Origin of the sequence: Parapedobacter brassicae, assembly GCF_051400755.1 — a bacterium.
Classification (GTDB): Bacteria; Bacteroidota; Bacteroidia; order Sphingobacteriales; family Sphingobacteriaceae; genus Parapedobacter.
Genome location: NZ_JBLFFL010000007.1, coordinates 1 through 57,671, shown reverse-complemented (window position 1 = coordinate 57,671; position 57,671 = coordinate 1). Strand labels below are relative to the sequence as shown.

Below are 57,671 nucleotides of genomic sequence, written 5' to 3'. Positions count from 1 at the left end.
CACCTTGCTCATGTACTCACGCGCGGTTTCCGTGGTGAATGCATTGGCCGTATTCAACTGTTTCGCAACATTATCGGTCAGCAAGGTGAAATTGTAATGGGTCCGGTCGCCCTGAAACTTGTTGTTCAGCGCAATGACGCCCCGGTTGTAAATATCGGTCAGTAATTGCACGCCGACTTGCTCGTAGGTACTCAGCCGTTGCTCCAGGGTATCCAGACCTCCCGTTTGCCATTTTTCGGGCAGATCAGCCTCAAATTGGCTAATTTGCTGCTCAGCTATTTGGGTGTTGTAATCATAAATGGGATGGATGGACTTCAGTACGTTTGCGCGGTCTTTTTCGAGTTCTGCCTGGGTTTTTAAAACGGCGAAATTGTAGGGTGATATCAGATCTTCATGCATCCATACTTTGCCCTTTTCGAATTCATACCGGAAACGCGGCTGCTTCGGTAGGAACAGGGTAATCAATACAATACTGGCCAGTATCATCCCGAACTTGAACAGGAAACCATAGCTGCCGCTCGTATTCGCTGATTTGTATTTTATTTTTAACCTCGCCACGTGATCGTATTTTATCCCAAACTTACTAAAAATCTTTTCTGTTTTGAAAGGAACAGCAAATTACTGGTGGCAAAGGTACGAAAACACCTGCAATACGGATTTTGGATGATCGGTGTTTTTAACAGTATGATAAATTGCTGTTAACACTGGCTTATTTTTTAGGTATTAGCTTTATCGAGGAAAAAATGGAATCCGTGATGTCAAAATCAAGTATTGAAATTACAGACAACGCTTATCTGATTACATTGAATAAAGCGGAATTTGAATACCCGATGGTACGCGCGTTGCTCACCAGGCTATTCAGCGGCGCCCTGCTTCAGGAAGAAGCCTATTCCAATGAAGAGGATTTTGCCAGCAAATACGCTTCCGAATTAGGTGAGCGCTTCGATTTTCTTGCAGACAAATGATCCTGATCTGGTGTTTTGCTTGGTAAAGAATTAAGAGCAATTCGTTACCTTTGTGAAAAAAAAGGCCCATGTCAAAACGCAGACACCTCGTTGCTCCTTCCGTATTATCTGCAGATTTTGCCCATTTGTATGATGACATTGTCATGGTTAATCAAAGTGTAGCCGACTGGTTTCATCTTGATATCATGGATGGTGTCTTTGTGCCTAATATTTCGTTCGGCTTTCCGGTATTATCATCAATAGCCCACTACGCAAAGAAACCCTTGGACGTACACCTGATGATCGTCGACCCTGATCGGTATCTGCAACAGCTCAAGGATATCGGCGCCGATAACATTACCGTACATCTAGAAGCTTGTACGCACCTTAATCGTACGGTGCATGCCATCAGGGAATTGGGTTGCACGGCCGGTGTAGCCATCAATCCGAGCACACCCATTTCGCATCTCCATGAGATCATTGAAGACGTGGATCTGGTATTGCTCATGTCGGTGAATCCGGGTTTCGGAGGGCAGCAGTTTATCGAGGCAACCTATCGCAAAATAAAGGAGTTGCGGGCGCTGGCGGCCGGAAGGAATGATAATGTGTTGATTGAGATTGACGGTGGTGTGAGCAGCCATAATGCGTTGGCCTTATTGAAAGCAGGCGCTGATGTATTGGTGGCCGGCAATTCCATCTTCGCGGCCAAGAACCCGATTCACACTATTGCAGAGCTGAAACACATTTCGCCCGATTTGATTTCTGTTTGACAATCGCATCAGCAGCGCTGTTTAGAATATTTCCAAATTGGATAGGCGGGACATCAACCCTCGTTCTAACTTGTTTTTTTCGTAAATTCGCAACAATTTTAAAATAACGGCATGCGATCGCCCGTTGTTTGCCTCTTTTCGTTTAATAAATATAAATATACTTGATAAATGGCATTTGATATTGACATGATTAAGCGGGTTTATGCCCGATACGAGGAGCGGATTGCCGCTGCCCGTACGGTGGTGAATAAACCGTTGACACTGACAGAAAAGATTCTATACACCCACTTGTGGGATGGCAACCCTGCCGAGGCGTACCAACGCGGGGATTCTTATGTGGATTTTGCGCCCGACCGCGTGGCCATGCAGGATGCCACGGCGCAGATGGCGCTGCTGCAGTTCATGCAAGCGGGACGGCCGCGGGTAGCCGTTCCATCCACCGTGCATTGTGATCACTTGATCCGCGCGAAGGAAGGTGCGGAGCAGGATTTGGCGGTGGCGACGACAGAGAGTAAGGAGGTGTTTGATTTCCTTGCGTCGGTATCGAATAAGTATGGCATCGGTTTTTGGAAGCCAGGTGCTGGGATCATCCATCAGGTGGTGTTGGAAAACTACGCCTTTCCAGGTGGCATGATGATCGGCACGGATTCGCATACGGTCAATGCAGGCGGCTTGGGTATGCTGGCCATTGGGGTAGGCGGTGCGGATGCCTGTGATGTGATGGCAGGATTGCCGTGGGAGCTCAAATTCCCGAAGCTGATCGGCGTCAAACTGACCGGCAAACTCAACGGCTGGACGGCGCCCAAGGATGTGATCCTGAAGGTTGCGGGTATCCTGACCGTAAAGGGCGGCACCGGCTGCATTGTCGAATACTTCGGCGAAGGTGCCCGGTCGATGTCGTGCACCGGTAAAGGCACGATCTGCAACATGGGGGCCGAGATAGGGGCCACCACCTCTACATTTGGCTATGACGAGTCGATGGAACGCTACCTCCGTGCGACCGATCGCGCCGAGGTAGCGGATGCCGCCAATGCGATTAAAGCACACTTGACAGCAGATCCCGAGGTGTATGCCGACCCCGAAAAGTATTTTGATCAAGTGATTGAAATAAATCTCTCTGAACTGGAACCGCACCTGAATGGTCCATTCACACCGGACTTGGCCACACCCGTATCTAAGATGAAAGAAGAAGCAGCCAAGAATGGTTGGCCCTTAAAAGTGGAATGGGGCTTGATCGGATCGTGTACCAACTCGTCATACGAGGATTTGTCCCGTGCCGCCTCTATCGCGAAGCAAGCCGTAGAAAAAGGGCTGGTGACGAAGGCCGAATTCGGTATCAATCCAGGTTCTGAGCAGGTGCGGTATACCGCCGAGCGGGATGGCTTGCTGGATACGTTCACAGACCTGGATGCGACCATCTTTACCAATGCTTGTGGTCCGTGTATCGGTATGTGGGCGCGCGTAGGCGCTGAAAAGGCGGAAAAAAACACCATCGTGCACTCCTTCAACCGCAATTTTGCCAAGCGGGCAGACGGCAACCCGAATACCTACGCCTTTGTGGCTTCACCGGAGTTGGTAGCCGCCATCGCTATCTCAGGAGATCTGTCATTCAATCCGATCACCGATACGTTGGTGAATGATAAGGGCGAGGCGGTGAAATTGGATCCGCCGGTAGGGGACGAACTCCCTCAAAAAGGGTTTGACGTGGAAGATCCTGGTTATCAGGCGCCAGCGGCAGATGGAAGCCATGTGTCTGTAGCAGTATCGCCGACGTCGGACCGCCTGCAGTTGCTCGACCCGTTCGCAGCATGGGAAGGTACCGATCTCAAGGGGTTGAGGCTGCTGATCAAAGCGAAAGGCAAATGTACGACCGACCATATTTCGATGGCTGGCCCCTGGCTTAAATACCGCGGGCACCTGGATAATATTTCGAATAACCTGCTTATCGGCGCCGTCAACTTCTTCAATGAAAAAACAGACAATGTAAAAAATCAGTTGACGGGTGCCTATGGTCCCGTACCGGCCACCCAGCGGGATTACAAAGCAGCTGGAATAGGCACGATCGTGGTCGGCGATGAGAATTATGGCGAAGGCTCATCACGCGAACATGCGGCAATGGAACCCCGCCACTTAGGCGTTCGCGCGGTATTGGTCAAATCATTTGCCCGCATACACGAAACCAACCTGAAAAAGCAGGGGATGCTGGCATTGACCTTCGCGGATAAGGAAGATTATACTAAGATCCAGGAAGATGACACGTTCGATATCGTGGGGCTTACTGAATTTTCGCCGAATAAACCGCTTACCTTGATCATTCGCCATGCCGATGGCGCGGTGGATGAAATCAGGGTAAATCATAGCTACAACGACCAGCAGATCGGCTGGTTTAAGGCGGGGGGCGCATTGAATATCATCCGCCAAAGCCTGGCTTCGGCATAATAGGCTACGCTGCTAACTAAACGATAAAAGCCGTTTCCGGTAATCCGGAGCGGCTTTTTTCATTTGAATAAAATTGCTTTTATAGCCATTCATTCAGTGAAAAGGTGTCTTTCAAACGGTAACCCTTATCAGTGAGCTGTACGGTGCAGCACTCGTTTATGGGGTCGTGCTCCAGAAACAGGGCATAATCATGGTCAACCGCCTCCTGCCAATAATTCTTGCGCTCCTCCATCGTAATCAGCGGCCTGACATCATAGCTCATCACGTAAGGCAACGGGATATGTCCGACTGACGGGAGCAGATCAGCCATGTAGAGCAAGGTCCTGCCGTTGTAATTAATCTGGGGCATCATCATCGCATCGGTATGGCCATAAGCAAAGCGGACGGTCATGTTTTCGGAGAATCGAATACCGTCTTCGATGTCAATGAAGCGGAGCTGCCCGCTTTCATAGATGGGCATGATGTTTTCCTGTAAGAACGAGGGTTTCTCCCGATGGTTTGGGAACAATGCCCAATCCCAGTGTTGTTCATTGCTCCAATAGGTCGCGTTTTTGAAGGCCGGAACCAATCGGCCGCCGTCCCGTACGATGGCACCTCCCACATGGTCAAAATGGAGGTGCGTAATGAACACGTCCGTCACATCGTCGCGATGGAAACCATGTGCTGCGAGGGAACTGTCTACTGTGGCCTCGCCGTGACGGTAGTAATGGCTGAAAAATTTTTCATTTTGCTTGTCACCCAATGCGGTATCGACCAGAATGAGCCGATCGCCGTCTTCGATGAGCAAGAGCCGGGTGGCCCAGGTGCACATGTTTCGCTCATCGGCGGGATTGGTGCGCTGCCAGATGGATTTGGGTACTACGCCGAACATGGATCCGCCGTCGAGTTTGAAAAATCCGGTATCAATCGTATATAAGTTCATCGTTTCGTCTTCTTTGGTCAACTGCTAAAGATAGGAAATGCAAGCAATAACCGGAAATACAACTGCGTATTCGGAATCCCTGCGTGGAGCCGTTTTTTTTCAAAAAAGGCTAAAACGATAAACGGTCTTGTGTTACAGTTGGTTGACTTAGTGTATATATGACAATACATTGATTTTCAGTGTATTTTGATTGATAATGTCCATTTTCAATCCCTACCTTTGCGGCGTTAATGGCGTAAAATATATCCTAATTGCTATGAATGATTCAAAAAAACTAGTTCCTGACCTGACGTATCTATTTATTCGGAACCATGAAAAGATACACTATCAAAAGAACGTGGCCGAATTGGTGGAGCACGCGATCGTCAATCGGGAGGGTAACCTCACCGATACGGGCGCACTGGCCGTCGATACTGGGCGGTTTACGGGGCGTACACCGCAGGATCGGTTCATTGTTCGAGATGCCCTGACCGAACATACGGTTTGGTGGGGAGCCATCAACCAACCGATCGATGCCGCCTCGTTTGACTACTTGTTTGAGGAAGTGGGGGCATATTTCAGCGGTAAGGATGTCTTTGTCCACGATGCCAGTATCGGCGCGGACCGTGATTATTGTGTCGGTGTCCGAACCATCACCGAGACTTCGTATCAGAATATCTTCGTCCATAATTTATTCATCCGGCCGGCTTCACCTGACCCAACGGCCCGTCCGGCTTGGTCGATATTGGCGGTACCGGGGTATACCTGCCAGCATCCGGAGCAATACGGGCTGCATGGTCCCAATTTCGTGATCATCAACTTCACCCGCCAGGTGGTTTTGATTGCCGGGACCGGCTATACCGGAGAGATCAAGAAAAGCATTTTTTCCGTCATGAACTACTTGCTCCCGCTTCAAAAGCGTGTGCTTTCCATGCACTGCTCGGCCAATACGGATGACCGCGGGCATACCGCACTCTTCTTCGGTCTATCGGGAACTGGAAAGACCACGCTGTCGGCCGACCACGATCGGCTGTTGATAGGAGATGATGAACACGGTTGGGACGATAAGGGGGTGTTCAACTTCGAAGGCGGCTGCTATGCCAAGTGCATCGGTCTTGACGCGCGCCATGAACCGGAGATTTTCCGCGCCATCCGGTTCGGGGCCCTGGTTGAAAATATCAATTTTTTTTCCGGGACGCGCATGCCGGATTACCGAGATGGATCGAAGACGGAAAACACCCGGGTGGCCTATCCGCTTCACCACGTGGCGCACAGCGTCGCTTCGGGCAGGGCAGGAGCGCCGAACGATATTTTCTTTCTGACGGCTGACGCATTTGGTGTACTTCCTCCGGTGTCGCGGCTGTCCCCCACACAGGCCATGTATCATTTTATTTCGGGATACACGGCCAAGGTTGCCGGTACGGAGGTGGGTGTCACGGAGCCTAAGGCGGTTTTTTCCGCTTGTTTCGGCGAGGCATTTTTGCCGCTGCACCCCGCATATTATGCCGAGTTGCTGCGAGAAAAATTAAGGGGTGGAAAGATCAATGTATGGTTGGTCAATACCGGGTGGATCGCTGGTCCGTTCGGCATCGGACGGCGGATCAAACTCCACTATACCCGATCGATCATCAAAGCGGCGCTGAACGGGGATCTGCAGGAATCGACCTTTCAAACGCATCCGGTATTTGGGCTACGGTATCCTATGAGTTGCCCAGACGTGCCCGATCAGGTACTGGATCCCGTACAGATGTGGTCTGACGAAAGTGCCTATTACGCCCAAGCAAACCAGTTGGCGAAGCTTTTCGTTGAAAATTTCAGGAGGTTTGAAAAGGAGGTGAGTAATGACGTATTGGATGCGTCGCCCGCAACCCTGGAAAGCGGAATGGAAACCGATTCGTCACGTTAGGGAATGCAATCGATTGATTGATTTTTTTAAAATAACGCAAACGATTGTTTGACGGAATCCTGTTATAATTAACGGACGAATTTGCATATTGCGTGTCATTTTGAAGGCGGAAGGCCATATGTCCTATTTTCTGTATGAATTATAACGTTAACCCAAAACAGCTCGCGACGTTTGCAAGTAAGTTTGTTATCGACGGCGATATCGCCAATGTTTCGCCATTCGGATCGGGACATATCAACGATACCTATCGTGTGCAGACCGGCCCAGCATCAAAAGATTATTTGCTCCAACGGGTAAACCATCACGTCTTTCGGGATGTGCCGGCGGTGATGCAAAATATAGAGCTGGTAACCCGGCATCTTAAAGAAAAATATAAGGGTGCCTTCGCCGGTGAGCAGCAGTTGGAAGAGCGGGTGTTGACGCTGATCCCGACAAAGACAGGGGCGTCTTTTTATCAAGATGAAGCGGGCAATTTTTGGCGGATGTTCATTCTGCTGGCGAACACACGGAGCTACGACATCGTAGAAACTCCCCAACAGGCGAAGGAGGGGGGGCGCGCGTTCGGACAGTTTCAGCGATTGCTTTCCGATTTGGATGTCGGGCTTGTCCACGAGGTATTGCCTGACTTTCTCCACATCGGGAAGCGGTTGCAGACGCTGCATCAGGCTGTTGCGGCAGACACGGTCAATCGCGTCAGCCGGGTGGCTGAGGAATTGGCCTTTGTGAGGCAGCGGGAAAAACGCATGTGCACCATATTGGATCTGGCGGCGAAGGGACAGTTGCCTGTGCGCATCACCCATAATGATACGAAATTCAATAATGTGTTGTTGGATGCACAGGATCGATCACAATGTGTGATTGATTTGGATACCGTGATGCCGGGATACGTGGCATATGATTTCGGCGATGCCATCCGCACGATCATCAATACTGCCGCGGAAGACGAAGCCGATTTGGATCGGATAACATTAAACATACCTTTGTTTGAAGCCTATGCGGAAGGGTATTTTGAAGAAGCACATTCTTTTTTAACACCTCAGGAGATTGATTCCTTGATCGAGGGCGTCCTATTATTGCCCTATATGCAAGCGGTACGGTTTCTGACCGATTTTCTGGAAGGTGACCATTATTATAAAATTCAGCATGCTGATCACAACCTGCAGCGTACCCGGGCACAGCGTCGGTTGGTGGAGCAGCTCGAAGAGCATGAATCGGAATTGCGCGCGATCATTAACCAATACAAATGAATACACTGGTCGTTCCGTTTTTGAAGCACGTCCACTACCGCACGTCGGCCAACGAAGCATTGATGGCGCTGGGTACCGTGCACGCTAATGAACTGGAAGAGGTGCCGTGGCCCGATTTTCCATATAAGCCATCGGTAACGTTCAGGATCGCCCATACCGTGGATAGCCTGCTGTTGGAATATCGGGTCAGGGAACAGCATATCAAAGCGGAGTACCGGAATACCAATGACCCCGTTTATAAGGATAGCTGCGTAGAGTTTTTCCTGTCGTTTGAGGGCCAGCGGTATTATAACCTGGAGTTTAACTGCTTAGGCACCGGACTCATTGGCTTTGGCGACGCGGACATCGATACGCGCAGGCAGCTGTCCAACGCTACCGTTGAAAAAGTGAAGACCTACAGCAGCATGGAAGCGGTGGCGCAAGCGGGTGCAGATGCCGAATGGCTGCTGCTGCTGAATATTCCGTTTTCGGTGTTTGACGCCCATCAGATCGCATCGCTGGCCGGAAGGCGGTGTACAGGCAATTTCTATAAATGCGGAGACGACCTGCCAGTGCCGCATTTTGTGTCGTGGAATGGGATCGACCATCCCACACCAAATTTTCATTTACCGCAATGCTTCGGTGAGTTGTTGTTTTCTTCATAAATAAGTTGGAAATTAAATTCGAATCACCTATCTTTGCACCCTCAAATAGGAATATAGTAACTCATAGATAACATGAAACCTGCCATGGCAGCGACTTTCGTAAAAGGCGATGTAAATGCAGGTTCCATGAGGCAATTAAAAGACAAAATCATTAACGAATGAAAACAGACTTGCATCCATCGAATTATAGGTTAGTGGTGTTCAAGGATATGTCAAACGACTACGCTTTCTTGACCAAATCATGCATTGACACCAAAGAGACCGTTACGTGGGAAGACGGGAATGAATATCCATTGGTGAAGCTTGAAATTTCGCACACGTCTCACCCGTTTTATACCGGCAAAATGAAATTGGTCGATACCGCAGGACGTATCGATAAATTCCGCAGTCGCTACAACAAGAAATAAGCTGATCAATAGATAATCGACATTGGTCCCGATATTTTATCGGGACTTTTTTATTTTAGCCGTTTTAATTGAATGCCTATGCAGCTCGTGCTATTTGACAAAATGGATTGGAGGACAGGCCTTTATCCGTTGGCGTTGACGCGCCCGGTAGCTGATTTGCGCGTAGGTATACTGACGATCGCCGAAAAATGGGGGAAATGGTTAGACGTTCCGTTTACATTCCTCACCGAAGATTACCTGGCAGAGAAGTATCCGCTGGGGTCATTGCCGGAGGAAGTATTGCTGATCCGCGGCAATTGCTGTCCGGATAGCCGGCTGTGCGATGCGGTAGCGGCCTTAGGTAATGGACAGGCGCTGATCGCGGGCGGGGAGGTGATTGCCCTGCGTACCGATGGCGCGGCGGTTGATCAGCTGGACATGGCGGAGCCGGGCGACTATTCGCCCGTGAGCTATAAATACGATATCGTGCGGATCAATCATCCCGAAGATATATTCATCAACAACGGCCAACAGATCAATTCCGATTTCGAATTGCTTACCAAGGGTAGATCGTCGGCAACAATATCGGATAGCAATCGTTTTATAGGCAATAGGTTCTTCGCAGAAGAGGGAGCCAGTGCCGAATGCGCGACATTCAACAGCACGCGCGGTCCGATTTACTTGGCCAAAAACAGCGAAGTATGGGAGGGGGCACTGATTCGGGGATCTTTTGCATTGTGTGAAGGTTCACAGGTAAAAATGGGAGCCAAGATATATAGTAATGTGACGGTAGGCCCGTATTCTCGCGTCGGCGGGGAGTTGAATACCTGTGTCATATGGGGTCGGTCTTCCAAAGGCCATGAAGGCTACCTCGGAAGTGCGGTGATCGGCGAATGGTGTAATTGGGGAGCCGACACGAACAACTCGAATCTAAAGAATAACTATAAACCCGTACGGCTATACGACTATGGTCGCATGGGGTATCGCGATACAGGGTTGCAGTTCTGTGGTATGGTTATGGCAGACCATGTCCGGTGCGCGATCAACACAGCATTCAATACAGGTACGGTGGTGGGCGTAGGGGCGAATATTTTCGGCGGGGGTACACCGCCTGCCTTCATCCCCGATTTTGCGTGGGCCGGTCCCGCAGGTTTCTCGGCCTATCAACTGGACAAACTGTTTGAGACCGCCGACTTGGTGTACCAGCGACGGAACATCGCCTTCGATGAGCAGGAAAGAAGGCTGTTGGCGGCGGTATTTGAAATCACGAAGAAACATCGCAACTTTTAAAACAAATTTTAACCTTAATAGAATATCAATCATCATGCGAAAGAAAATCGTTGCCGGAAACTGGAAAATGAACCTCGACTATCAGCAGGGGATAAGCCTTTTTTCTGAAATTGTAAACATGGCTAAGGATGAGGTCATCGGCGACCAACAGGTCGTGGTATGCAGCCCGTTTATCCACCTCCACAGCATCGCCCAATTGGCGAAGGGTGCGACCCACGTAGCCATAGGCGCTCAGAATATTTATTTCGAGGAGAAGGGGGCCTATACCGGCGAGGTATCGGCTGGCCAGGTGGCGTCTACAGGGGCAACCTTTGTGATTCTGGGTCATTCTGAACGCCGCGCATATTTTCAGGAAGATAATTATTTACTGGGCAAAAAGCTTGATGCGGCGTTGAAACATGACCTGACCCCTATTTTTTGTATCGGCGAAACGCAGGAAGAGCGTGAATCCGACCGGTATTTCGATGTGATCAAGGAACAGCTGGAAGCGGGTGTATTTCACTTGTCAAACGAAGCGTTCGGCAAGGTGGTGTTGGCTTATGAGCCGGTGTGGGCGATCGGCACAGGTCTTACAGCATCACCCGAGCAGGCGCAGGAAGTACATGCGTTCATCCGGAATGAGGTGGCATCGCATTATAATGAAACGATCGCCGACGACACCACGATCTTATATGGTGGAAGCTGTAATCCGCAAAATGCGCCCGCGCTTTTTTCGCAAGCCGATATCGATGGTGGACTCATCGGGGGAGCATCCTTGAAATCACGTGATTTCATCGATATCGTGAAGGTGTTGTCATGAAATATGCAGAAGTGGTTTTCACCTGTAAAGGTGGCGAAGACTGGCATCAGGACCTGTTGATCGACCAGCTGGCCGACAGGGGATTCGATACCTTTGAACCGCGGGACAGTGGTTTTGCCGCGTACATTGCTTCCGAACAGCTCGACGTGTCGTCGCTGGAGTCGCTGCTGATCCACCAACCGGTCGGGTTTGAGGTGCAGTATGAGGTGCGTGAAATCCAGCCGCAGAATTGGAACGAGGTGTGGGAACGCAATTTTGAACCGGTCGTCATTGGAGATGCGTGTTATGTGCGGGCTACCTTTCATGCGCCGCGACCCGAATATCCCCATGAGATCATCATTGATCCCAAAATGGCATTCGGCACGGGTCACCATCAAACCACGTCGCTGATGATCCATTACCTGCTGGAAACCTCGTTAGCGGGGCAAGCCGTATTGGATATGGGATGCGGCACCGGTATATTGGCTATATTAGCAGCCAAATTAGGCGCCTCAACGGTATTAGCCATTGATAATGACCCTGTGTGCGTAGCCAGTGTGGAGGAAAATAAGGTTTTAAATGGAGCAAACGATATCGAAACCCAATGTGGTTCGGTCGAATTGATCGGCAACCGGCGGTTCGACGTGATATTGGCCAATATCAACCGCAATATTTTATCGTCACAAATGGGCAGTTATGCCCGGGCATTGACAGCCGAAGGCATATTATATATCAGTGGGTTCTATGACGGAGCGGATTTGGCATTGCTGGTCAATGCCGCATCCCAGCATGGATTGGTCTACGAAAGCCATCGAGAGCAGGAGGGTTGGGTGGCTGCGCGATTGATAAAAAAGGGATAATTATGCGCGTACATTTTATTGCCATTGGCGGAAGCATCATGCACAACCTTGCTATTGCATTAGCCAAGAAAGGTTACATCGTCAGTGGCTCGGATGATCATATCTACGAACCCTCGCGCACCAATCTCGCGAAGGAGGGGTTGCTGCCGAAGCCGGGCTGGGATCCGGCACGGATCACTTCCGATATCGACGCGGTGGTACTGGGCATGCATGCCAAGGCGGATAACCCTGAGCTGCTGAAAGCCCAGGAAAACGGCACGCGTATTTATTCCTATCCCGAATTTATCTACGAGCAGACCAAAGAAAAAACGCGCGTGGTAATTGGTGGTAGCCACGGCAAAACGACCATTACCAGCATGATCATGCATGTATTGAAATCGATCGGACGGGATTTTGATTATTTGGTGGGGGCGAAGCTCGACGAGTTTGAATACATGGTAAGGCTCACCAAAGATGCTCCGCTGGTCGTCATCGAGGGAGATGAGTACCTGGCCTCACCGATTGACCAACGTCCCAAATTCCATTTGTATCGGCCCCACATCGCGCTTATCAGCGGAGTAGCCTGGGATCATGTGAATGTATTTCCGACGTTTGAAAACTATGTCACCCAATTCAGGCTATTCATCAAAACCATCGAGCCGAAGGGAACATTGGTATACAACAAAGAAGACAAGAAGTTGCAGGAGCTTGTTTTGGAGGATCAATCCAAGATCAATAAGCATGGCTATCGAACACCGGAGTATACCATCAATAAAGGGATCACCTACATGCATACCTACATGGGGGAGATTCCATTGCAGGTATTCGGCAAGCATAACCTATCCAATATTGCCGCTGCCTTTACGGTCTGTGAGTGGCTGGGGGTAGCGCGGGAAGCATTTTACACCGCCATCAAGGGTTTTAAGGGCGCTTCAAGGCACTTGGAATATGTGGCGAGTAATAACGACAGTGTCGTCTACCAGGATTTTGCGCATACGCCCACCAAGCTGAAAGCGAGTATTCATGCGCTGAAAGAACAATTTCCCGAAAAGGCACTGGTGGCCATCATCGAATTGCATACGTACAGCAGCCTCAATGAAGCCTACTTAAATGAATACAGGGATACCATGCGGGAAGCGGAATATCCGGCCGTATTTATCAATCAAGAGGCGTTAAAACAGCTCAATGCGGAAGCGATTTCAGAAGATACGCTGAAAAAGGCGTTCAACCAGCCTAACCTGATTTATTTTCACAACATCGAAAGCATGAAACAATACCTGAAAGAGATGACTCCTGATGGTAAAAATCTACTGTTTATGAGCTCGGGGAGCTATGGTGGTATAAATCTTGTTAATTTTGCTGATGAATTCTTGTATAAATAGAAGTTTAACTATTTTGTGTCACCACATTTACAGTTTATATAACACAGCTACTTAATATATTACAACTACTTACATTTTAGTCAAACGATCATCTCACCAATGAATGCATTAGGAAAAAAAATCAGGTTGCTACGGCATCAAAAGGGCTGGAGTCAGGAAGACGTTGCAAAGCGATTGGATATATCCATACCGGCTTTTTCAAAAATAGAAACCGGGATAACGGATGTCAACCTGTCCCGGTTAGATCAGATATCACGATTGTTTGGGATGACCGTGGTACAATTGCTGGCTACCAACGACTCGGAAGAGGAGAAAGCATATGTTTCAGCGCTTGAAATGGCCAATAAGAAACTGCAAGAGCGGGATGCGGAAGTGATTGAATTGCAGAAGAAGGTCATTGAACTCTACGAACTACTGCATAAAAAGCCAGAATAATTTATGCGATCCGGCACCATGAGCGCCAATAACACATCTACTATGGTAACTATTCATCATAGTAGATGTGCTGAAAATAAACGTTACGATCATCATGCTGGTAAGTAATGTTTATTTTCAAATATGAGGGATTAGTGATCAATAATCGTCGTCATCAAAATCATCCAATTCATCCAACGAGTCAAACTCATCTAACTCGAAATTATCCTCATCCTCGAAAAGGTCATCCGAATCCTCGTCGTCATCGGGCCCACCATCAAAAGTGACCAAAACGTCATCCTCCAAAGTCGCTAAATCATTGTCGTGCATCATTGGCGTTTTCATAATCATCATTAATAAAGTATTGTTTTTATAAGATAAAAATAACAAGATTTTGATTTCAAAACATTTTTTTTAGAAAAAATATATTTCTATATATCCCGCTGCTTATTCGCCTATTTCGCCTATGGTATTGCCCTCCTGCACGATTTCTTTCAGCTTAGGCAAATCAGCCGTGCTGTTGATGCCGAAGTGATCCATGAATAGGTCGCTGGTGCCATATAAGATGGGTTTCCCCAAGGTATCGGCTTTCCCGACAATTTTGATCAGCTCCTTTTCCAGCAATCGCTGCACCGTATAATCACAATTGACGCCACGGATCTGTTCGATCTCCAGTTTGGTGATCGGTTGGCGATAGGCAATGATTGCCAGCGTTTCGAGCGCCGCTTGGCTGAGCTTCTTTTTCGCGCGGTGCGCTTGCAGGTGGTTGATGGTCGCATAGTAGGATGCTTTGGTCAAAAACTGGTATCCGTTATTGATGGATTTCAGTTCGAGTACCCGGTCCTGCTGTTGGTACCGCCCGGCGATTTCTTCCAGCGCTGCGTGTATGGCGGTCTCGGCTATTTCGTCGCCTATGGACGCTTCGAGGACCTGCTTGAGTTCAGTGACCCCGATTCCGTATTCCGAAGCGTAGATAAGCGCTTCTACCTGTTGGCTCAAACTTTCCAAATCCCCCGTAGCCATTAATAGTTGATCACTTGTTCTTCCATCATTTCGGGCAGCTCTCTGAATTCATATTTCTGGGTGCGGAGCTGCGGTTCGAATCCCGCTTCGCGGATTGCATCCTGGATGGATCTGGAGGTAAACCGATGCGGTGCGCCAGCTGCCGAAACCACATTTTCTTCGATCATGATCGATCCAAAATCATTGGCGCCTGCATGCAGGCAGAGCTGTGCCACTTGCTTGCCAACCGTCAGCCAAGAAGCCTGGATGTTCTTGATGTTGGGCAACATGATGCGGCTCAGCGCGATCATCCGGATGTATTCTTCGCTGGTGACATCGTTGGTGATCCCACGGAGGCGCTTGAGCAGGGTGCCGTCATCCTGGAAAGGCCAGGGGATGAAAGCGGTAAAACCATAGGAAGCCGCAGGGCGCTCTTCCTGCACCTGCCGTATCCATACCAAATGTTCAAATCGTTCCGCCAATGTTTCAACGTGTCCAAACATCATGGTGGCAGACGTGGATAAATTGATTTGATGCGCTGCGCGCATGACATCCAGCCATTCCTGACCGCCGCATTTGCCTTTGGAGATGAGCCGCCTTACCCGGTCGTTCAAGATCTCCGCGCCGGCGCCCGGCAAGGAATCCAGCCCTGCATCTTTCAGCGCACGGAGCACATCGATGTGACTCATGCCTTCCAGTTTGGCGATGTGGGCAATTTCCGGTGGACCGAGCGAATGCAGCTTGAGGGTCGGGTACAACGATTTTAATTCCTTAAAAAGGTCGGTGTAAAACGCTAATCCCAAATCGGGATGGTGCCCGCCTTGAAGCAACAGCTGGTCGCCACCGAAGCGAAAGGTTTCTTCTATCTTTTGTTTATAGGTCTCGATATCGGTGATGTAGCTATCTTCATGCCCGGGCCTGCGAAAAAAATTGCAGAATTTGCAATTGGCGATGCAGACATTGGTCGTATTGACATTCCGATCGATCTGCCACGTCACCTTGCCATGGGGGACCTGTATCTTGCGCAATTCATTCGCTACATAAGACAGGTCTGCGATCGATGCATGGTTATACAACTGAATTCCTTCGTCAATCGAAAGAAACTCAAAATCCAACGCCCGGCTAAGCAATTTGGCAACATTCATGAACGCAAAGATACGCAGTTTTTAGAAACCAAATAGGTTTTCGAAGCGACTAAATGTTATGCACCCCGCTTGCATATGTGTAACCGAATTGTTAAGTTTGTGTCACCAATTGATAATGCCTTGCTGACGAAACCTGGTATGGATACTGACGCTGAATTACTCGACCGGATACGTCAAGACGACCAAGCTGCTTTTAAGGAATTGTACAAACGGTATTGGAAGCGCTGCTATGCACAGGTATTGCAGCGATCGGGCGATACGACCTTGGCGGAAGATTTGACGCAGAATGTGTTTGCTTCGCTATGGGAAAACCGGAAATCTGCGGTGATCAAGAATCTTGGCCCATACCTGTTCGCCGCGGTGCGCTTTCGGTTTATCACCTACCTGAAATCGCAGTTGCAGGAAAGCACCTATCGGTTTCATTTCTTAGCCGACCATCCTGATGCGCAAAACCCCGTGGACGCCGCCATGCGGATCAAAGAACTAAACGAAGCCATTGACAGAGGCGTGGGCATGATGCCCTCGAAAACCAGGACCGTCTACACGCTTAGCCGAACGGAACACTACTCCGTAAAGGAGATCGCGAATAAACTGAACCTGTCTGAAAAGGCCGTGGAATATCACATCACCCAATCGCTGAAGACCATGCGCCTTGTCCTCAAAGATTTCCTATCCGTCATGTTACTCCTGCAAGAAATTTTTTGAAATTTTTTTTAGGGGTTGCCATGATTGAATAGACTTACTAATATAATGACCAATTACCTTGCGAACTCATGAGTAGGGAAAACTTTCATCGGCTATTGCAGCGGTACCTGGATGGGAAATGTACACCGGAAGAAACGCAGTTAGTACACCACTGGTATGACATGCTGGACGAAACGCATCAGGGCGCGTTTGATGCCGGTGATCTGGATGTCATGGAAGACGTCATTTGGAATAAAATATACAGCCAAATCAATAAGGAAGAGGACCTGCCGGACATGCGGAAGCCGCTCGACTTGCCGAAAATGCCTGTCCGTTTTTGGTTGGTTGCAGCCGCCGTCGCTGCGCTATTGATTACCACCGGCACGCTCTTCTACTTCCGCATTGTGTGCTATCCGGTCAAACCTTCGTTTGCGTCATCAAGCGCGGTGTTGGACAATTCGATTGTGAGGGTAACGAATGGCACCAAGCATCACATGAAAGTCATTCTGCCGGATGAATCGTTGGTTGAGCTTTACCCGAATGCACAGCTCGAATACCCCAAACAGTTCAAGGCCGGGAGTCGGGAAGTACGTTTGACTGGAGATGCCTTCTTCGCCGTCGCAGCCAACCCGGAAAATCCCTTTTGGGTTTTTCATGAGGGCATGATCACCAAAGTGCTGGGCACTAAGTTTAAAATAAGCGCCCCCAAGGAAGGGGTGCAGGGTGAAGTGATCGTTTATTCGGGCAAAGTGGACGTATTCTACAATGTCGGTAATCGCAATTTCGTGAAAAGAATGTTGTCTGCACCGGAAAAAGCGTCTGTCACGACTAACCAAAAAGCGGTATTGTTGGCGCAGCGGATCGAAGAAACCGTCGTGGAAAACCCCCTGCCCATCAGCGAGCAAGTGGACGCCGTTGGCCATGAGACCTTTCGGGATATTTCGATGACCGCATTGGCGAAAACACTTAGCGACCTCTATGCGTTAGATGTAGTAGCAGATAGCAGCTTGGCCGGCATTACATTCACCGGTGACATCAGTGGGATCGGGTTATTTAAGCAATTGGATATCATCAGCACGGTCACCAGTACGCATTATGAAGTAAGCGGCACCACTATTTTTTTGAGGCACAAAGACTGACCACATAAACACACATTTTATATACCAAACACACTAATGCATATCAATATGAAAGATGAGAAAACTTAACCCACTAGCCAGCCGATCTTAATCGGACAGTAAGCAAGCACAGCTAACCGTTTTTACTGATCATGTATGATTGGTGTCCCGACGCGGCGGGAGTACCTGATGGTCGTTTTGTACCCAGTTGGACCGTATCGAGCCTTCATGCATGCGTGCAGTGTTAACCAAAAAATACCGTTATGAGAAAACCAAAGACATAATCAAAAGACCGGCAATATGGGGGTATTGCCGGTCACCCACCGGATGTATTCCGGAGTGATTTACAGTTCAAAAAATCCGTTTACGAACCATAAATTTTTCAAAAATATGAAAAAAGAACGAATTATTGCTTTAACCAAAATAGCGATGAGACTCACCTTTTTATATGCCCTTATCACGCTGGTCGCTGCACTGTCTACTCAGGCTAAGCACGCTGATGCACAGGGTATTATGGATAAAAGAATTGCGTTTTCTGCTAAGCGGATCACGATCAAAGACATGATCGCTGCGTTAGAAGACCAATCGGATGTCCACTTTATTTACAGCGCTTCTGCGATTAAAGCTGACAGGAAACTGAAGGTGTCCGCCATTTACGGAGATTTGGGCCATGTGCTGGATAAGGTTTTTAAACCAATCGGAATCACCTATAAAATCGAAAACGACAAGATTTTACTATACAGTCTATACCAGGATATGACCATTACCGGTACTGTCACGAATGCACAAGACAATTTGCCGATACTCGGCGCGGTGGTGAAGGTAAAAGGCACTACGCGCGGCACGAGCACCAATGAAAAGGGACAGTTTTCGTTGACCGTGCGGCCAAAGGAGGTGATAGAAGTCAGTTATGTCGGCTTTGCGGCACAGGAGTTTGTAGTGGATAGCGCAAAGGCAGTATACACCCTCGCCCTGCAAGAATCGCAGAGCACCCTGGATGAAGTGGTGGTCACCGGCTACTCCACGCAACGTGTGAAAGATCTGACCGGATCGGTTGCTGTAGTGGATGTAAAAGGATTGAAACAACAACCGGCAGCCAGCCCAATTGAAGCCCTTCAGGGTAAAGCTACCGGCGTGCAGATTATTAACAGTGGGGCGCCTGGTGCTACGCCGCAAATCCGTATCCGGGGCTTCAGTACCATCAATAATAATGATCCGCTCTATATCATCGATGGCATGCCCTATGAGGGTAAGCTAAGTTGGTTGAGTTCCAATGATATCGAAAGCATGCAGGTGCTGAAAGATGCCTCGGCAGCTTCCATCTATGGCGCCAGGGCCAACAATGGTGTCGTGATTGTTACCACCAGACAGGGGAGCAAAGGTTCGCCAAAGATTACACTGGATACCTATTATGGTACACAGGCGCCCATCCGGAGCCGCTTCCCCGAAATGCTAACCCCGCAGCAATACGGGGAGTATGTATACCGGCAGCAGAGAAATGCCGGTGCAACTCCGGGTACCACCGGAACGACCGGCCAGAACTATGGCTCGGATCCAGATCATCCAACATTGCCCGAATACCTGCTGGCCGGGGATAAAATGGGACATCAAATCACTGCAGAGGATGCCGATCCCTCGAAGTATCGTTATGTGATGGATCCTGCACAGTATTACACCATTGTCCCCGCAAATCAAGCCGGCACCAACTGGTTCGATGCTATTACGCAAAACGCTCCGATACAGAATTATCAGTTGAGTGTCCTGGGCGGCGGTGAAAATGCGGTATACGCACTGAGTGGAAGCGCATTCAAGCAGGGAGGGACGTATCAATATACCGGGTTCGACCGGTATACCATCCGCAGCAATGCCAATTTTACTTTTTTGGACAACCGGCTTACGATTGGCGAAAACATGCAATACTCCGCTACCAACGGACATGGCTTCGGCGTCAACGAAAATCGATCCGGCGCTTACCAGGGTGAGGACTCGGCGATTGGTTGGGCTTATCGTATCCAAACCATTGTGCCGGTATACGACATCATGGGCAATTTTGCGGGTACCAAGGGTAGCATGATGGGCAATGCCGATAACCCACTGGCGGTGCTATACCGGCAGAAGGATAACACAAACCAAAGCGGCCAGTTTTTCGGAAGTGCTTTTGCCGATTTGGAGCTGGTAAAAGGGCTCAATTTCCGGACTACCTTCGGATTACGCCACGAGAATTTCAACGGCAGGTCCATCGGGTATCCCAACCCGGAACGCTCGGAAGGTAGCTTTACGAACAATACGCTGAGTGAGTATCGGGGTACCAATACCGAGTGGACCTGGTCGAATACCGCCACCTATGAAAACACGTTTAATGGTGTGCATAGGTTGAAGGTACTTGCCGGAACGGAGGCCGTTGAGTCAAACTATCACCAGTTGACGGGAAATGGAAATGATTTCTTTGTAACGGGCGACCTCAATTATTATTACCTCAATACGGCTGCAACCACTGTTGGCGGCAGTGAGGGGAGCGAGGGATCCTTGTTTTCTGTTTTCGGACGAGTCGAATATGGGTTTGACGACCGGTACTTACTGTCAGCTACGGTGCGCCGCGATGGGTCGTCAAATTTCGGACCCGAAAACCGTTATGGCACGTTCCCCGCTGCCAGTGTTGCATGGCGGGTATCGAACGAAGGTTTCCTGAAATCGGTTTCCTGGGTGAATGATCTCAAAATCCGGGCTGGTTATGGTGTTACGGGAAATCAACGTATTCCCTCATTCCAATTTATGAGAAGATATGCTTCGGGGGTTAATCCGTCGTTTTATCCGATTGGCGGGGGCAACGACCTTTCGAGCGGACTGTGGACCAGCGACTACGATAACCAGGCTGTGAAGTGGGAAGAGCTGAAATCGGTAAACGTCGGACTCGACTTTACGTTGTTCAATAATACGATCGATGGTACGTTTGACTGGTTTGACCGGCGCACCAGCGATGTACTGTATCCGGTACCGCAACCCGCTGCCGCCGTGGGTACAGGGAACTCGCCGTATGTCAATTCCGGCGACATGCAGAATGCCGGTATTGAACTTGGCTTAAACTATCATTATGTGGGCGACATGAGTGAGGACGCCTTCCGGTTTGACGTCGGCATATTCTTTTCCAAATACACCAATAATATCGTTGCGCTCGCACCCGGTGTCAAAGAGCAGCCCTACCTCACGTTACGCGAGGTGACGACCTCCGTATTAAGGGCCGGCGCGCCGTTTGGTGCTTTTTATGGCTATGATATGATCGGGATATACCAAAGCGAAGATGACATTGCGAACAGCGCTTCGTATGGAGGAGCCCGTGTGGGCGGCCCTAAATTTGCGGATATCAACGGAGACAATGCGATCGATGGGGATGACCGGACAATCATCGGCAACCCGCATCCGGATTTCATCTATTCACTTAACCTGGGTGCGTCTTACAAGCGATTTGATATCAACATGTTCTTTAACGGGTCGCAGGGCAATGACCTGTTTGATCTCACCCGTCAGTATACCGACTTTTATGCATTTCCCGGTTCGGTAAGCACCCGTACACTGGATGCCTGGAGTCCAAGCAATCCGGAGAGCATGATTCCTTCGGCCTATGCCAATGCACCCACCATCGAGCGGCAATCTTCCAGTTACTACGTACAAGACGGTAGCTTTTTCCGGATGAAGAACCTGCAAATCGGGTATACCCTGCCTACGGATCGTATGTTTCAGGGCCGGGTATCCAATCTACGGGTATATGCCAGTGCGACCAACCTATTTACCCTAACCGGTTATAGTGGCATGGACCCGGAAGTGAGCCAATATGGATCCACAGGCTTTACCGGCCCCGGGGTGGATATGGGGGTTTATCCCGTGCCGCGCCAGTATCTATTGGGGCTGAGTGTTATGTTTTGAGCGATGAGCACATTTGGATTTCGGATTACAACCATTGAACAATAAAACTCTTCAATAATGAAAACACGATATAAAATAATTGTATGCTCGGTGATGATGATAGCTATCGGCGGATGTAGCTCGGATTTCCTGGACCGCACACCGCAGGGACAATTGATAGACGAACAGTTGAACAGCACCAAGGGCGTGGAATGGCTGCTTACCGGAGCGTACGGGTTGATGAATGGCAACCGGGATGGAACCTGGGGCAATTACGGGTCGGCCCCCAGTCAGTGGCTCTATGGAGATGTAGCCGGTGGTGATGCGCATAAGGGAAGTGAAGCCGGCGACCAGGGCACGATGCTCGAAATCGAACATCACACCGCTATTCCGGTCAATGAACACCTGGCTACCATGTACCGCAATTATTACGAAGGTATTATTCGGTGCAACACCACACTGCGACAGTTGAAGATTGTGCAGGAAACCGCTGACGAAAAATTCTCGGACGAGCGGGCTGCTGAAGTTGAAGCAGAAGCGAAGATGCTTCGGGGGCATTATTATTTTTTCCTTTGGCGGGTGTTCAAAAATATCCCGTATATCGATGAAACCGTCTCTACTGCCGATGCCGCCGCAATCTCGAACAATACAGATGTCTTGCCTATGATTGAGGCCGATTTCCAGTTTGCCGTGCAGAACCTGCCGGACACAAAGCCGCTGGGTGAAGTAGGCAGGGCAGACGGCATTGCTGCCAAAGCGTATCTCGGCAAATTGTACCTGTATCAGGGGAAATTTGCCGAGGCGCTAGCGCTGTTTAAAGACGTCATCGCTGCAAAGCCGGATCTGGAAAGCTTGCCTTTCCTGGACAATTTTGATATCAATAGGGAAAATGGACCGGAGACGATTTTTTCTGCACAGCACGCCATCAATCCAAACGGGAGTGGTGACAACGCCAACGTGGGCGATATGCTTGCGGGAGTGCAAAATTCGCCAACCCCAATGAACTGCTGCGGTTTTTTTAATCCCTCCTTTGATTTGGTCAATTCATTTCGGGTCACGTCATCGGGGCTGCCTATGCTCGACGGCTCTTATCGGAATAATCCCTATAAATCGGATTTTGGGTTGACCGGAAGCGCTAAACAAAATTACGAAGTAGACAAATCCCTTGCATTGGATCCGCGGCTTGATTATACCGTCGGGCGCAGGGGGGTACCCTACCACGATTGGGGAATCTTTCCAGGCGATGCGTGGCTCCGTGAACCTGCGTCCCACGGACCTTTTGTATCCTACAAACGACTGTTGGACCAGGCTGATTTTACGGGAAACCTGGCGACTGATGGTAACGTGACCGCACTGGATGTCCAGATCATCCGGCTGGCTGATGTGTACCTGATGGCAGCGGAATGCGCTGCAGAAACGGGAGACCTGGCCTACGCACTTGCCCGGGTCAACAATATTCGGAATCGGGCAGCCCAGCTTCCGGCCAAGAAAATCGGTAACGCCGATGCCGCCGCATATAACGTAAAACCTTATCCGGCGTTTGCTTCGAAGGAGTACGCCCTGGACGCCATCCGTTTCGAACGCAGGTTGGAATTGGCGCTGGAAGGACACCGGTACTTTGATCTGGTACGTTGGGGTATCGCCAAGGAAGAACTGGAAAGCTATTCGGCTTTTGAAGGGGGCTTCAGCGAAACCTTCAATAGGCTTTACGGCGACCTTAATTTTGGAGAAAAGAATACGATGTTCCCGATACCGCAGGAACAGATCGACAGGAGCGGGGGTGCATTGATACAGAACGAGGGTTATTGATTGGAGGTAACGATGAACACACGGAGAAGGTTCATTAAGCAAATGGGCATAGGGATCACTGCGGTCACTGCCTATCCGATGGTACATCCGTTGCTTTCCTGCCAAGGACCGAGTGCGGGAAAGGAGCAGGAAACCGTGGATAGCGATACGCTGTTTTTTAAGCTATCGCTGGCCGAGTGGTCGCTGAACAGGGCGATCTTCAGCGGCCAGCTGGATCACCTGGATTTCCCGCTGTACGCAAAAGACCATTTCGGAATAAACGCGGTGGAATATGTGAACCAATTTTTTATCGATAAGGCGAATGACCAGGCGTACCTAGGTGAATTGAAGCAGCGGTGTGACGATAACGGTATCACGAGTGTGCTCATCATGTGTGACTTAGAAGGGGATTTAGGCGATACCGATGCCGCCCGCCGGAAGCAAGCGGTGGAAAACCATTATAAATGGGTAACCGCCGCGCAGTTTCTGGGCTGCCACGCCATCCGCGTGAATGCAGCTGGGCAGGGCGCGGCCGAAGAAGTAGCACAGTATGCTACGGAAAGCCTACGGCAGCTGGCCACGTTTGCGCAGGACTATGATCTTTCGGTCATCGTTGAAAATCACGGCGGATATTCGTCTAACGGCGGATGGTTGAGCGGGGTGATGAAAGCGGTAGCGATGCCCAATTGTGGGACACTACCCGATATGGGTAATTTTTGTATCAGGCGGACGGAGCCCAAGGAGCAGACCGTAGAGGCCTACCTGGCTACGGAGTGTCTGGAAGAGTACGACCGCTACCAGGGAACGGCAGAACTGATGCCTTTTGCCAAAGGGGTAAGCGCAAAAACATTTGATTTCAATGCGCAGGGCGACGAGACGAGCATCGATTATGTACGTATCCTCAAGCTCGTCAAAGACGCCGGTTTTACCGGATACATCGGTATCGAGTATGAGGGGCATAGTCTCCCGGCGGATGAAGGCATTGCTAAGACGAAGGCATTGCTCGAAAGGCTCGGACGGGAGCTGTCGTAGAAATAGGGTATCCGGCAGCCTGCGCTTGCCGGATACTCCTTTTTATGCTATCTTAGGCCCGTTCAACTTTATGCATGTCGATACAAAAAAACCATAGACCCACTATACGGGCATGGGCCATGTTTGACTGGGCAAACTCAGCGTATAACTTGGTCATTACCTCCACGATTTTTCCTGCATATTATACGGCCATCACGTATACCGAAGCGTACGGCGACCGGGTTGATTTTCTGGGCTTCCGGGTGGTCAATACCGCGCTTTCGAATTTCGCATTGTCCTTTGCCTATCTTTTCATGGCACTGCTGCTGCCCATTTTATCGTCGTTGGCCGATTTCAAGGGCAGCAAGAAAGCCTTCATGAAGGTGTTTACCTATCTCGGCGGCGCAGCCTGCATGGGCTTGTTTTTTTTCAAGCTCGAAACATTGGAATGGGGGATCGCCTGTTTCACGCTGGCCGCCATGGGATATGTGGGGGGTGTGCTCTTCAATAATTCGTATTTGCCGCAGATCGCCACGGTCGATCAGCAGGATCGCGTGAGTGCCCAAGGGTTCGCCTATGGTTATATCGGCTGCGTGACGTTGCAGGTGATCTGCTTTGTTTTTGTGCTCAAGCCAGCGTGGTTTGGCATCACCGATCCGAGTTTCCCGGCAAGGCTTTCATTTTTCCTGGTGGGGATCTGGTGGATAGGCTTTGCCCAGATTCCGTTCAGGAAGCTGCCCAAGGATACACGCAACGACCAACGTGTCACCCGACACGTCTTGCGTAAAGGATTCGCAGAGTTGCAGGAGGTGTGGAAACGGTTAAAGGATATCCCGCAGATCAAGCGTTTTTTGCCGGCCTTTTTTTTCTACGCCATGGGCGTGCAGACGGTCATGATCGTAGCGGCGGCATTTGGCGAAAAAGTACTCCACCTCGGGGCACCCAAGCTCATCGCCACGATATTGATTATCCAGCTGGTGGCAATAGGCGGGGCCTACCTCATGTCGTTGCTGGCCCGCTATATCGGCAACGTACGGGTATTGATGTTGGTGGTATGCGTATGGATCGGGGTTTGTGTGGCGGCCTATTATATCCGTCACGAAGTACATTTTTACCTGCTGGCTGCGCTGGTCGGACTGGTGATGGGAGGTATCCAGTCGCTTTCCCGTTCCACTTACTCCAAACTATTACCTGTGGGTGAGGAAGATACGGCCTCGTTTTTCAGTTTTTATGATGTCACCGAGAAGATTGCCATCGTCATTGGGTTGTTTTCGTTTGCGCTTATTGAGCAAATGACCAACAACATCCGCTATTCGGCATTATGTTTGGGTGTGTTCTTTCTGATCGGATTAGTGTTATTGTGGCGGATGTTGACCGGGCAGCGTAGCTAGCCAGTGTTTAGATTAAGTATATGACGGTATCATTATTCATCCCTTGTTTCATGGACCAGCTTTTTCCCGAAACAGCATTCAATACGGTGCGCGTATTGGAGAAAGCCGGATGCGAGGTGGATTACAATCCCGAGCAGACCTGCTGCGGGCAGCCGGCTTACAATGCCGGCTTCTGGGATGAAGCAAAAAAAATAGGCCATAAGTTTCTGCATGATTTCCCAGACGACCGGGTCATCGTGTCGCCTTCGGCATCCTGCACCGGCATGGTCCGCAATGCCTATAACGACTTATTTACCAATACCATGGTCCATAACCGTTGCCGGGCGATTCAGGGAAACATCCACGAGCTTTCGGATTTTTTGGTGAATGTACTTAAAAAAGATTACTTTGGAGCCGAGCTGGAGGGCCGCGCCGTGTATCACGATTCGTGTTCGGCCCTGCGGGAATGCCACATCAAGGAAGAACCGAGGCAGCTCTTGGGCAAGGTAGATGGCCTGGAGCTGGTAGAAATGCCGCAGGGAGAAACGTGCTGCGGCTTCGGCGGAACGTTTGCCGTGAAGTTTGAGGCCATCTCCAGCGCCATGGCCGAACAAAAGGTCCACCATGCAATGGCGATGGAAGCGGATTTCATCATTTCTACGGATGCTTCTTGCCTGCTGCACCTGCAGGGATATATTGATAAACACCAATTGCCGATCAAGACCATGCACCTGGTGGATGTACTGGCCAACGGTTGGGCAAATATTTAATAAATTGTATTCGTTTAACTTGTTAATATCATGACAGACAGAAGATCATTTTTAAAACACCTCGGACTAGGCGCGCTGAGCCTTTCGGTATTACCGTCGGTGGCGCAGTCGGCATCATCGGCTGTGCGCAACCAAAAGCTCTTTTTTGATATTTCACTTGCCGAGTGGTCGTTGCACCGTACCCTTTTTGCGGGCAAGCTGGATAACCTGGATTTTCCGGAAACCGCCGCGAAAACCTTCGGTATCCATGCGGTGGAGTACGTCAACCAGTTTTTTAAAGATAAGGCCAAGGACCAAGCCTATTTGAGCGAACTCAACAAAAGAGCCAAGGACCACGGTGTCAAGAATGTGCTCATTATGATCGATGGGGAGGGGGCGTTGGGAGCGGCAGCTGATCAGGAACGGACAACGGCCGTTGAAAATCATTACAAATGGGTAGAAGCGGCCAAATTTCTGGGGTGCCATGCCATCCGCGTAAATGCCGCCGGAAAGGGAACGCCGGAAGAAGTCAAAAGTGCCGCCATTGACGGATTGGGACGGTTGAGTGAGTTTGCGGCCCAGCATGACATCAATGTCATCGTGGAAAACCACGGCGGGATATCGTCACACGGTGATTGGCTGAGTGCCGTGCTGCGAGGCGTGGGCAAACCCAATTGCGGCAGCCTGCCCGACTTCGGGAATTTTTACGAATATGACCGCTACCAGGGCGTAACGGATCTGATGCCGCTGGCCAAGGGCGTGAGCGCCAAGAGCCATGTTTTCGACCAAAACGGCGATGAGACCGGCATCGACTACCGCAGGATGCTGCAGATCGTCAAAGATGCGGGCTACACCGGATACGTGGGGATCGAATACGAAGGAGACTCGGTCAGCGAAGAAGCAGGCATCAAGGCCACCAAGCGGTTGTTGGAGCGGGTAGGAGCGGAGCTGAGTTAGTCCCCACGCATCTGCATTCGTATATTCAGTCTTTCCCAAATCGAGCAACTGATCATCAATAGTTGGCGCGACGATCATTTAGGGCCAGAAGTAGTCCGCTAATCCCGATAATAAGATAGCTTATCACTAACGGGAAAACACTACTGCTCATCAGGTTGCTGATTATTGAACCCAGCGTTGCACCAATCGAAAAGAAAATGGTACCATAAATTGAGGCGGCCATCCCTGCCACGGCTCCTAAAGGCTCAAGTGCAAGAGCACTGCTATTGGGTTCAACAGCCAGATTAATTGACATCATTAGTGTAACGGCAATGAAGAATAGAAGCATATTTGGTGGATCCCCAAAACGTACTGTAAGTATAGCCAAACCGGTTGCAACAAGGGTATAAATAAGAAGCAAGGATTTTACAGCTTGCCTTGCTCCATATTTTGTTGATAAGTATGAATTAGCAAAGGCTGATAAAGCCATGAGCAGACCCATGCCCCCAAAAATCCATGCAAACAGCGCAGGCTTACCGTAAAGCCCGCCTATAATATGTTCTGAGCTGGCCACATAGGAACTGAGTGTTGTAAAAAGAAGCGTGGTAATGGCCGTATATCTAAGAAAGGTCCGGTTGCGCAAAACATTCCCCATAGATTTGCCAATACTGGCGAAATCAAGGAATGTTCTTTTGCTGTTTGGTAATGATTCTTCCAAACGCGATGACCATAAAAATACGATCAATGCAAACAAAGGAGGTGTTAAGAATACCATTTGCCACGAGGAAAGATGCAAAATAGCCGACCCTAAAAAAGGGGCGATCACTGGTGTAAAAAGAAAAATGGTAAAAATAAAAGACATGATTCGTGCCATTTTATTGCCAACAAAACGGTCTCGTACACTTGCAATAGTGGTTGTAAAAACTGCTGATGCACCTACACCGGCTATAAAGCGTGCAACTAACATCAGTGAAAGGCTGGGAGCGAAAGCGGCGGCTATACCACCGATGATATAAAGAGGGAACCCGATACGAAAAATGGGTAATCGTCCAAAACGATCGGAAAGCGTTCCGAAAATAATCTGCGCTACCTGACCAAGAAAAAAGGATGAGATGATTTTGGCGGTTTCGGTTGAATGTGGATCGAGGTTAAAATCCTTTCGCAGTGCACCGAATGCAGGAAGCATAATGTCTATTCCCAACGCTGTCAGCGTCATTGTTGAAGCCGACAGTGCAATAAATTCACCCTGTTTCATTTTCATCAAGATCCTGCATTTCAATTTCTTTCAGCTTTACGCATTGAATAAATCATCCAATCATTTATCGTGCTCTTCGTAGCATGGGGCGTAAAACAGGCGAACCGCCCGATTGAATCTCGCCAATAACCTCGAAACCGTGACGCTCATATAACGAAATATTCTTAGGGTTCGAAGATTCGAGATACGCAATTAATCCATCACGATCAACGGCTTTTAGCGCTTCAGCCATCAATGCGGTGCCTACGCCTGCACCCTGATACGCCGGGTCGACACCTATCATCGGCAAATACCAGTGCCGTTCGGTGGGGTGAAATTTTTCCATCTGCTCAAAAATTGCTGGCAGATCTTCCTTTACATCGTCGCCAACGTTTTCATTGAACAGCCTCATCAGCGATTCCCCATCAGATTCGATGCCGGGTGGCAACCACAAGGCAACGCCTGCGAAACCATCGGCAATATAGGCTGTACCCCTCTGGAACGCACTTCCGCCGAAAGCCCTTGCTATCGAAGGAAACGTTGCTAAATATTTTGCAGGGTCCGGAAGAGACCATCGGACCATCGGATCAATGCTGAATGCCAATGTTAATGCATCGATGGCGCCGCCTTCATCCGATGCCTGAGCGATTTTTATTGTCATATCGTATTCATTTTCGTTGTGAACAAGCCATTGCCGGTAGATCTGCCGGGCTATTTTTATAAACTATTGCTGTAAATCGTCAGCGTATGTTTCAAGAACGAAACGTGAAAAATCAGATTTTCCATATTCGCCAATTTTATTTGGTGAAAATAGTGTCTATCCGGTATTTTAAAGGGGGGGCTAATGGACTTTCTTGCGGGGTATTTAGGACATGATAAATTTTCTGCTTTGAAGATGCTTTGCTGCGAATTTATATTATCGCCATTGAAAATGAAGAAGAGGATTAAAGGTAACCGCAGGAATGAAGGCATTACGGCGATTGGGTAATGGTGATAGAAAAGGCCGCTGGTTAAAGCGGCCTTTTAAAATTTGTACCTAGGGCGGGAATCGAACCCGCACTCGCTTTAGGGCGAACAGGATTTTAAGTCCTGCGTGTCTACCAGTTCCACCACCTAGGCAACCGAATGTCCGCAAAGATAGCGTGTTTTGCGTATAAGCAAAGGGATTTTTTTGATTTATTGAAATTCGCCCTTCCGTTGTACGCTTCGTTTCCTTGCCTGTATGTTGCGCGGCACTTCATTTTGTTTGTCCGCCTCCTGGTAGCACAGATTGATTATTGTTTTCAGTCCCTTGATGATGCGTTCCCTTCCCTCCGCCGTTTTGATGTCGATTTCACAGAAGGTGCCGCCCGTGCCGTTGGCGTGCAGATTAAGGTAATAAATCCCGCCGATCAGCAGCGCATAAACCGCCCTGATATCGATGTCTGTATTCGTAAACTCCGGGTCGGTAATTTTAAAAAGGTTTGATCCGAGTGCTTCCCGTATGAGGCTCACCTCTCGCATAAGCTTGCTCTTTTCGGAGATCTCCCAAAGGATGATCTTCTGTGTTTCCGGCAGTGTCTGCAGGTGATTGAATAGGTTTTCAAGGAATGAGCCTGCCAGCGCTTTACCGTGGTTATGCTTATTCTCCGTCATCAATTCGCCGACTTCCGAGTTCAACGTGACCCAATAATCTTTCTGTTTGATATAGGTCTCAATCAGGTTATCTACCGTGGTGAAATAGCGGTAAATGAGTTTTTTGCTTACGCCCGCTTTGTTAGCGATGTTATTAACGCCTAATTTGGAATAACCCTCGGTGCGTATTACTTCACCCACCGTTTCGATCAGCTTTTGTTTGGTGCGCTCTTTATTCCGAAATTCCCCCTCTGGTATTTTTCTTGCCATTACTAGTTGTTTTAATTCATACGAGCTGTAGTTTTTTGCTAATGTACTCAAAAGCATCGAGTACGATATCCAATTGTGCTTCGGTATGCGTAGCCGATAAACTCATCCGTATACGCGCATCTTTCTTGGCAACCGCCGGATACAATATGGGGTTTGCGTAGACGCCATGCTCCAGCAGCATGCGGCCGGCGTCCCCCGTTTTATGCGGGTCGCCTATTTTGACCGGAATGATGGCTGAGGCGGTCGTGCCGATGGATAAGCCGATTTCGAGCAACCCCTTTTTTAGGTATTCGGCATTCTCCTGGAGCCTGGCCCGCCACCAAGGTTCTTCATCAATCAGGTCAATGGCCTTGATAATGCCCAGCGTAGAAGGGGCGGAGGTCGCCGAAAATATCTGCTGCCTCGATTGAAATTTGAGGAACCGGATATGCTCAGGATCTGCGATCACGAACCCACCGATACTGGCAAACGCTTTGCTGAATGTGCCCGTTATGAAGTCAACATCGTTCAATAGGTCCAACATTTCCAGTGCCCCCCGGCCTGTCTTGCCCAATACGCCGATCCCATGCGCATCATCGACCATGAGGTAGGCACCATACTTTTTCGTCAGGTATACGATTTCCCGTAGCGGGGCCAGGTCGCCATCTTGCGAATAAATGCCGTCAACGATCACCATCTTGGTACGGTATTGATCTTTTGAATGTTTCAGGATACGTTCCAACGATTCCACGTCGTTGTGCAGAAAGGTCTTTTTGGTGGTCAGTATACATCCTTCATGTACCGATGCGTGGATTGCCATGTCTACGATAGCGATGTCTTCCTTTTGCAGTAAGCTCAACAGGGAAGCGCTGTTTGCAGTGTAGCCGGTCGTGAAAATGGCAGAACAGTCTGCCGATCGTCCAAAAAAAGCAGCGATTTTCTGTTCTAACAGTTCATGGTATTCAAAATGGCCACCGATCAATGGAGAAGCGCCAGCTCCGGTCCCAAAACGTTCAATACCTGCAATGGCCGCGGCTTTTACCTTTGGGTGCTGGGTGAACCCTAAGTAGTCATTAGATACCAGACTAATAAATGTGCTGCTTTTTTCTGCATTCGGCAGCTTAACAGACATTTCCGGCGCGCAGCCGGAGGAGTTGAGCAAACGGTAATTCATGTGACCGTTGTGTTCCATGAATTTTAGAAACTGACTGAATATCAGCGACCGTTCATTGATTTCCATTCCTGGAATGTTTTCGAAATCCTTAAAGGTTGCTTGGTTGAAATCAATTGCCATAACTTTTGTTAATTTTTTGCGGAAAAGATAGGGACAAAAAAGGTTTAAAGTGGTGACATAAGTATTTTAAAGGAAAATGCCCCTTACGGGGCACCCTCCTTCATAGGTAGATGTGGTAGGCTCTTGAATTACTCGCAGGTAAAGGTAACTACCGAATTGGTTCCAAGTGGTGACATAAATAAAATTATCAAATTTTTTAAATAGTGGCGCTTTACCGGTCCAAATTTGCCGCTCGATGGGGGAGATGAAGGGACTTTCATGATTTGATTAAAAAAAATTAATCTGTGCGTAACACGGCCAATCTAATTTCGCCGCACTGCGTATATTTGACGCTTGTTTAAACCTTTTACTTATATGAATTTGAAAATTTGCATGAAAACTTTCCTGTTGAACGTGATGGGGATGTTGCTATGGGTTTCGGTATCCCACGCGCAGACAAGAACCATCCAGGGCCGCGTGACCGACAGCGGTGACGGGACAGCGTTGTCCGGTGTCACCATTACGGTCAAGGGAACATCAGTATCCGTACAGACGGACGCGGAGGGGCATTATGCCATTCAGGTTTCCGGAGAACAGGCCGTGCTGGTATTCACATCTGTGGGGGCGACCACACGGGAAGAGGCCGTCGGAACCCGTTCGGTGGTAGACGTCACCTTATCGGCCGATAGTGAGCTGCTTGATGAACTGGTAGTCATTGGTTATGGAACGCAGAAAAAAGTCAACCTCACGGGCGCGGTGACGGTTGCTGACCAAAAGAAATTGGCCAACCGCCCGATCACGACCTCCTCCCAGGCCCTGCAGGGACTGAATGGGTTGCATGTCAATCAAAACACGGCACAGCCCGGCAATGACCAGGCCACGATCCGGATACGCGGAGTGGGTACCTTAAATAACAACGATCCCTTGGTACTGATCGACGGTATTTCATATCCTTTATTGGATATCAACCCGAATGAGATCGAAAGCATATCCGTGCTGAAGGATGCGGCGTCAACCGCCGTTTACGGTTCGCGGGCGGCCAACGGTGTTATTCTGATCACCACCAAGGCTGGTAAGCGGGGCGAGGGTTACCGCGTCAGCTATAATAACTATTTCGGAGCAGAAGACATTATTAAGCTCCCCGATGTCGAGTGGGATCCCATTAACTTCATGAAATATAAAAACATAGCACTCGGCAATGAGGGCAAGGCACCGGAGTATACCGAGGCGGAAATAGCGGAATACGAACAGGGCATGGCCGGTGATCCCAATGGTTATCTATATCCGCGCACCAATCCCTATGACATCGCCCTGAAAACCGGCTTCATGCATGAGCACAATGTCACCGTGTCCGGAGGGGGCGATAAGCATAACCTGGCGATTACCCTTGGGGCGTTGAACCAAGACGGCATCCTGAAATACGGCAAATCAAAAGCCAACAAATATTCCATGGGATTGAACGGCAGGGTGGATGTGACGGATTTCCTCTCTATCGGTGCTAAAATATCAGGGGTCTACCGGAAGTTCGATGAGCCGCAGATCACGACAAACAGTTACTGGGAGCAGGCCATCTTCCGCACGGTCCCCATTTTTCCGGTCCTGATCGAAGATGGCCGGTACGGCAACACGTGGCTGCGCTCCACCGGATTGAATGCCTGGGCCAATACCTTATCGAGGCTTAAAGAGGGCAGTCGCGACTACGTGCGGACCCGCATCCTCAGCAACGTCTTTGCCGATCTGAAACTGCCGCTCGGCATTACCTATCGCGCCAATGTGGCGGCCAATACGTATGATTATGTGCAACATGTATTCCAGCCTTATTTGGAAAACGTAAACCCCAAGACGCTCGTTCCGGTCATTATCTCCAATACCACCCAAGGGTATCGGCGGTATGAGAAGGAGATCAACCTGACCGGCTTCCATACCCTTGACTGGAATAAGCAGTTCGCGGATAAGCATACCGTGTCCGTATTACTGGGTAATAGCATCGAAACCTTCTCCTGGGAATATTTCAACGCACAGAAACAAGGTTCCATGGATAATGAACTGACGGACCTGGATGTATTCCTCACGAACCCCACCGTGGCCGGAAACAGTACTAAGTCGGCCATCCTGTCTTATTTCGGGCGGCTGAATTATAACTTCGATGAGAAATACCTGGTGGAGGTCAATTTCCGCAGCGATGGATCCTCCCGCTTTGCCAGGGGACATCGCTGGGGGTTGTTCCCGTCCTTTTCCCTCGGTTGGCGGATAGATCAGGAAAATTTCATGGAAGACGTCGACTGGATCACCGGCCTGAAACCCCGTTTTTCGTGGGGTAAGATCGGCAACCAAGAAATTGCGCTCTGGAGCTATATTAATGCTGTCGGGTTGAATCAAAACTATTCGTTCGGTACCGTAGAGGCCATCGGTGCGGCCACTACCGCTGCGGCCGACCCGAACCTCAGCTGGGAAACCACAACGATGACCAACCTCGGGCTCGACTTCATGACATTCAACGGAAGGTTGAATACGACGGTCGAGCTGTATAATAAAGTAACCGATGGGATCCTACGCCCGGTAAACTACGCTTCCCAAGTGGGCGACCTGACCGGCCCGACCACCAACGTCGGTGCTATGCGCAACAGGGGCATAGAGGTGTTGCTGAATTACCAGGACCAACAAGGCCAGGTGTCGTATGAAATCGAAGGCAGTTTGGCATACAATAAAAATGAAGTGACCAACCTGAATGGTCAGGAGATCATCTCGGGGCGCTACATCACGGCAGAGGGTTATCCCGTGCAGTCATATTACATTTATGAGGCGGAGGGGATCTTCCAATCGGATGAGGAAGTGGCCAGCCACGCCTTCCAAAACGCGGCCACCAAAGCGGGTTTCCTGAAATACAAGGATCAGAATGGCGATGATGTCATCGATGCAAAGGACCGGAAGATCTTTGCCGGTGTGGTTCCGGAATACACCTATTCCTTCCATCTCGGTGTCGGGTATAAGGGATTCCAGTTGAACGCGTTTTTCCAGGGTGTGGGTAAGGTGTTCACCTATCCCCAACACAATGTCAGCTATCCGTATTACAATGGAGCTGGCGTGACCAAAGAGTGGGAAACGGACGCCTGGACACCGGAAAACCCCGATGCGCGGTTGCCGATCCTGACCACCAGTACTGGGAATACGCTCAATTTCGAAAACTCTACGTTCTGGCTGCAAAACGCCTCCTACCTGCGATTGAAAAACCTGCAGTTGGGTTATACATTCCCGTCAGCCATTGTACAGAAGATCGCATTGAAAGATCTGAAACTATTCGTCAACGCACAGAACCTGCTCACGTTTACCAAAATGAAGAACTGGGATCCCGAAAAAAACCTGACGCAGGATAATATTTTTACATACCCTCAGGTAAGAACCTTTTCCGCAGGGATCAACGTCACCTTATAAAAATTAACGAACATGAAATACCATTATACGTTATTGATAGCAGCTGTTTGCATCGCCTCTTTGGCCGGATGCGAAAGCCTGCTGGATACCTATCCAGAAGATAAATACACCGAAGATACTTTTTGGCAGACCGAAACGCAGGCAGATGCCGGTCTCACGGCCTGCTATACCACCCTGCGCCGCGAGGGTATTTATGGCGGCGGAAACTGGGCTACCCCGCTTTGGGAGGAAACGGCTACCCCAAATGCAACGGATTATAACAGCGCATCCGGATTTTTCCGTATCGCGGAGGGCATCCATGATGGCTCAAACAGCGGGATTATTAACAACCGTTGGGCACACGCCTACGAGGGTATCGGCCGGTGCAACACCTATCTGGCAAAGGTACAGTCCATTCCGATGGACGAAGCGAAGAAAAACCGGGGTATTGCAGAAGCCAAATTCTTGCGGGCACTTTTCTACAGCATGCTCGTCAACTATTACGGCGATGCACCGTTGATCCTTGAACCTCCCGCAGCGACGCATAACACCCTTCCCCGGACACCGAAGGATCAGCTTTTTGCGCAGATCATCACCGACTTGGATGAAGCAGCAGCGGTGCTGGATGTGGACGCTACACAGACGGGCAGGGCTACCAAGGGAGCCTGTTATGCACTGAAAGCCCGGCAATACCTGTATCATGGCCAGTATGCCGAGGCGGCAGCCGCGGCACAGCAAGTGATTGATCTGAACAAATACAGCATATTCCCGGATTACCGGGGGTTATTCATGCCCGAAAATGAGAACAATAGCGAGGTGATCTTCGATGTGCAGTATCTCTTTCCAAATTATTGCCATTCGTTTGATCTGATCCGCCGCCAGTATGATACCAGCGCTCCGTTGCGCGACCTGATCGACGCCTATCTGATGGACGACGGCTCGGATATCCAGGCGTCGCCCAGGTATGATGAACAAGCGTATTGGGAAAACCGCGACCCGCGCTTCCGCATGACCCTCGTGTGGCCGGGATCGACCTATCGGGGAGCCACGGTGACCAACACCACGTTTGCCCAAACGGGGTACACATTCAAGAAATACAGTATTTACGATGAGGATAATGCCTACAATGCGGTGATCAAAAACAGCAATCAGTCGGATATCAATTACATTGTCCTGCGGTACGCCGATGTGCTGTTGATGTATGCCGAGGCTAAAACCGAACTCAACCAGATCGATGAAGGTGTTTATGAGGCCATCAACGCTGTCCGCGGCCGGGCGAATGTAAACATGCCTGCTATCCAGCATACGAATCCGGCAGACGCAGCCAATTTTGTGGCCATGGGCGATCAAAGCCGGATGCGTGAGGTGATCCGCCACGAAAGAAGGATCGAATTCGCCGGAGAAGGCTATTATTACATGGATATCCTCAGATGGCGTATCGCCGAGACGGTCATGAATGGCCCAATCTACAAGCATGACCATACCCAGAAGCTGGTCCGGAAGTTCAACAAGGAGCGCGATTATCTGTGGCCGGTACCGGCATATGAAATACAGGAAAACCCGGCGCTGGAACCGAATAATGCGAATTGGTAAATCCCGCCGGTAAAACAAAAAACCCACCTGTTATGACAAGTGGGTTTTTTTGTTTGGAGCGAAAGACGAGGTTCGAACTCGCGACCTCAACCTTGGCAAGGTTGCGCTCTACCAACTGAGCTACTTTCGCTTGCTGTTTGTGGATGCAAATATAGGGGAGTTTTTGGCTTGTGTCAACACTTTTTTGAAAAAAGTCACAATTCATTGTCGCTCAAGAGTTCAAGGGCTAATTCGCTATCGTAGCCCTTGCTCAGGGCATACCGTAGCAACTTATTTTTCCGCTTGTAGGGATGCGTTTCCTTTTCTTGCCGCCCTTTTGCCTGCAAGAGGCCATATAGCTTTGCGCGGTATTCCCGGTCGTCCAGGCTGGCCAGTGCGATCTTGATGAGCGGAGCCGAAACGGATTTCTGCATCAGACCTTGTTTGATTTTTTGCCTTCCCCAGCCTTTCATCCGGAATTTGCCCGAGGCATACGCCAAGGCAAAGCGCTCTTCGTTCAGAAAATTCGCATCGATCAATTCAGCGATCAGCTGCTCGACAGCCGCCTGATGCAGTCCCCACCCATACAGCTTATCCCGCACTTCCTGCTGCGACCGCTCCTGGTAGGCACAATAGGCTTCTGCTTTGGATTTATAAGAAGCATCCATCAAGCCAAAATGCTAAAAAATTCTTGCAGTACCCAAAAAATGTTGAAATTCGTGGCATGGCGGCATTTCGGCAGTTTTACACCATCCGTGACCTTGCGGAGATGATTCCTGCATTGGCAGTTTCCATCGTAGATGAGGCGGCGGAGGTGCGTGCCTTGCTGTATGATAGCCGTAAGCTGGTCGACGCTGCGCATGGGTTGTTCTTCGCCTTGGCTGGACGGCGTGATGGGCATCACTACCTCCAGGAGGCCTATGCGGCAGGTGTGCGCAATTTTGTGGTGGCCGATGGAAAGGTCGGTGCCCTTCCGTTTACCGATGCCAACGTCATCGTGGTACGGGATACACGCGAAGCCCTGCAGCGATTGGCCGCGCATCACCGGAACCGATTTACCTATCCGGTCATCGCCATTACGGGCAGCAATGGCAAAACCATCGTCAAGGAGTGGCTCACGCAGCTGCTATCGCCGGAATACCGCGTCGTTCGGAGTCCCAAAAGCTATAACTCGCAAATCGGGGTGGCCCTGTCGCTGTGGCAGCTCAGTGCCGATGACGACCTCGCCATCATTGAAGCGGGGATCAGCCAACCCGGGGAGATGCAGGCACTGCATGACATGATCCGTCCGGACATCGCCGTGCTGACGACCATCGGACCGGCGCACGATGAGGGGTTTGCCTCACGGGAGGAAAAGATCAGGGAGAAGCTTCAGCTGTTTCAAGGGGCCAAACAGGCCGTATACGCGACCCGATACGTGCAGGGGATCAGCGTCCCCGAAGTAGGCAGATCGTTTACCTGGGGAGAGCAGGATGCGGTGCTCCAACTAACGGGGCACGAGCTGCTCGACGGTTCCCAATGCCGGATCCACGCCGTTTATCAAGGGGAAAACCTGTCCATTGTCATCCCTTTTGTAGATGCCGCCGCACGGGAAAACGCGACCTGCTGCTGGGCCGTCCTATTGGCCATGGGGTACCGGCAGGCGGTGATCGCGGCGCGGATGCAGCACTTGCCCACGGTGGAAATGCGGCTGGAAATGAAAAAAGGGATCAATGGCTGCACGGTCATTGATGATAGCTATAGCAATGACCTGTCCTCGCTCGCCATCGCACTTGACTTTTTGCAACAGCAGCAACAGCACCCCGTTCGGACGTTGGTATTGTCCGACATCCCCGGTGCCGACGGTAGTGAAGCTGAAGTTTATCAAATGGTAGCTAAATTGCTGTCAGATAAAGCAATTAATAAACTAATAACCATTGGTCCCGGGTTAATGAAGCAAGGCGACACCTTTGCTTTTGTAGCGCATCGGGCATTTGCAGATACCGAATCGTTTCTCGCCGCATTGCCCGGGTTGGATTTTCATGACGAGGCCATCCTTCTGAAAGGAGCGCGGAAATACACCTTCGAACGCATCAGCCGGGTGCTCACCGCCAAGTTGCACGATACGGTGCTCGAAGTCAACTTGAGTGCGGTTGAACATAATCTCAATCAATTTAAATCATTGCTATCGGCTGACGTAAAGGTAATGGCCATGGTCAAGGCCTTCTCCTACGGCAGCGGTAGTTTTGAAGTGGCAAACATGCTTCAATTCAATAAGGTCGATTACCTCGCAGTAGCTTATGTTGATGAAGGCGTGGAGCTGCGGAAAGCAGGAATCCAGTTGCCCATTATGGTGATGAGCCCAAGTCCCGCTTCGTTCGGGGTGCTGCTGGCGTACAAGCTGGAGCCGGAGATATATAGTTTCGCGGTGCTCCGAGGGTTGCTGCGCGAGTTAAGCAGCCGGCAGTTGTCCCATTACCCCATCCACATCAAAGTCGATACCGGTATGCATCGTTTGGGGTTCGATGTGGGAGATATTGAGTTGCTGTCAAGTGAATTAGCGCACACAGCTGATGTAAAAGTTCAGTCGATCTTTTCGCATCTGGCTGCTGCCGGAGATGCCGAACAGGATGCCTTTACCGAACAGCAGCTGAAAGCGTTCACGCAGTTTGCCGATCGGCTTTCGGATGCGCTGGGGTATCCGGTCATTCGGCACATCGCCAACACGGCGGGCATTCAGCGGTGGCCGGCCGCCCGGTTGGACATGGTGCGGTTGGGCATCGGTTTATATGGATTCGGCAATGATGCAGGCAACGGCTTGAGGCTGCAGCAAACCACCGTGTTGAAGACGGTCATCACGCAGATACACCGGATAGCGGCTGGAGAAAGTGTCGGCTACGGACGGAAGGGTAGGCTGGCGGCGGATGCCACGATCGCAACGGTAAACATCGGCTATGCAGATGGCTACGACAGGCGATTCGGAAATGGCGTGGGACAAATGACGGTACGGGATGTTTCCGTTCACACCGTGGGGGATATCTGCATGGACATGACCATGTTGGACATCACCGGTGTGGACGCCGGGGAGGGAGACGAGGTCATCGTTTTCGGCGATATAAACCGGTTAGCCGGCGCCATCGGTACCATTCCGTACGAGCTGCTGACCGGCATATCCCATCGGGTTAAACGGGTATATTATTATGGGTAGGTAACAAAAGGCACGATATGAAACATAGAACAATACGATTATTTTTTAACTACCTGATCAAGGGCACCTTGGTGGTATTGCCGTTGGCGGGTGCGCTATTTTTGATGGTGTGGATCGTCGCGAGTATCGATTCGGCGCTTAACCTCAGTAGTTGGTTTTGGGAAGACGAGACCGGTAGGCCACTCTATGTGCCCGGGTTAGGGATCCTCACCGTCATCGTGGTGCTGGTCATCGTTGGGATGATCTTTACCAATGTGGTGACGGAGCCCATATACAATTGGTTCAATAGCCTGATCAACCGTATTCCGCTGTTTAGTACCCTGTATTCGTCCATCAAAGATTTCACCGAAGCATTCGTAGGAGACGCCAAGAAGTTCAACGAGCCGGTACTGGTAGAGGTGAATGAGACGGGGCTCAAGAAAGTCGGTTTCCTCACGCAGCGCGACCTCGGCAAGATCGGGTTACAAGGTGAAGTGGTTGTTTATTTTCCCTACTCTTATTCCTTTGCCGGTCAGGTGGTTATCGTCAAGGCCGAACGGGTAACCCCGCTCCACATGAGTGCAACCGATGCGATGAAACTGGTGGTCTCCGGAGGGGTGAGTGGGTTGGAATAAGCTTCCTATTCTTCCGCCGCGGTTGACCGGCATGCCGTGAGCGACTGTTGTACTTCTTCAAGCGTAAAGATGCCCATTTCGTTGCCGAAGGTGTTGCCGATATAGGTGAGCAAGTAGGCAATTTCTACGGGGGCCAGCTGTGGGTTAGGGGGCATGTCGGTATCAAAGGCCTGCCCATTAATTTCAACGGGACCAGACAACCCATTTTTGATGATGCAAGCGAGCTTATCGCGCTGACTGACCAAAAAAACACGGTCGGTTAGGGGCGGGTATAAGGCACCTAATCCTTCCCCCTCGGCGCCATGGCAGTTTTGACAATGGGCAACATATAGGTTTCGTCCATTTATCGCATATTGTGCCGTCCGGATGGCTTGTTCACCCTGGCAGGAATAAACGGATAGGTATATCCCCAGCAACGCGCAGGCGGTCAAACAGGTGTTTCGCATCAGTCATATTCCTTCAGCAGGGTCTCAAGGTCGTCGCGCAGCAACGCGAGCTGGGCATCGTTCGTGCCGTCATATGCCCCCCGGATGTGGCGGTCTTTATCGATCAGCAAGAAGTAGCCCGAATGGTCATAGCCGCCGGGCACGTTGCTGTCTTCCTTGGTATACACCATGTAGCTATCCGAAAGGCCATATATCTCCGCTTTGCTGCCGGTGACGAACTGCCAACGGTCATCCGTGACACCCAGCTTCGTCGCGTAGGCCTTCAGCACCGAGGGGGAGTCGTGGCGGAAATCGATGCTGTGCGACAGAAACCGCACCCGTTCGTCGTCCTTATACTGTTCATAAACCTTGAATAGGTTGCGTTGCATCGTTGGGCAGATGCTGGGGCAGTGGGTGAAGAAAAAGTTGGCGATATACACGCCGTTGCCAAACATGTCGTTGGTGATCAGCACACTATCCTGATTGAGCAATTGAAAATCCGGGATGCGTTGGTATACCGTGTCGGTAATGGTCTTACCGTCGACGACCTTCGTCACGGGTTCCCGCGAACCCAATATGGGGAGTGTTGAACCCGATTTCGGATTGCATCCAAAGAGCCCGAGAAAACAACTGCCGGCAATAAAAAAAGATAAAATACGCATGATCGATCAGAATTGGGCCAATCGGTCCGTACTTTCTTTAGACACGGCATTGAACAGCTCCTGCATCCCCTTCACTTTTTTGACCTCTTGCTCATAATAGGCCTTGATTTCTGCGGTTGATTTATCCTGGGGGTCCACGTCGAACGCCGTCATCCAGTTCATCATGGAGTCGGTCGCCAGCTCCAGCCGGGTCTTCAGCGCACTGAGTTCCTGGCGGGTATGGGCAGTATCCAGGTCTGGGTGAGCGGCGTGCAATCGGGGCAGGTCGGCCAATAGCGAATCAATTTTTAGCGTATTGCGATCAAACGCGCTGATCTGCGGCATAATTTCGTCATGGATGGCTACCGCTTCATTGCGCAATTGCTCAATTTCTTCGACATCCCCATTGCCGCTATTGCATGCATGCAACGCCAGAAACGACGCGGCGGCCAGAAACATGATCTTCTTCATATAGGCAAAGATAGCGAAACTATGGGTATTTAGGTCGTTTTCTCGGTATAATATTCTTCGTGATCGCCACTATGCACTTCGATGATCCCGGCGACAATCAGGTTGACCAGGATCCGCTGGGTTTTGCGTTTGGAAAGCTTGAGATGCTTGCAAAGTTCGGGCAGCCGCGGCTTGGGGTGGGTATGCATGTATGCTAGCAGCTCCTTCTCTTTATCGGTATAGCTGATCAGCACACCATTTGGCTGACTTGCCCGATGCAGTACATCGACCACCACTTTGCCAGCCAAGATGCTCTGGTCTTTTACCCGCACATACACCCACCAGCGTTGGTCCTCGTCGAGGGCGTAGTGCGGTTTGGTGTCGCTTTCAGGCACCTCCGCCAATAATACCAGCTTATCATCTACATATATCTCATTGAACTGTAGGTCGATCGCCGGACGGCAATAGAGGTGCCCGGCCCGTTGGAGCATATACCGTTCCTCATCTTCGTTTTTTACGCCTTTGATATAGCCATTATCGGCAACACCTACCAGTAGTTTGCCCCCCTTGTTGTTGGCAAAAGCAACCAGTGTTTTGGCAATTTTCTCGCAACTGCTGATCTTATTCTTAAAATCGAGCCGCTCACCTTCTCCATGCGAGATCAATGTCTTGATGGTCACGTTGTATACTGATTAAGTGTTTACTGTTTGTTTAGTCGCGAAGTATCGGGCATCCTTGATGTATACCTCATTCTGCATGATCGCACAGGTCTCCCCATGTCGATCGGTGATCGCGATCGCGTAGGTCTTCACGAACCTGCCCCGGTCGGTCAGGGAGGTTTCGGCCTCCTTGATCTCCGCATCGGCGATGGCAACGGTGAAAAACAGGGCCGCCCGCCCCGGTTTGAGGTATTGGACCGACGCGCTCTTGAGCCACACCACCGTTTCAAATCCTTTCCGCTGGAAAATCTGGTCAAACAACAGGGCGTAAATGGGATCGGCCGCGGCGAAGATCGTTCCTCCAAAAATGGAGCCGTTGTAGTTTCGGTTGAGTATACTCCGGTGAATCTTGACCTCGGCGCCCATAAAACCTTTATGGAAGCGACGTACCCATATCCGCTGGAAGAAAAATGGCGGATACAGCCGCATCACCCATTTCAGTGCATTCTCGGAAAGCTGCATACGACACTAAGGTAGCGACAAAATTTGAAAGATGAAAAATAAGGGCGTGCTGTATTTGGATTTAAATTTTATTTTAGTGCCGTAATCGTTTTTCAAATGACCAAGGATAAAAACCGAAGGGGACCCGACACCAACAATGCATGGTTGCTGGTCATTGTCGCGGCGCTGGGCTATTTCGTCGATATTTATGACCTGGTGATCTTCTCCATTGTGCGGGTGCAGAGTTTCCAGGATATCGGTGTCCCCCAGGCCGAGATGCGGGTGGATGGGGAGTATGTGCTCAATATGCAGATGGGGGGCTTGTTATTAGGAGGACTGCTGTGGGGGATACTGGGCGATAAGTTCGGCCGTGTCAAGGTCTTGTTTGGCTCCATTCTCCTGTATTCGCTGGCGAACATCGCCAATGGCTTGGTACACGATATCCACACCTATGCCATCATCCGCTTGATTGCAGGCATCGGGTTGGCTGGAGAGCTGGGGGCAGGTATCACCCTGGTCAGCGAAAGCATGAGCAAAGGCAAAAGGGGATACGGCACCATGATCGTGGCGGCAGTGGGCGTTTTGGGCGCTGTGGCAGCGTACTACGTTTCGGCATTTTTCGACTGGCGCAATGCGTATTTCGTCGGTGGCGCCATGGGCCTGCTGTTGCTGATCCTGCGGGTGGGGGCATTTGAATCGGGCATGTTCAAAGGGGTGGCCAACGCCGCTGTCGAGAAGGGAAAGTTCAGCATGCTGTTCAACAGCAAGGAGCGCTTCAAGCGCTATGCCTACTGCCTGCTGATCGGGTTGCCCATTTGGTTTGTGGTGGGTATTCTCATCACCCAAGCACCTGAATTTGGCCATGCACTGAATGCTCCCGTCGCGCTCAGTGCGGGCCGGGGCATCCTGTTTGGCTATATCGGCATCTCGATAGGCGATGTATTCGCCGGCTTATTGGCGCAGTTGACCAAATCGAGGCGGCTGGCGGTCTTCATCTTTCAATTGCTGATCATGGGATCGGTCATTTGGTACCTGAGCAGTGACGGACTCACCGAAGAACGCTTTCATTGGATCGCGTTTTGCATGGGCATTGCGGTAGGCTATTGGGCTACTTTTGTGACGATTGCGTCGGAACAATTCGGAACAAACCTCCGTGCCACGGTCACGACCACGGCACCGAATTTTGTCAGAGGGGCGTTGATCCCGTCGACCCTGCTGTTCGAATTTTTGGTCCGGCAGTTCAACATTATCACCGCGGCTTACCTGATGATTTTTCTGTTAACAGGCATTGCGATTTTTGCCCTCAGCCAGCTGAAGGAAAGCTTCGATAAAGATCTGGATTTTGTAGAGCACTAGGCTTTTGGGCATTTCTTGCATCGTTTGCCGCGTTTGTACTTCTTGCAGCATTTTTTGAATACACAGCCACAGCCGAGACCATACGGGTTCAGTCCCTTATACGTTTGCGGATCCGTGCCGCCGAATGGTCCGGCCGCCGGGTTTTCCAATATGAAATATGGGTATTCCTCAAGCATTGCGCTGCAAAGATAATGCAATTATTTAGATAAGTTCTAATTAAGGTTTGAAATTTTTACCGGTACGGTTCACCTTCTTGGACGATTCCCATAACTTTCGTAACTTGTGGGCATTCCCTGTCCGGGGGGATGGATCCAATATAAACGTCCCATGATCAACAAAGTAGTACATAGTGCCCGGGAGGCGATCGCCGGCATCACCGACGGGATGACCATCATGCTGGGTGGTTTCGGCCTTTGCGGTATTCCCGAAAACTGCATCACGGAAATCGTCAGGCAGGGCATCTCGGGCCTTACCTGCATTTCGAACAACGCCGGCGTGGATAACTTCGGCATCGGACTGATGCTTCAGCAGCGCCAGGTGAAGAAGATGATCGCGTCTTATGTAGGCGAAAATGCCGAGTTCGAGCGTCAGCTGCTCAGCGGTGAGCTGGAAGTGGAGCTGATCCCACAGGGTACGCTGGCTACCCGTTGCCTCGCGGCAGGATACGGCATGCCAGCCATTTTCACGCCGGCAGGTGTGGGTACCGAGATCGCCGAGGGCAAAGAGGTGCGCAACTTCGGCGGTAAGGATTACTTGATGGAGATGGCCTTTGAGGCTGATTTTGCGATCGTAAAAGCATGGAAGGGCGACACCGCGGGTAACCTGGTCTACCGGCGCACGGCCCGCAACTTCAATCCGCTCATGGCCATGGCCGGTCACGTGACCATCGCCGAAGTGGAAGAATTGGTAGGCGTGGGCGAGCTGGATCCGGACCACATCCATACGCCCGGTATCTATGTGCACCGCATTTTTCAGGGGCGCGACTATGAAAAGCGGATCGAGCAGCGTACCGTGCGGATGCGCGAAGGGGTAAACCTAAGTAAAGCGGCGGATTATGCTGGATAAAAACGGAATCGCGAAGCGAATCGCGCAAGAGATCAGGGACGGATATTACGTCAATCTAGGCATCGGTATCCCTACCTTGGTGGCCAATTACATACCCGATGGCCTAAGCGTAGTGCTCCAGTCCGAAAACGGATTGCTGGGCATGGGGCCATTCCCCTATGAAGGGGAGGAAGATCCGGATCTCATCAACGCCGGCAAGCAAACCATCACCATGCTGCCCGGATCCGCCATCTTCGACTCGGCCATGAGTTTCGGCATGATCAGGGCACAGAAAGTAGACCTCACCATCCTTGGTGCGATGGAAGTGTCGGAGCATGGCGATATTGCCAATTGGAAAATACCGGGAAAACTCGTCAAGGGAATGGGGGGCGCCATGGACCTCGTGGCCGCCGCCAAAAACATCATCGTCGCCATGCAGCAAGTCAGCCGGTCGGGCGAGTCAAAGTTGCTTCCCCGCTGTACGCTGCCGCTTACCGGAGCGCGGTGCATCCGTAAAGTGGTGACCGAAATGGCCGTGTTCGAGATCGATGTCGAAAACGGGGGATTCCGGCTCATCGAGCGGGCTCCGGGGGTCAGTGTAGACGCGATACGAAACGCCACGGCGGGCAAGTTCATCGTGTCCGGCGAGGTGCCTGAGATGCGACTTTAGAAGCGAAATGCAACTTCAGAAGACCTTGCCGCGCAGCTCGGCCGAGATCTCATCGGTCACGGCTCTGATCAGCGCAGGGTCGTCTGTGTTGTTGATGATGATGCGGTCACATTGATCGCGGAAAGGCAATAGGTACTGGTGGTAGGCGGGCATGACATGGTTTACCCATTTGTACCGCGCGTCATCTTCATTGTAGCCACGCTCCATCAGATCCCTTCTCAGCCGCCGCTGCAAGGCGATCTCCTCTTCGGCATGCAGGAATATCCGGTGGTCAAGCAGGGCGTTTACCTCCTCGTAGTAAAAGATAAACAACCCCTCTATAATTAAAATGGGTGCCGGTTTGGTTTCGAACATTCGGGGCTTCAGCGCCGGATTGTTGAACGTATATTCCTCGCGGTAGATGGTTTCACCGTTCAACAATGCTTCAATATCGCGCACAAACGCCAGCCGGTCAATCGCCGTCGGCAGGTCGAAGTTGTACAGTTTGTTTTCTTCCTGCGTTTTGGTATGGGCCGGAATGTAGTAGTCGTCCTGCGAAATGAGTGCGACCTCCCGGGCGGCAAAGTGATTAAGAAAGGAATGAAGGAAAAAGGTCTTTCCCGATCCGCTGCTTCCAGCAATGCCGACTACATACGGTTTATGGGGTGTCATTCGGTGTGCCATAGGAAATTTCGATCTGGAATCGCCTGTCCAACACACCGATGAGCGATGCTGCAGATTTGGAGATGACGATGATGGCATCACGGGTCTCGGCGGTGTCGGCAAACTTGCCGACCACTTTGATCAACGCCGTGCGGTTGGTCATCGGGTTGGTGATCTTGACGACCGTGCCTATTGGCGCGGTTTTATGCAAGGCCAGCATGCTGCCTGCTCCCTGGTTGAGGTCGTCTATCCACACGCCGACGCCCTTTTCGGTCATCTCCCGGATGCCGTACCTGTTTTCCGGTATCGACGGCACATTGTCGGCCGTCGTATCGGCAACGATCAGCTGATTGGCCTTCGGCACGGGCGGGGGGAGCTCCTTGTGGGGTATTTTGAGCACCATCCCCACCTGCAGCCCATCATCGGTCAGCGCGTTCGCGCGTTTGATGCTCTCCACCGAGATGATAAATCGTTTCGAAATCGTAAATAGCGTTTCCCCTTTGCCAACCTTATACGAGGTAAACTCATCCTGGGATAAGGCCGGGGCGGGGCCAGGCGATGTGCCTCCCGCGGCACCATTGGTCGCAACGGCATTACCGGTGGCCGCCTCGGCTGGGACACGCACGATGTCGCCTACTTTTAACGATTTATTACTATTGGCGGTAATGATTTGCTTGACCGGCACACGGTACCGCCTGCTCAGTCCGTAGTAGGTCTCCTTGGGCTCCAGCTGGTGGATGATGATCTTCTTGCCATTTTCGTATTCCACCCGTATGGAATCCAGGGGCAGGGTTCCGGCTTTTGACGACAGGCTGCAACATCCGATTAACATAGCCAACAGGAACGACGCGCGATATAAATAGGGATATGTAATGTCCATGTTAAAAATTCGTTGCAATTATACTAAATACGATACAATTTCCCGTTTATTATCGCCAATTAAGAAAAGCTGCTGACCGATCATAAAGAAAAGTTCAGGTGCCATTTTAGCTAATCCCGATAGCACAATCTCATCGGCCAATACGGTTAATCCAGTGGAAATGACCAATCTGACCCGATAGCGATCCTCATCTATTTCATGAAAAGCCCAAATGCCTTTCGGTCCGATCTGGCAGTAAAAAAGATCACCATGGACAGGGTAACCCGCCAAAACAGCCGGGATATCGCCTACATACCGTTGGGGTAAGACCATATCCGGCGGCATAGGTTTATCGCCCCAATTGTTAAATTGTGTTAAATTTCCAGTGGCCAGGTCCACATACTGTTCATAACCGCCCGCAACACTCCGATGACGGACACGAAGCTGCCGCTCCCCGACCGCCAGCAAGGTATACTGAAATTGTTCCCACAGCACCTCGCCGGTCGTGGCATCGATGCAGGCAATGCCAGCGCTGTTGGGGCTATCATCGCCGAATGCCCGCAAGATCAGTTTATGGTCGGCGATCCCCGCCAAGGTCCAATTGCGGTCGCCATAGGGCAATTCGTGAATGAGCGATGCACCGCTGGTATACGCGAAGGCCGAAAAGGATGGGATACCGTCCTTATCGCGCGTTTCCACGGCCAGTACCTGACCTGCCGTATCCACCTCCATGCGCCAGACAAGCCCTAAAAATCTTTTTTGGAATACGGTTTTTAACGTATATTTATCCATGATTACTATTCCCCCTCAAAAATATAACGTTTTTAAATGATACGTGAAAAAAAAATATCCATCATGAAGCTGCTTGCCACCGTGTCATGCATGGCTTATCTGCTGATCGCGGTTGGTACAGCGCAGGCGCAGCGGGTCTATCGTTTTGATTTGAAAGAAGACATCGGGCCAAACGCCTGGCGGATCGTTAAGAACGCTTACGCAAAAGCAGAAGCAGCCAAGGTCGATCTGATGCTGATCGAGATGAATACCTTCGGGGGCATGGTCAATTTTGCCGACTCCATCCGCGTGCGGATATTGGACTCGCCGTTAGAAACCGTGGTCTTCATCAACCACAACGCGGCTTCGGCCGGAGCGCTCATCTCGCTGGCGACCGACCGCATCTACATGAGCAAAGGATCCAGCATCGGCGCCGCCAGCGTGGTCGATCAGTCCGGTCAGGTGATGCCCGAAAAACACCAGTCCTACATGCGCGGACTCATGCGCGCCACCGCCGAAGCCAAGGGCCGTGACCCCCGCATCGCAGAGGCCTTCGTAGACCCCGATGTGGATGTACCCGGCATCAAGCCCCCCGGCAAAATACTGACGCTCACATCTGCCGAGGCGGTGAAGGCCAACTTGGCGGTGGCCGAGGCCACGTCCGTAGACGCCGTGCTGGCGGCCGAGGGGATGAGCGACCCGGAGGTGACGGTGCATCAGGTCACCACCATCGACCGGATCATCGCCTTCCTCATCAATCCGGCGGTCAGCGGCATCCTCATCCTGCTGATCATCGGCGGCATCTATTTCGAAATGCAAACACCGGGTATCGGCTTTGCATTGCTGGTAGCCATCATCGCCGCCGCCTTGTTTTTCGCCCCATTGTATATGCAAGGTTTAGCCGATCACTGGGAGATCGCCTTGTTCATCACCGGCATCGTATTGATCCTGCTCGAGTTATTTGTCATTCCGGGGTTCGGTGTGGCTGGCATACTGGGCATCATTTGTCTGGTGTGCGGGTTGGCCTTCAGTATGGTGGTCAATGATTATTTCAATTTTTCAATGGGTGAGCCAGGTATGCTATTCAATTCCTTTTTATTAGTCATCGCCGCCATGATCGTGGCCACGGTCGTGATGGTCATTTTCGGCAAGAGCTTGTTGAAGACCCGCGCCTTCCGGCGGTTGGTCTTGCAGGATGAGCAACGTTCGCAAGAAGGGTACACCTCATCCCCGACAAATACCGCACTGGTCAACAAGGAAGGCGTGGCGAAAACCGTCCTCCGCCCATCGGGCAAGGTCGAAATCGAAGGCAAATGGTACGACGCCGTCGCGTTAGACGGATTCATCGATATCGGCGAAGCGATCTACGTAGAGAAGCATGAAAACTATAATCTTTTTGTCAGAAAGAAACGTGAGCCGTGATACCACGGTAAACATTTTGTAGCTTTCGCTGTTTTTACGAATACCTATAAATTAATACATCATGAACCCAAAAGCAATCAGTTTAGAAGAAAAGAAGCTAAGACCCGTTGTGGATCATTTAAATGACCTGTTGGCCAATTACCATATCCATTACCAGAAGTTGAGGGGCTGCCATTGGAATGTCCGCGGCAACCATTTCTTTACGCTGCACGCCAAATTTGAGGAGTTGTACACCAATGCCTTGACCACTATTGACGAATTGGCCGAGCGCATCCTTACCCTGGGCAAATCGCCCTTCAGCACGTTCAACGATTACGTGACCCATGCAGAGATCAAAGAGGTAGACACCATCGGCATGAAAGACACCGACATGGTCAAGACCATCATCGAAGACCTCGAGGCGCTCATCGCCCTGCAGCGGGATCTGCTGGAGATCACCTCCGCCGCGGAAGATGAAGGCACCAATGATATGGTCAATGCCTTTATGCAATTCAATGAAAAGCAGAATTGGATGCTGCGTGCCTTCGTGAATAAAGCGTAGGCAGCGGCAGGCAACAGCAGCAATTGGATAGATTGTTGGAAATTAAAGGCTTTATACCAAGTCCAGTTCGTATGGATTATTAATGGATTTCTTTCCAAAACGTTTTAGGAGCTGATACTCATTATTTTTGTCAATGTTTTCTTTACTCAAAATCTCAATAATAGCCGGTTGCTTCAACCCCGGAATTCGCGTTTGGAAAAATGGCCAAAGCGTATCGCTTTTATATATCTTATCCAGATTTGAGAAACCCGCAATGGGATTATAAATATCACTCCGTTTTTTGAACTCATCTGTATATTTGAATTCCCAAACACCATTTTCACAATGTAGCGTGCCAATGATTAGATCATCTACTTTTAGTTTAAATGTGGCTGATTCTTCTTTTGGTAAACTCGTTTCTGGCGAATCATCTGATTTCGAAAACAAACGCTTAAATATGCTTTTCATCTTACACCTCTCTAACTTTTCTAAATCTTTCCTGAATAATTTGTAACACCATTTCAGAGCGAGCTTCTGAAAACATTGGAAAGAACTCCTGTTTTAACATCTTATGCACTATCTGTTCCTGTTCTTGTGTGCATAATTCTTCAACGGAATTTCTGTATTTATTATTGTCAATCTTTTTCAAATGCCCAACTAAATCAAAATGATTGATTTCATGATTGCCCTCAGTACTTATTCTTGGACAGGCATTTTCAATATACCTAACAAATTGCTTGCCATTTGATTTTTGGCCGTCGCTATATTTTATGATGTTTTCTTCGCTTAAATTCCACAACAGCCCTCTCGCGGAATCATATATGGGAGCAAATCTCGGTTTATCCGAAGCTTTCTTCTTTGACACAATTACCCCCCAATTATAGAAATGTCTGTCATTGTTTCCTACGAGTGCATCAAAAGTAATCAACTTTACCAATGCCAAAAGGATGCCTTCGCTTTCATTTCCAAATTTGTGCTCAATTGCTTTGGCGATAAATTCAAAGGTAAATAATTGTCTTGACGTTTTTTGGTCATTCGCAATCTCCTTGGCGAAATCAATGTCGTTCAAATATTCGCCACATATTTCAGCACCATGAGTTAACGATTCAACCTTCTGACGTATAAAATATTTACTTAGAAACCGAATTTGACCGTTTATTCTAAACAAACCGATTTCGTTCATCCCTAAACCAAGCACTTGGCCAATCCTATTAATCATATACTCCACTACAGACTCATGTGGATACCATTTTTCTCCAGTTTTTGCTATATAGGGTATCCATGTGTCGGGGTTATTTCGTTTTATTCCTGAATCTGGAATATATTGATAGACTTTTATGAACTCTTTCGGTGCATCACCATCCAACACGATATCTACCACACAATAATCCTTTTCCCTTAAGATAGGGATGAGCTTGTCGTTTAACTTTCCTGAATGATGCAGGGATCTTTCCCTGCGTAGCGACCGTTTCAGGTTACTCATATAGTTGTCGGTTCACCAAGGTTTTGCAAAGATACGTAGATTTCTGTATTTTCGATTCACATATTAGATCATACCCCGGAAATACCCCAGCAAACACCACCAATTTTAAAAAATTATTAAGAAAATCTTTTCGCTTTGAAATCTCAGTAAATTCGTGTAACATTACCAAAGAAAAAGACATCAACCAGTAGGGAACATCTGAACAACGAAGCCTAAACCGAAAGAATCAGCAGTGCGATATTCAGGCTTTTGTTTGCGGGAAGCGGTTGCGTGAGACGCGTGCACAGCATAGCAGCATGTGCGCAAAGCGTGGTGCGGGTGTGTGCACCGATTTGCATAGCAGCTCAATAACGTATTATAACAATCATTATATCAATCAAACGTTTACTTAATCCTAACCGATATGTATATCAAACACATCACCATATCGCTGTTGTTGACAGCAATCCTCACGGGTGTCCAAGCGCAAACCACTATTCATGGTAGCTACAAAGCTGTGACAATCGCTATGGATCAAAACGTTGCCTACTCGAAAACTCTCATTCTGCTGCATGAAATCTACAACGGCACCCTGTTGCCAAACAATTATGTGGTAGGCACCATCATGGCCTTAAGAGGTGGGACAAGTGCACTGCAGCGAATGAACGTAGTGCATATCAATTCCGGTTCGGCGTATAATGATATCACGGCGTCAATCAGCTCGGTTGACCATAGTGCTACTGGCTGGAAACTGAAGACCTGCTTATATAACGGAAAGCGATATATGGCGCTGGATGTGCCGTACCAGTCACAACAACACAGTCAAGGATATCATTTTGTGGGATGGGTGAGTTCAAGTGGCGAAAATCTCAAGACGGTTACCTATGAAATCAATGGCGAGCCGCAGAACCAGACGCTGCTAAGCAATATCGAGGATTATGATGCCTCAATGGTAGAGCGGCATCAGGTAAGCCAGTTTATAATAAGCGGCAAGGTAGGCATAGGCACCAGTTATCCCCAGGCAGATCTGGCCGTGAACGGCAATATCCTGGCCAAGGAGGTGAAAGTGAAGAGCGACATCTCCGTGCCAGACTATGTGTTTGATCCGGGATATCAATTGCCCACGCTGGATGAAATCGAAATCTATGTAAAGGAACATAAGCACCTGCCGGAGGTTCCTTCGGCGGCGGATATCGAAAAGGATGGGCTGGACCTAGCGGAGATGAACATGCTGATGCTGAAGAAAGTGGAAGAGCTGACGCTGCACATTATCAACCAAGATCAACGGATTAAACAACTTGAAAAACAGAATGCCCCCATCGACTAAATTTCAGATCACTAAACCGTCAGATATGAAAAAGTTAACGCTAATTTTGTTCACACTGGCTTTTGGCCTTGTTGGGCATACTCAAACAGACCCAACCAATTACATCCGGACGGATTTGATCGGTCCCTCGCCCAATGCATCGAGTATCGGTAAACTCGGAGAGGTACCCGTATCGCTGTACACAGGACTGCCGAATATATCAATCCCGATTTATGAAATCAAGGACCAGGATATCAGTTTGCCAATTACCTTAATCTATAATTATGACGGTTTCAAGCCAAGGCTTCCATCGAGTTGGGTAGGAATGGGATGGACGCTGGAGGCGGGCGGGGTTATTACACGAAACGTGCGGGATAAAGTCGATGAATTGGGCGTACAGGCTGGTACGTTTGATACCATCAGTAACATATTGAATTTGGCGGAAACCAACCAAACGTTTTTAAAGAACGCGGTCAAGGATGTCTTGGTGGACACAGAACCGGACATTTTCAGTTTCAACTTCTGTGGCTATTCTGGCAAATTTATCCTTTACCGGGACAAGTTCTATTGCCTGCCCGACCAGAAAATAAAGATAGAGGGAGCACCCAATACCTCGGGTTTCATCATTACCATAGCCGACGGCGTCAAATATTACTTCCAAAAGATGGAAACTTCCACTCCTAAGGGAAATGCTGAAGCTTCGTATAATATCCCTACGCACCCTTCTTCCTGGTACCTTACCAAGATACAGAATGCGGCCAACACCGCAACCATCAATTTGAGCTATGTAAATGAAGGCCAGATCAATCAACAGGGGGTCCATACGCAAAGCTACAAGTATGTGCTTCCCTTGCAGGGTACAAGTCCGATAACCTCCCAGTTGTTTCCCAAAAAGGATACTTACCCGACTTTCGTGAACCCGGCGAGGCTGTCTTCGGTGACTTCGACGAACTGCACGGTCTCTTTTGTACCAGTGTCGACAGCCCGGTTGGATATTGATCAAGGCACGAGCGGTAGTTCGCGTGCATTGAGTCAAATCCTTATTTCGGCACCAGGCAACTCCATAAGGACGTTCGAGTTCCACCAGTCCTACTCAGCCACGACCGGCCATAACCGGGCTTTCATGAGGCTGGATTCGTTGCGGGAACACGGCGGGACGGCAGGCGTGCATACTCACCGATTCCAATACGAAGCCGTCCCAGCGACCGGTTTTACAAAAAGCGGCGCGGCGCTGGATCATTACGGATTCTATCTCGGTAGCGGTGACTTTTCGAGTAATATATTGCCGAAGGATATCGTACCGAACGCTTTCCTTGATCGGTCGCCTAAACTGGCTGGTACCCGTGTCGGAGCACTGAATAAGATTACCTATCCGTTGGGCGGGACGGCCACGTTTACGTATGAGCAAAACCGCCGATTCGATGGTGAAAACTATAATCCCATCGCTTATGATGCCACGGCGAACGTGAGCGGCACACCGTCCTCCGGGCAGGTGATTGCTTCTTTCAATGAACCGTTCACCGTATCGATGAACCAGTCGGTTGAGGTTGCGTTGACGCGCAGTGTCCACTCGCCCTTTGCGGACGGCAATGCAAGGAATCTGTCGAAAGACTTCAGGATTACCCGGACAACAGGCGGTGTGAATACCATTGTATATGAAGGGCAGATTGATTTTGAGTCCGACAACAATGGAAAGAATTTCAGTGTTTCCCTCACGGCTGGGACGTATTTCATTACCGCCTACATCGACTATAGGGAAACGGCGATGAGCGCCACCGTCACCTATACAGAGGAAGGAGAGCCTTCCTCCGGCGAGGCGGTTGGCGGATTGCGTGTGAGGCAAGTGGTACTCAATCCAAATCCTGGTACGATGGTAACGAAGACCTATACCTACAAGAATGAAGAAGGATTTTCCAGCGGTGTCTCCATGTCGCCGCAGTATGATGTGAAGGACTTTACGGATATTCTGATGACACCCAGTGAAACGGGAGAGATCCACTCACGGGTTTACAACTCGGCCAACGGCGAATTCTATGGCATCAATACACCGGTGTATTATAAATCGGTGTTGGAGGAAACCGTAAGCGGCACCGAAAGGCTCAGCACCCGCCATGATTTCATCTCCTTTCAGTCGGAGGGTACATTTCTCGGGATAGACCCATTGCGGGTAACGGTCTACAGGAATGAGGGCGACGCAAAAGTACCTATTCAAAGGACATATTATGACTATGCCACGGTAAACGATACCATCATCCATGCGATCAAACCATACTTGCGATCGCACGTGCTCTATGATTTGTCCCTTCCAATGCAGGAGACCTATGACTATGAGCATTATATGATCCGTAAGGAATGGAAATACCTGCGGTCTATAAGGGAGGTGAAATACGAGGGCACCGATTCGGTATCCTCACTTACCAGGTACCATTACGACACGGGAGGCGATCGTAACCTGCTGTTTGAGTTCTACGCCAACTCACGAGGGGAGAACCACACCACGCGGTACAAATACCCGCAAAATTATACGAGCACCGTTGCTTCAACCTTCCTGGCGGCACATGTGCTTTCGCCGGTCATCGAAAAACAGGTCTGGAAGAAGAACAGCACAACGGATTCTATCTTGGTTTCGGGCGAAATCACCCAGTTCGATGCAGGATTCCGGCCTTCCAAAATCTATCGGCTGGATGTACCATCGGGCTTGGCCGCACTGAACAGCCAGACGACCAGCGGGGGCAAGTTTACGACGCTTCTGAGCGACACCCGCTATGCCGAACGGATCAACTTTGGCTATAATGGAGATGGCAACCTGATCACCCAGACACTAACAAATGCGCTTCCGATAAGCTATCTGTGGTCGTACAATGGGCAGTATCCAGTGGCGGAAGTCAAAAGCGCCGCACAAGCTGATATCGCATATGCTGGATTCGAGGCAGAAGGCAAGGGCAACTGGAGTTATTCGGGTGCGACGTCAACCGATGCCACGGCCCCCACGGGCAACCGGGTATATAGCCTGGGGGGCGGGGCAATGGCCAAAAGCGGGTTATCCAGCGCAAAGGCTTACGTGCTGACATACTGGGCGAAGTCGACGAGTTCACCCTCGGTAAGTGGAAGCAGTGGCGCGGTGGTTTCCAGCGCAAATGCGGTAACCTCACGCGGGGGATGGACGCTGTATCAGCGCACCATCCGCTCATCGACTTCGGTGACCCTCAGTGGCAGTGTGGCGGTAGATGACGTGCGACTGCATCCGCTGGGAACCGAAATGATCACTTATACCTACAATCCATTGGTGGGGATGACCAGCCGCACAGATGCTTCGGGGCGGATTACCCTTTATGAATACGATGGATTCGGCCGATTGTGGCGGGCGAAGGACCACTTCGGCAACATCATGGAGGAATACAGATACAATTACCGGCCCTAAACCGATACGGACATGGAAACGAAAAGACATCAATACCCATCCGCGGCGACTGCTGCCGCGTTGCTGCTCACGCTATTTTCACAGGCCGTGCATGCCCAGCTGTCGCTGAACAAGCCCGGGGCCACGGGTGAATACACGGCCCCGACGACGGTGACGCTGTCGCCGGGCTTCCAGAGCACGGGCAACTTCCGGGCGTGGATCGCCCCTGCGGCGGCGGCCCTGGGCAATGCGGCGAGCGCGAACCAGAACTACATCCAGAAGACGGTATACCTGCGGGCGTTCGGGAACACGCCGCCGGCGGCACCGACGGTCGCCGAGGCGCTGCGGGACATCACGTACTACGACGGGTTGGGCAGGGAGATCCAGACGGTCGGGGTGAAGGCCGCCCCGAACCAGCGGGACGTGGTGACGCCCGTGGAGTACGACGCCTTCGGGCGCCAGCACCGGGATTACCTGCCGTACGCGACGGCCACGGGCGCGGGGGGTGCGTTCAAGGCCAGCGCCACTACGCTTCAGGCATCCTACTACAACAGCCCCCCGGCGGGGGTGGTGCAGATACCCGTATCGGGAAGCGTGACCCCGTCGTTCGGGGAGCGGAAGTACGAGGCCAGCCCGCTGGACCGGGTACTGGAGCAGGGCTTCCCGGGGCCGGCGTGGCAGCCGGCCGCCTCGCGCACGGCCACCGCTGGCCGCACGGTGATGACGGAATACGCAACCAACGACGC

General features: G+C 50.3%; 53 protein-coding genes and 2 tRNA genes (1 of these 55 running past the window's edge). 32 read left to right on the top strand and 23 right to left on the bottom strand.

Annotation, left to right across the window (positions count from 1 at the left end; translation table 11 throughout):
* Positions 1-558: the start of an HD family phosphohydrolase gene (locus tag ACMGDE_RS16805; protein ID WP_436833985.1), read on the bottom strand. The gene continues 1,584 nt to the left of window position 1, outside the view; the window shows 558 of its 2,142 coding nt (coding positions 1-558); the start codon lies at positions 556-558; its stop codon lies off the left edge, out of view.
* Between the two features lie 197 nt (positions 559-755).
* On the opposite strand from ACMGDE_RS16805, the gene ACMGDE_RS16800 reads away from it, so the two are divergent.
* The 3 genes from ACMGDE_RS16800 (at position 756) to ACMGDE_RS16790 (ending at position 4,153) form a co-directional block, all read left to right on the top strand.
* Positions 756-965, top strand: coding sequence for a hypothetical protein (locus tag ACMGDE_RS16800; RefSeq protein WP_436833984.1), 210 nt, complete (start codon positions 756-758; stop codon positions 963-965).
* A gap of 68 nt (positions 966-1,033) precedes the next feature.
* Positions 1,034-1,714: a ribulose-phosphate 3-epimerase gene (gene rpe / locus ACMGDE_RS16795; RefSeq protein ID WP_436833983.1), complete on the top strand. Its 681-nt coding sequence runs from the start codon at positions 1,034-1,036 to the stop codon at positions 1,712-1,714.
* Positions 1,715-1,882: 168 nt separating this feature from the next.
* Positions 1,883-4,153, top strand: a complete 2,271-nt coding sequence (locus tag ACMGDE_RS16790) for an aconitate hydratase (RefSeq protein WP_436833982.1) — start codon at positions 1,883-1,885, stop codon at positions 4,151-4,153.
* Between the two features lie 79 nt (positions 4,154-4,232).
* Here ACMGDE_RS16790 and ACMGDE_RS16785 read toward each other — a convergent pair whose 3' ends face one another.
* Entirely contained in the window at positions 4,233-5,075 is an 843-nt protein-coding gene (locus tag ACMGDE_RS16785; protein WP_436833981.1) for an MBL fold metallo-hydrolase, read from the bottom strand.
* 256 nt (positions 5,076-5,331) lie between these two features.
* Here ACMGDE_RS16785 and pckA point away from each other — a divergent pair, with 256 nt between their 5' ends.
* The 9 genes from pckA (at position 5,332) to ACMGDE_RS16740 (ending at position 13,961) form a co-directional block, all read left to right on the top strand.
* Positions 5,332-6,960, top strand: a complete 1,629-nt coding sequence (pckA, locus tag ACMGDE_RS16780) for a phosphoenolpyruvate carboxykinase (ATP) (protein ID WP_436833980.1) — start codon at positions 5,332-5,334, stop codon at positions 6,958-6,960.
* A 134-nt stretch (positions 6,961-7,094) separates the two neighbouring features.
* Entirely contained in the window at positions 7,095-8,207 is a 1,113-nt protein-coding gene (locus tag ACMGDE_RS16775; protein WP_436833979.1) for a phosphotransferase enzyme family protein, read from the top strand.
* Positions 8,204-8,851: a carbohydrate-binding family 9-like protein gene (locus ACMGDE_RS16770; RefSeq protein ID WP_436833978.1), complete on the top strand. Its 648-nt coding sequence runs from the start codon at positions 8,204-8,206 to the stop codon at positions 8,849-8,851. The genes ACMGDE_RS16775 and ACMGDE_RS16770 overlap by 4 nt, the downstream gene beginning before the upstream one ends.
* 158 nt (positions 8,852-9,009) lie before the next feature.
* The gene (locus tag ACMGDE_RS16765; RefSeq protein ID WP_436833977.1) at positions 9,010-9,258 is read left to right on the top strand and encodes a type B 50S ribosomal protein L31; all 249 of its coding nucleotides are present in this window, start codon (positions 9,010-9,012) and stop codon (positions 9,256-9,258) included.
* Between the two features lie 72 nt (positions 9,259-9,330).
* Positions 9,331-10,527, top strand: a complete 1,197-nt coding sequence (locus ACMGDE_RS16760) for a putative sugar nucleotidyl transferase (RefSeq protein WP_436833976.1) — start codon at positions 9,331-9,333, stop codon at positions 10,525-10,527.
* Positions 10,528-10,561: 34 nt separating this feature from the next.
* A complete protein-coding gene (gene tpiA / locus ACMGDE_RS16755) occupies positions 10,562-11,326 on the top strand; it encodes a triose-phosphate isomerase (RefSeq protein ID WP_436833975.1) in 765 nt (254 codons plus the stop codon).
* Positions 11,323-12,165 (top strand): 50S ribosomal protein L11 methyltransferase, encoded by an 843-nt coding sequence (gene prmA, locus ACMGDE_RS16750; RefSeq protein ID WP_436833974.1) that lies wholly within the window; start codon positions 11,323-11,325, stop codon positions 12,163-12,165. The genes tpiA and prmA overlap by 4 nt, the downstream gene beginning before the upstream one ends.
* Positions 12,166-12,167: 2 nt before the next feature.
* A complete protein-coding gene (locus ACMGDE_RS16745) occupies positions 12,168-13,526 on the top strand; it encodes a UDP-N-acetylmuramate--L-alanine ligase (RefSeq protein WP_436833973.1) in 1,359 nt (452 codons plus the stop codon).
* Between the two features lie 99 nt (positions 13,527-13,625).
* Entirely contained in the window at positions 13,626-13,961 is a 336-nt protein-coding gene (locus ACMGDE_RS16740; RefSeq protein ID WP_436833972.1) for a helix-turn-helix domain-containing protein, read from the top strand.
* 138 nt (positions 13,962-14,099) lie between these two features.
* On the opposite strand, the gene ACMGDE_RS16735 is transcribed toward ACMGDE_RS16740, so the two are convergent.
* From ACMGDE_RS16735 to mqnC, 3 genes are all read right to left on the bottom strand, one after another.
* Positions 14,100-14,285, bottom strand: a complete 186-nt coding sequence (locus tag ACMGDE_RS16735) for a hypothetical protein (RefSeq protein ID WP_436833971.1) — start codon at positions 14,283-14,285, stop codon at positions 14,100-14,102.
* Positions 14,286-14,387: 102 nt separating this feature from the next.
* Positions 14,388-14,963: an SMC-Scp complex subunit ScpB gene (gene scpB, locus ACMGDE_RS16730; protein ID WP_436833970.1), complete on the bottom strand. Its 576-nt coding sequence runs from the start codon at positions 14,961-14,963 to the stop codon at positions 14,388-14,390.
* Positions 14,963-16,087, bottom strand: coding sequence for a cyclic dehypoxanthinyl futalosine synthase (mqnC, locus tag ACMGDE_RS16725; RefSeq protein ID WP_436833969.1), 1,125 nt, complete (start codon positions 16,085-16,087; stop codon positions 14,963-14,965). Before mqnC ends, scpB begins: the two co-directional genes overlap by 1 nt.
* Positions 16,088-16,225: 138 nt before the next feature.
* Between mqnC and ACMGDE_RS16720 the strand changes: the two genes are divergently transcribed.
* From ACMGDE_RS16720 to ACMGDE_RS16685, 8 genes are all read left to right on the top strand, one after another.
* Positions 16,226-16,792 carry an RNA polymerase sigma factor gene (locus tag ACMGDE_RS16720; RefSeq protein ID WP_436833968.1) on the top strand — a complete coding sequence of 189 codons (567 nt, stop codon included), beginning with the start codon at positions 16,226-16,228 and terminating at the stop codon, positions 16,790-16,792.
* A 68-nt stretch (positions 16,793-16,860) separates the two neighbouring features.
* A complete protein-coding gene (locus ACMGDE_RS16715; protein WP_436833967.1) occupies positions 16,861-17,910 on the top strand; it encodes a FecR family protein in 1,050 nt (349 codons plus the stop codon).
* A gap of 408 nt (positions 17,911-18,318) precedes the next feature.
* Positions 18,319-21,810 (top strand): SusC/RagA family TonB-linked outer membrane protein, encoded by a 3,492-nt coding sequence (locus tag ACMGDE_RS16710; protein ID WP_436833966.1) that lies wholly within the window; start codon positions 18,319-18,321, stop codon positions 21,808-21,810.
* 57 nt (positions 21,811-21,867) lie between these two features.
* Positions 21,868-23,598, top strand: a complete 1,731-nt coding sequence (locus ACMGDE_RS16705; protein WP_436833965.1) for a RagB/SusD family nutrient uptake outer membrane protein — start codon at positions 21,868-21,870, stop codon at positions 23,596-23,598.
* 12 nt (positions 23,599-23,610) lie between these two features.
* Positions 23,611-24,609: a sugar phosphate isomerase/epimerase family protein gene (locus tag ACMGDE_RS16700; protein WP_436833964.1), complete on the top strand. Its 999-nt coding sequence runs from the start codon at positions 23,611-23,613 to the stop codon at positions 24,607-24,609.
* 74 nt (positions 24,610-24,683) lie between these two features.
* Entirely contained in the window at positions 24,684-25,979 is a 1,296-nt protein-coding gene (locus tag ACMGDE_RS16695) for an MFS transporter (RefSeq protein ID WP_436833963.1), read from the top strand.
* A 20-nt stretch (positions 25,980-25,999) separates the two neighbouring features.
* Positions 26,000-26,728 carry a (Fe-S)-binding protein gene (locus tag ACMGDE_RS16690; protein WP_436833962.1) on the top strand — a complete coding sequence of 243 codons (729 nt, stop codon included), beginning with the start codon at positions 26,000-26,002 and terminating at the stop codon, positions 26,726-26,728.
* Positions 26,729-26,758: 30 nt separating this feature from the next.
* Entirely contained in the window at positions 26,759-27,664 is a 906-nt protein-coding gene (locus ACMGDE_RS16685; protein WP_436833961.1) for a sugar phosphate isomerase/epimerase family protein, read from the top strand.
* A 55-nt stretch (positions 27,665-27,719) separates the two neighbouring features.
* Here the strand turns inward: ACMGDE_RS16685 and ACMGDE_RS16680 are convergent, their stop codons facing one another.
* The 5 genes from ACMGDE_RS16680 to ACMGDE_RS16660 all read right to left on the bottom strand — a co-directional run bounded on the left by ACMGDE_RS16680 (position 27,720) and on the right by ACMGDE_RS16660 (position 32,034).
* The gene (locus ACMGDE_RS16680; RefSeq protein WP_436833960.1) at positions 27,720-28,904 is read right to left on the bottom strand and encodes an MFS transporter; all 1,185 of its coding nucleotides are present in this window, start codon (positions 28,902-28,904) and stop codon (positions 27,720-27,722) included.
* Positions 28,905-28,962: 58 nt separating this feature from the next.
* Complete coding sequence (locus tag ACMGDE_RS16675; protein WP_436833959.1) at positions 28,963-29,538, bottom strand: GNAT family N-acetyltransferase; 576 nt, start codon at positions 29,536-29,538, stop codon at positions 28,963-28,965.
* 372 nt (positions 29,539-29,910) lie between these two features.
* Positions 29,911-29,996 (bottom strand) — tRNA-Leu (locus tag ACMGDE_RS16670).
* Positions 29,997-30,053: 57 nt separating this feature from the next.
* Entirely contained in the window at positions 30,054-30,761 is a 708-nt protein-coding gene (locus ACMGDE_RS16665; RefSeq protein ID WP_436833958.1) for a TetR/AcrR family transcriptional regulator, read from the bottom strand.
* Positions 30,762-30,777: 16 nt separating this feature from the next.
* Positions 30,778-32,034: an aminotransferase class I/II-fold pyridoxal phosphate-dependent enzyme gene (locus ACMGDE_RS16660; protein WP_436833957.1), complete on the bottom strand. Its 1,257-nt coding sequence runs from the start codon at positions 32,032-32,034 to the stop codon at positions 30,778-30,780.
* Positions 32,035-32,406: 372 nt separating this feature from the next.
* Between ACMGDE_RS16660 and ACMGDE_RS16655 the strand changes: the two genes are divergently transcribed.
* Complete coding sequence (locus tag ACMGDE_RS16655; RefSeq protein ID WP_436833956.1) at positions 32,407-35,445, top strand: SusC/RagA family TonB-linked outer membrane protein; 3,039 nt, start codon at positions 32,407-32,409, stop codon at positions 35,443-35,445.
* A 12-nt stretch (positions 35,446-35,457) separates the two neighbouring features.
* A complete protein-coding gene (locus ACMGDE_RS16650) occupies positions 35,458-37,017 on the top strand; it encodes a RagB/SusD family nutrient uptake outer membrane protein (protein WP_436833955.1) in 1,560 nt (519 codons plus the stop codon).
* Between the two features lie 54 nt (positions 37,018-37,071).
* Here the strand turns inward: ACMGDE_RS16650 and ACMGDE_RS16645 are convergent.
* Positions 37,072-37,147 (bottom strand) — tRNA-Gly (locus ACMGDE_RS16645).
* 64 nt (positions 37,148-37,211) lie between these two features.
* Positions 37,212-37,664, bottom strand: a complete 453-nt coding sequence (locus tag ACMGDE_RS16640) for a regulatory protein RecX (RefSeq protein ID WP_436833954.1) — start codon at positions 37,662-37,664, stop codon at positions 37,212-37,214.
* Positions 37,665-37,720: 56 nt separating this feature from the next.
* On the opposite strand from ACMGDE_RS16640, the gene ACMGDE_RS16635 reads away from it, so the two are divergent.
* Together ACMGDE_RS16635 and ACMGDE_RS16630 are read left to right on the top strand one after the other, a co-directional pair.
* Complete coding sequence (locus tag ACMGDE_RS16635; protein ID WP_436833953.1) at positions 37,721-40,183, top strand: bifunctional UDP-N-acetylmuramoyl-tripeptide:D-alanyl-D-alanine ligase/alanine racemase; 2,463 nt, start codon at positions 37,721-37,723, stop codon at positions 40,181-40,183.
* 17 nt (positions 40,184-40,200) lie between these two features.
* Positions 40,201-40,797 carry a DUF502 domain-containing protein gene (locus ACMGDE_RS16630; RefSeq protein ID WP_436833952.1) on the top strand — a complete coding sequence of 199 codons (597 nt, stop codon included), beginning with the start codon at positions 40,201-40,203 and terminating at the stop codon, positions 40,795-40,797.
* A gap of 5 nt (positions 40,798-40,802) precedes the next feature.
* On the opposite strand, the gene ACMGDE_RS16625 is transcribed toward ACMGDE_RS16630, so the two are convergent.
* Genes ACMGDE_RS16625 through ACMGDE_RS16605 form a run of 5 tightly spaced genes read right to left on the bottom strand, consistent with a single transcriptional unit; the run spans position 40,803 to position 43,494 of the window.
* Positions 40,803-41,243 carry a c-type cytochrome gene (locus ACMGDE_RS16625; protein ID WP_436833951.1) on the bottom strand — a complete coding sequence of 147 codons (441 nt, stop codon included), beginning with the start codon at positions 41,241-41,243 and terminating at the stop codon, positions 40,803-40,805.
* On the bottom strand, positions 41,243-41,884 hold the full coding sequence (locus ACMGDE_RS16620; RefSeq protein WP_436833950.1) for an SCO family protein: 642 nt from the start codon (positions 41,882-41,884) through the stop codon (positions 41,243-41,245). The genes ACMGDE_RS16625 and ACMGDE_RS16620 overlap by 1 nt, the downstream gene beginning before the upstream one ends.
* 6 nt (positions 41,885-41,890) lie before the next feature.
* Positions 41,891-42,334: a transposase gene (locus tag ACMGDE_RS16615; RefSeq protein WP_436833949.1), complete on the bottom strand. Its 444-nt coding sequence runs from the start codon at positions 42,332-42,334 to the stop codon at positions 41,891-41,893.
* 29 nt (positions 42,335-42,363) lie between these two features.
* Positions 42,364-42,993, bottom strand: a complete 630-nt coding sequence (locus tag ACMGDE_RS16610; RefSeq protein ID WP_436833948.1) for an AlbA family DNA-binding domain-containing protein — start codon at positions 42,991-42,993, stop codon at positions 42,364-42,366.
* Between the two features lie 12 nt (positions 42,994-43,005).
* Positions 43,006-43,494, bottom strand: coding sequence for a PaaI family thioesterase (locus ACMGDE_RS16605; protein ID WP_436833947.1), 489 nt, complete (start codon positions 43,492-43,494; stop codon positions 43,006-43,008).
* A gap of 96 nt (positions 43,495-43,590) precedes the next feature.
* Here ACMGDE_RS16605 and ACMGDE_RS16600 point away from each other — a divergent pair, with 96 nt between their 5' ends.
* On the top strand, positions 43,591-44,829 hold the full coding sequence (locus ACMGDE_RS16600) for an MFS transporter (RefSeq protein ID WP_436833946.1): 1,239 nt from the start codon (positions 43,591-43,593) through the stop codon (positions 44,827-44,829).
* Here the strand turns inward: ACMGDE_RS16600 and ACMGDE_RS16595 are convergent.
* Positions 44,826-45,005 (bottom strand): hypothetical protein, encoded by a 180-nt coding sequence (locus tag ACMGDE_RS16595; RefSeq protein ID WP_436833945.1) that lies wholly within the window; start codon positions 45,003-45,005, stop codon positions 44,826-44,828. The two genes, ACMGDE_RS16600 and ACMGDE_RS16595, sit on opposite strands and share 4 nt — an antisense overlap.
* A gap of 151 nt (positions 45,006-45,156) precedes the next feature.
* On the opposite strand from ACMGDE_RS16595, the gene ACMGDE_RS16590 reads away from it, so the two are divergent.
* Complete coding sequence (locus ACMGDE_RS16590) at positions 45,157-45,894, top strand: CoA transferase subunit A (protein WP_436833944.1); 738 nt, start codon at positions 45,157-45,159, stop codon at positions 45,892-45,894.
* Entirely contained in the window at positions 45,884-46,543 is a 660-nt protein-coding gene (locus ACMGDE_RS16585) for a 3-oxoacid CoA-transferase subunit B (protein WP_436833943.1), read from the top strand. Before ACMGDE_RS16590 ends, ACMGDE_RS16585 begins: the two co-directional genes overlap by 11 nt.
* Before the next feature lie 15 nt (positions 46,544-46,558).
* Here the strand turns inward: ACMGDE_RS16585 and ACMGDE_RS16580 are convergent, their stop codons facing one another.
* From ACMGDE_RS16580 to ACMGDE_RS16570, 3 genes are read right to left on the bottom strand one after another with little or no spacing between them, the layout of a single operon-like run.
* Positions 46,559-47,194 (bottom strand): uridine kinase family protein, encoded by a 636-nt coding sequence (locus tag ACMGDE_RS16580; RefSeq protein ID WP_436833942.1) that lies wholly within the window; start codon positions 47,192-47,194, stop codon positions 46,559-46,561.
* On the bottom strand, positions 47,181-48,065 hold the full coding sequence (locus tag ACMGDE_RS16575; RefSeq protein WP_436833941.1) for a DPBB and LysM peptidoglycan-binding domain-containing protein: 885 nt from the start codon (positions 48,063-48,065) through the stop codon (positions 47,181-47,183). The genes ACMGDE_RS16580 and ACMGDE_RS16575 overlap by 14 nt, the downstream gene beginning before the upstream one ends.
* 18 nt (positions 48,066-48,083) lie before the next feature.
* Positions 48,084-48,836: a DUF4905 domain-containing protein gene (locus ACMGDE_RS16570; protein WP_436833940.1), complete on the bottom strand. Its 753-nt coding sequence runs from the start codon at positions 48,834-48,836 to the stop codon at positions 48,084-48,086.
* A gap of 63 nt (positions 48,837-48,899) precedes the next feature.
* Here ACMGDE_RS16570 and ACMGDE_RS16565 point away from each other — a divergent pair, with 63 nt between their 5' ends.
* Both ACMGDE_RS16565 and ACMGDE_RS16560 read left to right on the top strand, forming a co-directional pair.
* Complete coding sequence (locus ACMGDE_RS16565; RefSeq protein WP_436833939.1) at positions 48,900-50,237, top strand: NfeD family protein; 1,338 nt, start codon at positions 48,900-48,902, stop codon at positions 50,235-50,237.
* Positions 50,238-50,298: 61 nt separating this feature from the next.
* Positions 50,299-50,778, top strand: a complete 480-nt coding sequence (locus ACMGDE_RS16560; protein WP_436833938.1) for a Dps family protein — start codon at positions 50,299-50,301, stop codon at positions 50,776-50,778.
* A gap of 51 nt (positions 50,779-50,829) precedes the next feature.
* On the opposite strand, the gene ACMGDE_RS16555 is transcribed toward ACMGDE_RS16560, so the two are convergent.
* Positions 50,830-51,225, bottom strand: a complete 396-nt coding sequence (locus tag ACMGDE_RS16555) for a HipA N-terminal domain-containing protein (RefSeq protein WP_436833937.1) — start codon at positions 51,223-51,225, stop codon at positions 50,830-50,832.
* Position 51,226: 1 nt separating this feature from the next.
* Entirely contained in the window at positions 51,227-52,240 is a 1,014-nt protein-coding gene (locus tag ACMGDE_RS16550; RefSeq protein ID WP_436833936.1) for a HipA domain-containing protein, read from the bottom strand.
* A 403-nt stretch (positions 52,241-52,643) separates the two neighbouring features.
* Between ACMGDE_RS16550 and ACMGDE_RS16545 the strand changes: the two genes are divergently transcribed.
* From ACMGDE_RS16545 to ACMGDE_RS16535, 3 genes are all read left to right on the top strand, one after another.
* A complete protein-coding gene (locus ACMGDE_RS16545; protein WP_436833935.1) occupies positions 52,644-53,546 on the top strand; it encodes a hypothetical protein in 903 nt (300 codons plus the stop codon).
* A gap of 25 nt (positions 53,547-53,571) precedes the next feature.
* Positions 53,572-56,946, top strand: a complete 3,375-nt coding sequence (locus tag ACMGDE_RS16540; RefSeq protein ID WP_436833934.1) for an RHS repeat domain-containing protein — start codon at positions 53,572-53,574, stop codon at positions 56,944-56,946.
* Positions 56,947-56,958: 12 nt separating this feature from the next.
* The coding region (locus ACMGDE_RS16535) for a DUF6443 domain-containing protein (RefSeq protein ID WP_436833933.1) at positions 56,959-57,671 on the top strand (713 nt) is incomplete at its 3' end.

What these genes read in the sequence shown, in the direction of transcription:
- ACMGDE_RS16745 (WP_436833973.1), top strand. Translation starts at nt 12,168, where the DNA reads ATGCGCGTACATTTTATTGCCATTGGCGGAAGCATCATGCACAACCTT.
- ACMGDE_RS16635 (WP_436833953.1), top strand. Translation starts at nt 37,721, where the DNA reads ATGGCGGCATTTCGGCAGTTTTACACCATCCGTGACCTTGCGGAGATG.
- ACMGDE_RS16760 (WP_436833976.1), top strand. Translation starts at nt 9,331, where the DNA reads ATGCCTATGCAGCTCGTGCTATTTGACAAAATGGATTGGAGGACAGGC.
- ACMGDE_RS16695 (WP_436833963.1), top strand. Translation starts at nt 24,684, where the DNA reads ATGTCGATACAAAAAAACCATAGACCCACTATACGGGCATGGGCCATG.
- ACMGDE_RS16555 (WP_436833937.1), bottom strand. Translation starts at nt 51,225, where the DNA reads ATGAAAAGCATATTTAAGCGTTTGTTTTCGAAATCAGATGATTCGCCA.
- ACMGDE_RS16600 (WP_436833946.1), top strand. Translation starts at nt 43,591, where the DNA reads ATGACCAAGGATAAAAACCGAAGGGGACCCGACACCAACAATGCATGG.
- pckA (WP_436833980.1), top strand. Translation starts at nt 5,332, where the DNA reads ATGAATGATTCAAAAAAACTAGTTCCTGACCTGACGTATCTATTTATT.
- ACMGDE_RS16565 (WP_436833939.1), top strand. Translation starts at nt 48,900, where the DNA reads ATGAAGCTGCTTGCCACCGTGTCATGCATGGCTTATCTGCTGATCGCG.
- ACMGDE_RS16685 (WP_436833961.1), top strand. Translation starts at nt 26,759, where the DNA reads ATGACAGACAGAAGATCATTTTTAAAACACCTCGGACTAGGCGCGCTG.
- ACMGDE_RS16715 (WP_436833967.1), top strand. Translation starts at nt 16,861, where the DNA reads ATGAGTAGGGAAAACTTTCATCGGCTATTGCAGCGGTACCTGGATGGG.
- ACMGDE_RS16575 (WP_436833941.1), bottom strand. Translation starts at nt 48,065, where the DNA reads ATGGACATTACATATCCCTATTTATATCGCGCGTCGTTCCTGTTGGCT.
- ACMGDE_RS16675 (WP_436833959.1), bottom strand. Translation starts at nt 29,538, where the DNA reads ATGACAATAAAAATCGCTCAGGCATCGGATGAAGGCGGCGCCATCGAT.
- ACMGDE_RS16765 (WP_436833977.1), top strand. Translation starts at nt 9,010, where the DNA reads ATGAAAACAGACTTGCATCCATCGAATTATAGGTTAGTGGTGTTCAAG.
- ACMGDE_RS16800 (WP_436833984.1), top strand. Translation starts at nt 756, where the DNA reads ATGTCAAAATCAAGTATTGAAATTACAGACAACGCTTATCTGATTACA.
- ACMGDE_RS16785 (WP_436833981.1), bottom strand. Translation starts at nt 5,075, where the DNA reads ATGAACTTATATACGATTGATACCGGATTTTTCAAACTCGACGGCGGA.
- ACMGDE_RS16540 (WP_436833934.1), top strand. Translation starts at nt 53,572, where the DNA reads ATGAAAAAGTTAACGCTAATTTTGTTCACACTGGCTTTTGGCCTTGTT.
- ACMGDE_RS16650 (WP_436833955.1), top strand. Translation starts at nt 35,458, where the DNA reads ATGAAATACCATTATACGTTATTGATAGCAGCTGTTTGCATCGCCTCT.
- prmA (WP_436833974.1), top strand. Translation starts at nt 11,323, where the DNA reads ATGAAATATGCAGAAGTGGTTTTCACCTGTAAAGGTGGCGAAGACTGG.
- ACMGDE_RS16640 (WP_436833954.1), bottom strand. Translation starts at nt 37,664, where the DNA reads ATGGATGCTTCTTATAAATCCAAAGCAGAAGCCTATTGTGCCTACCAG.
- ACMGDE_RS16580 (WP_436833942.1), bottom strand. Translation starts at nt 47,194, where the DNA reads ATGACACCCCATAAACCGTATGTAGTCGGCATTGCTGGAAGCAGCGGA.
- ACMGDE_RS16630 (WP_436833952.1), top strand. Translation starts at nt 40,201, where the DNA reads ATGAAACATAGAACAATACGATTATTTTTTAACTACCTGATCAAGGGC.
- ACMGDE_RS16735 (WP_436833971.1), bottom strand. Translation starts at nt 14,285, where the DNA reads ATGAAAACGCCAATGATGCACGACAATGATTTAGCGACTTTGGAGGAT.
- ACMGDE_RS16775 (WP_436833979.1), top strand. Translation starts at nt 7,095, where the DNA reads ATGAATTATAACGTTAACCCAAAACAGCTCGCGACGTTTGCAAGTAAG.
- ACMGDE_RS16620 (WP_436833950.1), bottom strand. Translation starts at nt 41,884, where the DNA reads ATGCGTATTTTATCTTTTTTTATTGCCGGCAGTTGTTTTCTCGGGCTC.
- ACMGDE_RS16545 (WP_436833935.1), top strand. Translation starts at nt 52,644, where the DNA reads ATGTATATCAAACACATCACCATATCGCTGTTGTTGACAGCAATCCTC.
- ACMGDE_RS16700 (WP_436833964.1), top strand. Translation starts at nt 23,611, where the DNA reads ATGAACACACGGAGAAGGTTCATTAAGCAAATGGGCATAGGGATCACT.
- ACMGDE_RS16740 (WP_436833972.1), top strand. Translation starts at nt 13,626, where the DNA reads ATGAATGCATTAGGAAAAAAAATCAGGTTGCTACGGCATCAAAAGGGC.
- ACMGDE_RS16710 (WP_436833966.1), top strand. Translation starts at nt 18,319, where the DNA reads ATGAGACTCACCTTTTTATATGCCCTTATCACGCTGGTCGCTGCACTG.
- ACMGDE_RS16790 (WP_436833982.1), top strand. Translation starts at nt 1,883, where the DNA reads ATGGCATTTGATATTGACATGATTAAGCGGGTTTATGCCCGATACGAG.
- ACMGDE_RS16625 (WP_436833951.1), bottom strand. Translation starts at nt 41,243, where the DNA reads ATGCGAAACACCTGTTTGACCGCCTGCGCGTTGCTGGGGATATACCTA.
- ACMGDE_RS16680 (WP_436833960.1), bottom strand. Translation starts at nt 28,904, where the DNA reads ATGAAAATGAAACAGGGTGAATTTATTGCACTGTCGGCTTCAACAATG.
- ACMGDE_RS16690 (WP_436833962.1), top strand. Translation starts at nt 26,000, where the DNA reads ATGACGGTATCATTATTCATCCCTTGTTTCATGGACCAGCTTTTTCCC.
- scpB (WP_436833970.1), bottom strand. Translation starts at nt 14,963, where the DNA reads ATGGCTACGGGGGATTTGGAAAGTTTGAGCCAACAGGTAGAAGCGCTT.
- ACMGDE_RS16705 (WP_436833965.1), top strand. Translation starts at nt 21,868, where the DNA reads ATGAAAACACGATATAAAATAATTGTATGCTCGGTGATGATGATAGCT.
- ACMGDE_RS16570 (WP_436833940.1), bottom strand. Translation starts at nt 48,836, where the DNA reads ATGGATAAATATACGTTAAAAACCGTATTCCAAAAAAGATTTTTAGGG.
- ACMGDE_RS16550 (WP_436833936.1), bottom strand. Translation starts at nt 52,240, where the DNA reads ATGAGTAACCTGAAACGGTCGCTACGCAGGGAAAGATCCCTGCATCAT.
- ACMGDE_RS16655 (WP_436833956.1), top strand. Translation starts at nt 32,407, where the DNA reads ATGAAAACTTTCCTGTTGAACGTGATGGGGATGTTGCTATGGGTTTCG.
- ACMGDE_RS16560 (WP_436833938.1), top strand. Translation starts at nt 50,299, where the DNA reads ATGAACCCAAAAGCAATCAGTTTAGAAGAAAAGAAGCTAAGACCCGTT.
- ACMGDE_RS16615 (WP_436833949.1), bottom strand. Translation starts at nt 42,334, where the DNA reads ATGAAGAAGATCATGTTTCTGGCCGCCGCGTCGTTTCTGGCGTTGCAT.
- ACMGDE_RS16660 (WP_436833957.1), bottom strand. Translation starts at nt 32,034, where the DNA reads ATGGCAATTGATTTCAACCAAGCAACCTTTAAGGATTTCGAAAACATT.
- mqnC (WP_436833969.1), bottom strand. Translation starts at nt 16,087, where the DNA reads ATGAATGTTGCCAAATTGCTTAGCCGGGCGTTGGATTTTGAGTTTCTT.
- ACMGDE_RS16590 (WP_436833944.1), top strand. Translation starts at nt 45,157, where the DNA reads ATGATCAACAAAGTAGTACATAGTGCCCGGGAGGCGATCGCCGGCATC.
- ACMGDE_RS16665 (WP_436833958.1), bottom strand. Translation starts at nt 30,761, where the DNA reads ATGGCAAGAAAAATACCAGAGGGGGAATTTCGGAATAAAGAGCGCACC.
- ACMGDE_RS16585 (WP_436833943.1), top strand. Translation starts at nt 45,884, where the DNA reads ATGCTGGATAAAAACGGAATCGCGAAGCGAATCGCGCAAGAGATCAGG.
- ACMGDE_RS16770 (WP_436833978.1), top strand. Translation starts at nt 8,204, where the DNA reads ATGAATACACTGGTCGTTCCGTTTTTGAAGCACGTCCACTACCGCACG.
- rpe (WP_436833983.1), top strand. Translation starts at nt 1,034, where the DNA reads ATGTCAAAACGCAGACACCTCGTTGCTCCTTCCGTATTATCTGCAGAT.
- ACMGDE_RS16720 (WP_436833968.1), top strand. Translation starts at nt 16,226, where the DNA reads ATGGATACTGACGCTGAATTACTCGACCGGATACGTCAAGACGACCAA.
- ACMGDE_RS16605 (WP_436833947.1), bottom strand. Translation starts at nt 43,494, where the DNA reads ATGCAGCTTTCCGAGAATGCACTGAAATGGGTGATGCGGCTGTATCCG.
- ACMGDE_RS16595 (WP_436833945.1), bottom strand. Translation starts at nt 45,005, where the DNA reads ATGCTTGAGGAATACCCATATTTCATATTGGAAAACCCGGCGGCCGGA.
- tpiA (WP_436833975.1), top strand. Translation starts at nt 10,562, where the DNA reads ATGCGAAAGAAAATCGTTGCCGGAAACTGGAAAATGAACCTCGACTAT.